This window comes from Desulfofalx alkaliphila DSM 12257, assembly GCF_000711975.1.
GTDB classification, from domain to species: domain Bacteria; phylum Bacillota; class Desulfotomaculia; order Desulfotomaculales; family Desulfohalotomaculaceae; genus Desulfofalx; species Desulfofalx alkaliphila.
The window spans coordinates 1-44,900 of sequence record NZ_JONT01000017.1 but is presented as its reverse complement, the minus strand read 5'-3'; the positions used below and the strand labels follow the sequence as shown (position 1 = coordinate 44,900).

Here is a 44,900-nt window from a genome sequence, read left to right as displayed (position 1 = left end):
TCGGAGGTCGCACCCACACAGGTGCTTGGAAAAAACGTTGCAAAAAATATACAAAAATGGTATTATATCTTCTGTTGTCTAATTCACCGCAGGTGGCTGTGTTTACTTTGCAGCATCATAGAGTTATACAGAGAATACTAGACCGCCTTATATAGGGCGGTCTAGCTTGTTTCGCATCAAGTAATTGTAGGTTAACTCCAGCTAAATAATAACTACGAAAAGATATCACCATTTCATACTTAAATAATTTATATGTCAATAAATATAAAGTTGTAAAACTTTTTGTCGAATATATCTATGAAACATAGCTTCATGTTTTTGCATAATTTTTTAAGGGGGGTTTAGGTGGTATATATTGAAATTTTTTACCATTAAGCATGCTGCGCTATAGTTAAGATAAAAAAGGAATTAATTTTAATTGGGAGGATTTATTTAATGAAGTTGAGAATTGCCACTAAAATAGCTGCGGGTTATTTAGTTTTAACCCTGATGATTTTGATATTGGGAGTACACGGCTATAACAATAGTAAGGCCACCGAGTATCAAATGCAGCAGGTTGACATTTTAAACGACCGTGTAGATGTAGAAAAGGCCATTCAATTGGAAACCTATGCAATAATGTCTAGCTTGAGGGGATTCACTGCCACCGGCGAAGAAAGCTATAAAGAGGAATGTATTGACCGGTTGAACAAAACCTTTGAGCTTGTGGAAGAACTGCAGTCAATAGCTGCTGATGGTAATAGGGAAGCTGTTGAAAACTTGAAAAATCTAATCATTAAATACCAACAGCAGGTGGTGGGGCACACCTTGCCTGCCATCGAGCAAAGGTATAACGCCTAAAACGAGGCAGATCTTGCCATTGCCCAAGCCAAATTGCAAGAAACTTTGGCAGAGCAGGCAGTGGTGGGAGCGGAGATGGAGAGAATAGTGGCGGACTTGGTGGAGGCAAACCTTAATTTTAGGGAACAATACATAACAGAAGCCCAAACCGATGCCACTGCAGTTAAAAGAAATTCTATGTTAATATCTAGTCTGGCAGTTGTTGTAGCTGTCCTTTTAAGTTATGTGCTGACCAATGCTATTAAAAAGCCCATTATGCAGTTAATTGACGGTGCCAATAGATATGCAGAAGGGGACTTCAGCAATCAACTGCAAATTGATAGCAGTGACGAAATTGGAGATTTAGCCCGCTCCTTTAACAATATGGCCGCAAAGTTAAGCAGGTTAATTGGCGATATGGCCAACAAGGCCCAATCGCTGGCGGCCCACAGTGAAGAATTGGCTGCCTCCAGTGAAGAAGTTAATGCCACGGTGGAGGAAATAGCCGGCGCAACCAATGAAGTGGCCGCTGCTGCCGCTACCGGTTCCGAGGCTGCCCAAGAGGTGGTAAAGGAATCTCAAAAGGCCGGCCAAGTTGCCCAAATGGGTAATGAAACCATTGAACAAACGGTGTTAAAAATAAATGCCATTGCCAGTACCACCAACGAGGTGGCTAAGTCTATTCAGGACTTAAATGAACTATCAAACCAGATTGGTACAATCACCAATGTCATTACCGGCATTGCCGAACAAACTAATCTGCTGGCCTTAAATGCGGCCATTGAGGCAGCCCGGGCCGGTGAACATGGCAAAGGGTTTGCGGTGGTGGCCGAAGAGGTGAGAACGCTGGCAGAACAACCGGCCAATGCCACTAAAGAAATTAATGAGCTAATTAAACAAGTACAAATGGGAGTGGAATTGGCCAGCAACAACATGCAGCTGGGTGCCAAGGAGGTAGAGGACGGTGTACGGCTGGCAGCAGAGTCCGGTAAAGCCATGGCCGACATCATTGCTTCCGTTAATGTAGCCATTGGTATGGTTGAAGGAATACAAAAAGGCTCCAGACAGTCAAGCGAGGAAATGGAGCAGCTGGCTGCCAGCAATGAGCAGATCACTTCTACCACCCAACAGATATCTGCAGCAACCCAGGAACCGGCCGAAATTGCCAACCAAATGCAGTTACAAGTGGCCCAATTTAAGGTGGCCAAGACAGGGGATGCAGAAGGGTAAATAACAGCAAAATAGAAATTTTCAATGCGGCAGGGTGAGACTTCCCCTGCCGCATTTTTCGTCTTCTGTATGGTTCGTTTATTATGCTTTCAGTGCTTGATCCAGGTCTTGGAGCAAATCTTCAATATTTTCTAATCCGACGGACAGGCGAATTAGGTCTGGTTTTACACCGGCCCTTTCTTGTGCTTCTTCAGACAATTGACTGTGTGTGGTAGAGGCGGGGTGTATTACCAAAGATTTGGCGTCGCCCACGTTGGCCAAATGGGAGAATAACTGGAGCTTGTCTATAAAACGCCTGCCGGCTTCCAGGCCACCCTTAATGCCAAAGGCCATAATTGCCCCGGCACCTTTAAGATACTTTTTGCCCAGCCCATGGGAGGGGTGACTGCTGAGGCCCGGGTACCATACCCAGTTCACCTGGGGGTGATTTTGCAGGTATTCGGCAACCTTTTGGGCGTTGCTTACATGGCGGTCCATTCTTAAAGAAAGGGTTTCTATACCTTGAAGCAGCAAAAAGGCATTAAAGGGGCTTAAACTGGCGCCTAAATCCCTTAACAATTGGGTTTTTGCTTTAACCACATATGCCGCCGCCCCCACATCCTTACTGTAGATTATGCCGTGATAACTGGGATCCGGTGTTGTCAGGCCGGGGAATTTATCGTTTTGTTCCCAATTAAATTTTCCGCTGTCAATAATTACACCGCCCATACTGGTGCCATGGCCACCGATGAATTTGGTTGCAGAGTGTACAACTATATCTGCACCAAAATCGAAGGGGCGGCATAGGTATGGGGTGGCAAAGGTATTATCCACAATAAGCGGTATGCCTGCCTGGTGGGCAATGGCACTTACCTTTTCAATATCCAGCACGTCGCACCTGGGGTTGCCGATTATTTCTGCAAAAATGGCCTTGGTTCGATCATTAATGGCCCTTTTAAAGTTTTCAGGGTTGCCGGGCTCTACCAAATGAACTTTTATTCCCAGGCGGGCCAGGGTGTGGGTAAATAAGTTTACTGTACCGCCGTAGAGGTTGCAGGAAGATACAATTTCATCTCCGCTGGAAGCAATGTTTAGTATTGCTGCGGCGATGGCCGCATGTCCGGTGGCGAAAGCCAAGGCGCCTACACCACCTTCCAGTGCCGCCAGACGGTTTTCTAAAATTTCCACAGTGGGGTTACCGATGCGGGCATATATGTGCCCGGGCTCCTCAAGGTTGAACAGTTTTGCTGCATGCTGGGAGTCTTTAAATACGTGGGAAGTTGTTTGATAGATTGGCACCGCCCGGGAAAGAGTTTCACTGTCCGGTTGATGGCCGGCATGTAATGCCAGGGTGTCAAAGCCCCATTTCTGATCTTTCATAGTTACGGCCTCCTTGTTATATCTAAATAAAAAACCCCTTCACAGATGAAGGGGCAAACAACCTTTATACTATAACCTCTCATCTGCCAGGCATAGGGCCTGAAGGAATTAGCACCATGCCCAGTTTTATTAACTGGACTGGTTGCCGGGCTTCATTGGGCCTTTCCCTCCACCGCTCTTGATAAGAATAGTACCCATATAAAACTATGTTAACAATGATATACAAATTATTACCTAAAGTCAACAGCTTCGAAAATTACTGACCCGTGCTCTGCCGCCACGGGTTAAATGCCGAAATTCCAGCAAATTACTTGCAGAATTTCCCTTTACCTAAAGGAATTTATCTTACCTTGTCGAATGTTTAATAGGTACAGACAAGGTGGTGCGGCATGTGATTGTTTTTTACAATGTTTCGAAGGTATATGACAACGGAGTTAAGGCGCTATCGGATGTAACGCTGCGCATACGAAAGGGCGAATTTGTTTTTTTGGTGGGGCCCAGCGGGGCCGGCAAGTCCTCTTTGATGAAAATGATTTATCGGGAAGAGGTGCCCACCAGGGGCCAGGTGATGTTCAATGGCAAAAATGTACAGCGCATGAGAAAAAGAGATGTGCCCCATTTGCGGAGAAAAATTGGCATGGTGTTTCAAGACTTTAGACTGCTGCCCCAAAAAACGGTGGAAGAAAATGTAAGCTTTGCCTTGGAGGTTACCGGGGCTTCCAGAAAGGATATTAAAAGAATTGTACCCGCTGCCCTTAATAAGGTTGGCATGCTGGAAAAGGCCAAGCAGTATCCGGCCCATCTCTCCGGTGGGGAACAGCAGCGGGTGGCTATAGCCCGGGCCTTGGTAAACAACCCGGTTTTAATTTTAGCCGACGAGCCCACGGGAAACCTTGATCCGGCCACGTCCAAGGAAATTATGGAACTGTTTGAAGCCATTAACCGCATTGGTACCACCATAGTGATGGCCACCCATGCCTGGGATATTGTTGATAACATGAGGCGCAGGGTGATCGGTCTTTCCAATGGTCGAATTGTGCGAGACGAAGAGGGCGGGGTGTACACCTTTGCGAACTAACACCCTGTTTTATATCTTCCGTGAAGCATTGGTGTCTATGGTGCGTAACAGTTGGATGACCCTGGCGTCAATGGCTATTGTGGCTGTTTCGTTGATAATTTTGGGCAGCTCGGTGCTCTTGGTAATTAACGCTGATCATCTAACCCAACGGTTGGAATCTGAGTTAGAAATCAGTGTGTTTCTGCAGGAAGATTTAGATACCACCGAAGCGGGTGAGGTGGGCAGGCAAATTAAAAATACTGCCGGTGTAGCTGAAGTGGTGTTTGTATCTAAAGAACAAGCTTTAGAAGAAATGAAGGAGAGTTTTGGTAATCACTCGGAGTTATTGGAGAATTTAGAAAAAAACCCTTTACCCGATGCCTACCGCATCAGGGTTAATGATGCAAATCAGGTGCCGGTACTGGCCGGGCACTTTGAAAAACTGCCGGGTGTTGAGCTGGTACGTTATGGACAAGGGCTGGTGGAAAGGTTGTTGGCGGTAACCCACTGGGTGCGGGTGATTACCCTGGGCCTGATGGGAATGTTGGGCATAGCGGCCATATTCCTTATCGCCACCACCATTCGGATGTCCTTGTTTGCCCGCAGAAGAGAAATTGGCATCATGAAACTGCTTGGTGCCACCAACTGGTATATCCGTGCTCCTTTTATGATTGAGGGAATGTTCATTGGTCTTATAGGGGCCTTGGTGGCAGTGGCAGCGGTATACTCGGCTTACTCGTTTTTGGTTAATCGTCTCACCGATTCGATACCCTTTGTTAGCCTGGTAACCGGGGGCGACGTTTTAAATACTATATTTGGCCTCTTTATAGGCTCGGGGGTTTTGATAGGTGCCCTTGGCAGTGTAATTTCTATCCGCAAGTTTTTGGCGGAAAAAAAGTAGTGCAAAATATGATGTGATGAAAGGGTGAGGACCTTTGGGTTCTAGGACATGGAAAAGGATAATGGTACTGGGGATGTCTTTGGTGCTGCTGGTGGCTTTGGCGGCAGCTGCTTCGGGGTCAAACCTGGAAAGTCAGTTAAGGGAAATCCAACAAAGGCAGCAGCAGGCTAAACAGCAGGTGAGCAGCCAGAGGGGTGAGGTGCAGGATATCACCCGTCAGGTGGCTGCCCTTAATGCTTCTATTGCCCAGAAGGAAAATGAGATTAACGACCTTAATAATCGCATCAACGGCATTAACAAAGAACTGGATCGGGTGGAAGCCGAACTAAAGCAAGCTGAAGAGGATCTAGAAGAAAAAACCGAGCTGCTGATGAAACGGCTGAAGGGTCTTTACCAGGCCGGGGAAATCAGCTATTTAGAGGTACTGTTAGAATCGGGCAGTTTCTCTGACTTTATTAACCGCCTGGAGTTAGTTAAAAAGGTAGTGGAACAAGACAGGGAAATCATGGACGCCCTGGTGGTGGAGAAAAACCGCATTGAGGTAAGAAAAAGTGATTTGGAAGTAAAATTAAAGGAGCTGGCAGCCGTGCGCCAGCAACAGGAGCGGGCCCGGGCTGAACTGGCCTCAAGACAAGGGGAAAGGGCCGAATTGTTAAAGGCAGCCCAACAGGACTTGCGCAGGTATGAGCAGCAGCTAAATGAACTGGAACAGAGGGAGAATGAAATACTGCGCCGCATTGCCCAGCAAAGCGGTGGCAGTGCCTTTGTGGGCGGTAACTTTGCTTGGCCCACTCCCGGTTATACTACAATCACTTCACCCTTTGGTATGCGCAAGCACCCCATATTGGGTACCCAGCGCATGCACAGCGGCATTGACATTGGTGCCCCTATGAGTGCCAATGTGGTGGCGGCCCAGTCGGGTACCGTTGTGTCGGTGGATAACATGAGCGGCTACGGTTTAGTGGTGATGCTGGACCACGGCGGCGGTGTGCACACCTTATATGCCCACCTTTCCAAGCAGTTAGTTAGCTATGGTCAGTGGGTGGACAAGGGGCAGGTAATTGCCAAGGTTGGTTCCACCGGTATGTCTACCGGCCCGCACCTGCACTTTGAGGTGAGGGAAAACGGCAGTGTGGTTAATCCTCTAAATTATTTGAGATAATATTAAGGGCGCTTGGTGGCGCCCTTTTGGATTAAGAGGGGTTTGTTTAAGCGCTAAATTTAATCGAAGCAGGGTAAGGCAGTCTTGTTGTAATTTTTGCCAATGTGGTGTAGTATAATAAAGGTAAATTAGGTGCAGGTAGGTGACTTCTTTAGTGAGAGACGCATTGGGGCCCAGGCGTGGTTCTAAGGTACTGGTTATAATCGGACTGGTGGTCTTTTTATTTGTGGCAGTGACCGGTTATACCCTTTTTACCAATCATAACAATTTAGGTAACCTGGTGAAGGTGGTTTCGCTTATTCGCTCCCAGTACTTGGAGCCTGTGCCCACGGGACAATTGGTGGAAGGTGCCATTCACGGCGTGGTGGATTCCTTGGGTGACCCCTATTCGGTCTACCTGGATCCCGAAACATTTAGACAGCTCAACGAACAAATTCACGGTTCTTTTGGCGGTTTAGGCATATTGGTGGGTATTGAAGGCGATTACTTAACGGTGGTGCGGCCCTACGAGGGCACCCCTGCTGCCCGGGCCGGGGTGATGGCAGGGGATAAGATCACTGAAATTAATAATGAAGATGTGCGGGGTATTAGCCTTGATGTGGCTGTCAGCATGATGCGCGGCCCGGTGGGTACCAAGGTGGATCTTACCATAGCCAGGGAAGGGGTTGCAGAACCCTTGGAGTTTAGTATTGTCAGGGAAGAAATTATGGTGCCCACTGTGGAGGGACATGTGCTGCCTGATACTGAAATTGGCTATTTGGCCATATCGCAGTTTACTGAAAACACCCCCGATGAGGTGTCTGACAAATTAAGTGAATTACTAAGACAACAAATTAAGGGTTTGATTCTGGACTTAAGAAATAATCCCGGAGGTGAACTGCGGGCAGCCACAAAGGTGGCCGACCGGTTTATACCCGGCGGGCCCATTGTGCATATAGACTACAGGAACGGCAAGGATCACACCTTTGAGGCTTCAGAGGATGCTTTGGATTTACCGCTGGTGGTGCTGCAAAACCAACACAGCGCCAGTGCGGCGGAAATTTTGGCCGGTGCAATTAAAGATCACCAACTGGGCACCATTGTGGGTACCACCAGCTTTGGCAAGGGTGTGGTGCAGACGGTGTACCCCTTGGGAGACGGGGCAGGTCTAAAGCTGACCACCGCCCGCTATTTGACGCCCAACAAAGTGGATATTAACATGGAGGGCATTGAGCCCGATGTGGTGTTGGAACAGCCTACCAACGCCAGGGAAGATATGCAACTGCAGAAGGCGATAGAGATTATGCAAAACCTGTAGACGGTATTGCCTTGGCTTAGGCCATGGCAAAGGGCCGTTATGGTTGTATGAGAACAAGGGCCACGGAATTGCCGTGGTCCTTTTGAATAATGAGGTGAGGCGGTGTTCCCCTTTTTAGAAGTTATACCTCTGCTGATTACCCAATTAATTGAAGCGATTTTACATCCCATTTTCTGGCTGGTTATTATTTTGGTGGCCTTTCAATATCGCCGGACACTGCGGGAAAAACACCGTCTGTTTGGGTTTAAGCATGGTCGCTGGTGGCCCGACACCTTGCAGGCCGCCGGCTACGGTGTGCTGGGTGGGCTTATTGGCAGCATTTTAATGCTCTTTGTGGGCCTGACCCTCACCGGATCAGGGCTTATTTATCTCTGGGCGGTGGCCCTCTTGTTAATGATGATTAATTTGCGTTTTTTGTGTTTTGCCTATGCCGGGGGCATTTTGTCGCTGGCACACCTGCTTTTTGGCTGGCCGGAAATAAGTGTGCCGCAAGTTTTGGCCCTGGTGGCCATACTGCACATGGTGGAAAGTATACTGATTTATTTCAGCGGCCATTTGGGTGCGGTGCCCAGCTACTTTAAAATGGCGGGGAATCGGGTGGTTGGCGGTTTTGTACTGCAGCGTTTTTGGCCTATTCCGGTGGTGGCCCTGCTTGTTATTGGGGTGGCGGAGCTGCCCCCCGAAGGTGTGCCCATGCCGGAATGGTGGCCCTTAATTAAGCCCCGGGTAGAGGGTGACCCGGAGATGCTCTTATACGGCTTGATACCTGTGGTGGCCGGGCTGGGTTATGGGGATATGGCCACTGCCCGCAAGCCGCAAGAAAAGGCACGGCTTTCTGCCAAATATTTAGCAATTTACAGCCTGATACTGCTGGTGCTGGCGGTGCTTTCTGACCAGTACCTGCTGATGGGTTTAATGGCGGCCTTGTTTTCCTTCCTGGGCCATGAGGCAGTAATTTACATCGGCAAGAAAGTGGAGATGACCCAACAGCCCATTTATGTGCCGCCGGGCCAGGGGGTAATGGTATTGGATGTTTTGCCCAAAACCCCTGCCTGGAATGCCGGCCTGAGGTCGGGGGATGTTATTTTAGCGGTGAACGATATTCCTCTATACAGCAAGAGCACACTGCAGTATATGCTGCACCACAACGAGGGGCTATTGGAGTTTTCTTATATAAGCAGTGAACAGCAGGCCTATCGCCGGGAATTGGTGAAGGTTCCCCCTGCACAGCCCTTTGGGCTGCTGCCGGTGCCCGAGGGCGGTGAAGGGGTGCATGGGGAAATTAAAAACTCGGGTTTGCTGTCTAAATGGTTTGAAAAGTGGAAGAAGCGTTTTGGCGCTCCGCACTAAAAATCCCGGTGCTGTATACTACACCGGGGTTTCTAGTGTGGGCTAGCTAATACTTTTGCTGGCCAGTTTTGTCATTAGACGGGCAATTACCTGCTGCTCATCCTTATCTGCCACTTCCCACAGTTCCTTTAGGGTTTTTTGCTCTGGGTTGGCAGGGGGAACGTTTTCTGCAAGTACAGACCCAGCCTGTGCAGCCAGATTGTTGATGCGCTCTCTAGACATGCCCAGTTCTTCTGCAAACTCAACTGCTTGTCCCAGGTAGCGCTTCCAATTATCCCAGTTGGTGTTAATTTGCTTTAGGTCAAAATCAAATACCATTGGCAGTGCCCTCCTTTACATGATACCCGCTAGGATATAGTAGCCTAAATAACCGACAACAATGATGCTGATTAGGTGCAATACCCACCACCCCGGTTGAAAGGTGGCCCAGGTGCCCAGATCCGGCGAATTCCTTTCTTTTATGTCTGCCACGTTATCCCTCCTGTATTGCATAGATGATTTTATCAGTAGTTTGTTATAAAATAATGATAAATATACCAATGTAAGAGACAGAGGTGGAAATATTTGAGTTTAGAGCTGATTGAAAAAGAGATACAGGGCTGCACTAATTGTGGTCTGGCCGCGGGCAGAACAAATATTGTTTTTGGGGTGGGCAACCCCAAGGCTAAACTGATGCTCATTGGTGAAGGGCCGGGCAAGGATGAGGATTTGCAGGGCATACCCTTTGTGGGTGCTGCGGGTCAATTGCTGGATAAAATTTTAGAGGCGGCAGAAATTAAGCGGCAGGATGTTTATATAGCAAATATTGTTAAGTGCCGCCCGCCCAATAACCGGGTGCCCAGTCGGAAGGAAGCTAAAGCATGCCTGCCCTGGTTGTGGCAGCAGTTGGAAACAATCAGGCCCCAAATAGTGGTGCTGCTGGGCAGCACTGCACTGCAAAATCTAATAAAACCCGATGCAAAAATTACCCAAATGCGGGGTCAATGGCTGGAGAGCAAAAGCGGCATTAAAATAATGCCTACCTATCACCCGGCGGCCCTACTGAGGGATCCCCGGAGAAAAAAGCCGGTATGGGAAGATTTTCAGCAGGTAAGGGATGAGTATAAGAAGCTTATGAATGAAAGTTAATTTTCATCCGGTGTCCAGGCCACCAATCCCTCCTGCCTGGCCTGCATCATTAAAGCTATGTACCTTCTCTCCCTGGCTTGCAGTTGGTGTATCACGTAATCTAACATGTCCTTGTCGCAGAGGTCTAACTGCTGCATCGCATGCTGCCAGTCAAGGTGGGCCTGTTCTATCATGGCAAAGAGTTCAGGCCCCTCCTCCTGCCTGCCCATCAGGCGGTTTAGGAATTCCATTACTTCCCTTAGCTGCCGCAACAAACTACCAATCATTGGCTACATCCCCTTTCACTTAATGCATATGTTAGAGGACAAGTTTTATGAAGAAAATTTACTAGAAAACCGAAAAAACAGCATAATAACCAGTAACAACTGTTGGTGAGGTGAGCTGATGTTTAGCCGTAACAAGTGTTATTGGTTATTAACCATATTGCTCTTATTGGTGATGGCAGTTAGTGTCGGCTGCCCCGGGGGTGGCGGCGGGGAGAAAAAACCGGCGCCCCAGCAGGGCCCCAAGATAGGTGTCAGTGTTGCTGATATGGAGCGGGACGGCAACCGCACCATCCATAAGGTTTTTAACGAAAGCAAAAAACAAGATCGGGCCCAGCTTACCTGGTTGGATGCCGGGGGCGATTCCACCCAGCAGCAAAAGGATATTCAAACTTTGATTGAAGAAAAAGTTGCGGTGGTTGTGCTGCAGATGACCGACCCGGAAATTGGGCCGGACTTGGTGCGGCAGTTGACACAAAATAACATCAAGGTTATAGCCCTGGAAACCCTGCCCGTCAACACGCCGGTGGATGGCTATATCACCTCTGACCACAGCAGGGCAGGCAGTCTGCAGGTGCAGTATATTGAAAACATCATTAAGGAAGGCCGGCAGCAGGTGCAGGAGGGTGAGGTGCTGTTAAATCCGCAGCCGCCCCAGGAGGGGCAGCAGGGGGAAGGTGAGCAGCAGCAAATGGTAATTCCGCCTGAGCAGCAGGCGGCGGTGGGCCTGCAGGACGGGGGCCCCTTTAGGGTGGTGGTGCTGCAGGGGGACGGCGATGACCAGATGGCCCGGGCCATCACCGGGGCGGTGCACAGCGGGCTGCAGGGTTTGGAAAATGTGGAAGTGGTGCTGTCTCAGGTCCATGATAAATGGGAGGCCGACTTAGCAAAGGCAACCATGCAGCAATTGTTAGAGGTGGGTACCAAAATAGATGCGGTGCTGGCCAACGACAGCCAGCTGGCCATGGCTGCGGCGGAGGTATTAAAGCAGTTTAACATGGAGGGCCGGGTGATTACGGTGGGGGTGGGGGCAGATCCCCGGGCCATTAAGGCATTAATGGCCGGCGAGCACGATGCGGAGGTGGACAACCGTCCGGATATGTTGGCCCAATTGGCCTATGAGGCGGCAGTTAACCTGGCCCAGGGTAAAAGTTTTCAGTACGACACCAGGATAAATAACGGTAATTACACTGTACCTGCCAAGGTGGTACCGCCCCGGCTGATCGATCAGGACAATCTTTATCTACTGCAGGATAGGATGGAGGATATGAAGGACATGAAAGATCAGCAGGGCCGGCAGGAGCAGGGTGAAAAGCAAAATAAGGACGGCGAAAAGCAAAAGCAAAACCAAGACCAAGGCCAGGCCCAAAACCAAGAGGGGGGCCAGCAGCAAAGCACCCTGCGCATCACCACCAATGACGGCAAGGTGGTGGAAGTTCAAATAGATGGGGAAATTCAAAGCATTGAGGCCCAGCCCCAGAACGGTGGGGGACAGCAAGCGGGGCAAGAACAAGGTGGGCAAGGGCAGGGCGGCAGCGACAGCGGCAGTGGCAGTGGCAGCTAGAAATTACCAGTGACAAAGCATAACAAAGCAAATGCCTTGATTTCCGCAGATTTGCGTGATTTCAAGGCATTTGACCTCTATGATATAATTTTCATGTATTTATGGGAATAAGGTGTTACTTTTATAGTAAGAAGGTGATTATTAAGATGGCCTTTCAGTTAAAATCTAACTTTTCACCCAAGGGCGACCAGCCCAAGGCCATTGCTCAACTGATTGATGGATTGGAGCAGGGTTTAAAGCATCAAACACTTTTGGGGGTTACCGGCTCAGGCAAAACCTACACCATGGCCAACGTCATTGCCAAGGTGAACCGGCCTACACTGGTGCTGGCCCCCAATAAAACCTTGGCCGCCCAATTGTGCAGCGAGTTTATGGAGTTTTTTCCGAACAATGCGGTGGAATACTTTGTTAGCTACTATGACTACTATCAGCCGGAAGCCTATATTCCGCAAACGGATACTTATATTGAAAAGGACAGCAGCATTAACGACGAAATAGATAAACTGCGCCACTCTGCCACCTGCGCCCTTTTTGAGCGGCGGGACGTTATTGTGGTGGCCAGTGTGTCCTGTATTTATGGTTTGGGCAACCCGGAAGAATACAGCAAGCTGGTGCTGTCCCTGCGCAGCGGGGGAATCTATGACCGGGATGCCATTTTACGCAAACTGGTGGACATCCAATACGACCGCAACGATCTTAACTTTACCCGGGGTACCTTCCGGGTGAGGGGGGACGTCATTGAGATTTTCCCCGCTTCGGCCACCGAAAGGGCGCTGCGCATAGAGATGTTTGGGGATGAGATAGAAAAAATGGTTGAATTTGATGTGCTCACCGGGGAGATATTGGGCCGGCGCAGCCACATTTCGGTTTTCCCGGCCAGTCACTTTGCCACCTCCCAAGAGAGGATGGAGCGGGCCATTGTGACCATTGAAGAGGAGCTGGAAGAGCGGCTCAAGGAGTTGAGGGATGCGGGGAAATTGCTGGAAGCCCAGCGATTGGAGCAGCGCACCAATTATGACATTGAAATGATGCGCGAGGTGGGCTATTGCAACGGAATTGAAAACTACAGCCGTCATCTCACCGGCAGGGCACCGGGGGAACCCCCTTACACCTTGCTGGATTTCTTTCCCGACGATTTTTTAATGGTAATTGACGAATCCCACGTGGCCATACCCCAGGTGGGGGCCATGTATGAGGGTGACCGCTCCCGGAAGATGAGCCTGATAGAACACGGCTTTAGACTGCCCTCGGCCTTGGACAACCGTCCCTTAAAATTTTCCGAATTTGAGGAGCGGGTGGGCCAGCGCATTTACGTAAGCGCCACACCGGGCCCCTACGAAAGGGAACACAGCGATGCGGTGGTGGAGCAAATTATTCGACCCACCGGCCTGGTGGATCCGGAAATATTTGTGCGTCCCACCCGGGGTCAAATTGACGACTTGTACGGGGAAATCCGTCTGCGGATAGAGCGGGATGAGCGGGTGCTGGTGACTACGCTCACTAAAAAAATGGCCGAGGACTTGACGGACTATTTTAGGGAAATGGGTATCAAGGTGCGCTACCTGCACTCGGACATCAATACCATCGAGCGGATGGAAATACTGCGGGACTTGCGTTTGGGTGAGTTTGACGTGCTGGTGGGCATCAACCTGCTGCGGGAAGGTTTAGACCTGCCGGAGGTAAGTTTGGTGGCCATTTTAGATGCCGACAAGGAAGGCTACCTGCGCAGCGAACGCTCTTTGATCCAGACCATCGGCCGGGCCGCAAGAAATGCCCAGGGCAAGGTAATAATGTATGCCGATAAAATTACCAAGTCCATGGAAAAGGCCCTGGGCGAAACAGAGCGGCGCCGCCAAAAGCAAATTGCCTATAACAAAGAGCACAATATTGTGCCCCAAACCATTCGCAAGGCTGTGCGGGAAATCATCGAAGCCACCAAGGCGGCAGAGGAGCCGGCAAAATACACCGCCGGCAGCAAGGTGGATAAGATGAGCAAGAAAGACCTGAAAAAGCTCATTGCCGACCTGGAAAAAGAAATGAAAGAGGCAGCCAGGGAGCTGGAGTTTGAAAAGGCAGCCCAATTGAGGGATGCCATCATTGAGCTGAGGTTAAGGCTGCGGGGCGTGCCCAAGGAATTATAGGTTTATGCGGGGTTTAAAGCTGTAAAATTTGCAGGGTTTTAGAACAAACGTTCTTGTTATTGCTGTGCCAGCCGGTTATAATTGTATTAGACCTAATTGATGGAGGAATTTTTAATGCTTGATAAAATTGTGGTTAAGGGCGCCCGGGTTCATAACCTGAAGAACATTGATGTGGAAATACCGCGGGATAAACTGGTGGTTATCACCGGTCTTTCCGGCTCCGGTAAAAGTTCCCTGGCCTTTGACACCATTTATGCCGAAGGGCAGCGCCGCTATGTGGAATCTCTTTCGGCCTATGCCCGGCAGTTTTTAGGACAAATGAGAAAGCCCGATGTGGACTACATTGAAGGCTTATCCCCGGCCATATCCATTGACCAAAAAACCACCAGTCAAAACCCGCGCAGTACGGTGGGCACAGTGACAGAAATTTACGACTACCTGAGGCTCTTGTATGCCAGGGTGGGCAGGCCCCACTGTCCCAACTGCGGCAAGCCCATCACCCAGCAAACGGTACAGCAGATGGTTGACCGGTTAATGGAACTGCCGGAGAGAACCAAAATACAGCTGCTGGCCCCGGTGGTGCGGGGTAAAAAGGGTGAGCACCTCAAAGTTTTGGAGGATATTAAAAAGAGCGGTTATGTGCGGGTGCGGATTGACGGCCAACTGCGGGAGTTAACCGAAGAAATAAAGTTGGAAAAAAACAAAAAACACACCATTGAAGTGGTGGTGGACAGGCTGATAATTCGAGAGGGCGTTGAAAAACGCCTGGCCGATTCACTGGAGACGGCCCTAAAGACCGGCGGAGGCCTGGTGCTGGCTGACGTGGTGGACGGCGAACCCCGGATTTTCAGTGAAAATTTTGCCTGTGTGGACTGCGGCATCGGCATCAGCGAAATCACCCCCCGGCTCTTTTCCTTCAACAGCCCCTTTGGTGCCTGTTCCCTTTGCACCGGCCTCGGTACCTATGAAGAAGTGGATGCCGAATTGATAATACCCGATAAGAGCAAATCCATCAAAGAAGGAGCCATTGAAGGGTGGATAAAGAGTGCCAGCGGCCTCAGATATCTGGAGACGGTGGCTGACCACTATGGCTTTAGCTTGGATGTGCCGGTGGAAGAAATGAAAAAGGAAGATTTAGACATCATTCTCTATGGCAGCGGTAAGGAAGAAATAGAGTTTAGCTACCGGGACAGGTTTGGCAAAGTCCGCAAATACCGGACAGCCTTCGAGGGTGTGGTGAACAACATCGGCAGGCTGTACCAGGAAACGGCGTCGGAGTGGCGCCGGCGGGAGATGGAAAAGTATGTTACCGTTAAAAGCTGCCCGGCCTGCGGTGGGGCCCGCTTAAAGCCCGAAGCCCTGGCGGTGCTTATTGGCGGTAAAAATATTATTGAAGTTACCGGTATGACGGTGCTTAAGATCCGGGAGTTTTTTCAAGAGGTTGATTTCACCGAGCGGGAAAAAGTGATTGCCAGGCAAATACTAAAGGAAATTAACGAGCGCTTGGGTTTCTTGGTAAACGTGGGCCTGGACTATCTGACCCTGGATCGGATGGCCAGCACCCTGTCCGGCGGCGAAGCCCAGCGCATCAGGCTGGCCACCCAAATTGGCTCCGGCCTAATGGGTGTCCTGTATATTTTAGATGAGCCCAGCATCGGCCTGCATCAGCGGGACAACATGAGACTGCTGCGCACCTTGGAACGCCTGCGGGATATGGGCAACACCTTAATAGTGGTGGAACACGATGAGGACACCATTTTGGCTGCCGATCATGTTATTGACATTGGCCCCGGTGCCGGTGAAAGGGGCGGCTTGGTGGTGGCAGAGGGCAGGCCGGAGGACATCATTAACAATGAGCAGTCGGTGACCGGGCAATACCTCAGCGGGCGCAGGGCAGTTCCGGTGCCGGAGATACGCCGCCAATCCAAGGGTGAAGAAATAAGGATTATCGGGGCAAAAGAACACAACTTAAAGAATATTGATGTTGCCATCCCCTTGGGGGTATTTACCTGCATTACCGGCGTCAGCGGTTCCGGCAAAAGCACCCTGATAAATGAGGTGCTGTATAAACGGCTGGCCCAAAAGCTGCACCGGGCTAAAAGTCGCCCCGGCAAGCATGATGATATACTGGGCATTGAATACCTGGAAAAGGTGATTGATATTAACCAGGCCCCCATTGGCAGAACGCCCCGGTCTAACCCGGCCACCTACACCGGCCTGTTCACCTATATTAGGGAATTGTATGCCCAGCTGCCCGAGGCCAATTTGAGGGGTTACAAACCCGGGCGCTTTAGTTTTAACGTAAAGGGTGGGCGCTGCGAGGCCTGTCAGGGTGACGGTATTATTAAGATCGAGATGCACTTTTTGCCGGACGTATATGTGCCCTGTGAAGTGTGTAAGGGCCACCGCTATAACCGGGAAACCCTGGAGGTTAAATATAAGGGGAAGAATATTTCGGATGTGTTGAATATGACGGTGGATACGGCGGTGGAGTTTTTTAAGAACATCCCCCGCATTCACCGGAAGTTACAGACCCTGCAAGACGTGGGGCTGGGATACATTCGCTTGGGTCAGCCGGCCACTGAACTTTCCGGCGGAGAAGCCCAAAGGGTAAAACTGGCCACCGAGTTGTCCCGCCGGGGCAATGGCAGGACCATGTACATTTTGGACGAACCCACCACCGGCTTGCATGCCGCCGACATTCACCGCCTGCTGCAGGTGCTGCACCGCCTGGTGGACAACGGCAGCACAGTGGTGGTAATTGAGCACAACCTGGATGTTATTAAAACAGCGGATTATATCATTGATTTGGGTCCCGAAGGGGGAGACAAGGGCGGCCAAGTTATAGCCGCCGGCAGCCCGGAAGAGGTGGCCCGGATAGAACATTCCTACACCGGTCAGTTTTTAAAACCGGTCTTGGAAAAAAGCAGGGCGGACAGGATTGTCCGCCGCTAGAGACAGTTACCCTTTGTGGGTACTGAGCTTTGGCAGTTTACTGAAAGGTCGCCGGTTTTCGGCGGCTTTCTTTTTTTGTCAAAGGTCAGTGCAAAAAAGAGTGTTAAGGCTGCCATGGCCGATAGGGCCAAAAGGTTGGGCAGTACATGGGCCAGGCCCAGCTCTTTAAGGGTTACCATTCTAAAGCCTTCGGCCATCCAGGTGAAGGGCAGCAGTTTGGCCAGGCCGTTAATTGCCGCCGGGATATGGGTTTTAGGCCAGGTGAAGCCTGAAATCATAAAGATGGGGAAGGCCATTGGCAGCAGGTATCTGGTAACCTGCAGTGAATTGGGGGCGTGCAAGGAAATAAAAAATCCGGCGGACACAATAAAGAGGTTAAACAAGAGGCCCAATAGAAATACAAGGGCCAGGGAGCCGGCAACCTTAGCCTGCATGATGTTGGCGGCTATCCACAGGAGCAGGCAGTAATTGACGGTGTTGGCAACAAAGTAGGGTAAACACTTGCCCGCAAAGATTTTCCACCGGGCTATGGGTGAACTTAAAAACTGTATCCAGCTGTTTTTTTCCTTTTCCCGGGTTACCGTTAGGCTGCTGGTGAGCAAACCCACCTGGTGAATAATCATAATTAAGATACCCATAAACAAGAAATTAACATAGCTGTAGGTGGGGTTATACCACACCTCGTAATTTAGCGAAATGCTGTCTAAGGTATTTGCAATTTCATGTTCGGCCATACCCATCCCGGCCAGGTAGGCGGCGCTGTGCCCGGCGTTAAAATCGGTTATCACATCCAAGGCGTTTTTTCTTACGTTGTAGCCCCAAATTAAGTTTGAACCGTCGTATACAATTAAAACTTCATTGCTGCGGCGGTGGGCAAGATCGCTGCTGAAACCCTCGGGTATCACTATTCCCGACCGCACAGTGCCCTGTCTCATGGCTTCTTCCAATTGGGGATAGGTCTGTATTTGGTCAAGGACTTTAAAATAGGGGCTGTTTTTGTAGGCGGTGACTATTTCCCGGCTGACGGTGGAATTGTCTAAGTCCACCACGCCGGTGGGAATATCCTTTAGCACCCCTGAGATAAAGGCCGCGCCAAACAAGGCGGCATAAAACAAGGGTACCGCAGCAACCAGCAGCAGTAAAATATGGTCCTTTAGTATATGGCGCACCTCATAGTAGGCAATGTTTAAAACTTGCTTCATCCCAATAACCTCCTCACCGGTCCGCCGGTTACAATTGCCGCCGCACCGTAACAAATGACAGCAATCAGTGCCAGTGCGCCAAAGAAGGGCAGCATAAACTCCCAACCGGGGTCTTTAAAGGTTAAATAGTTTAAACCTTGGAAAAACCAGGTTTGGGGCACTATTTTAACGGCCGTTTGCAAAAAGGGGTGCATTGCTTCCAGAGGCCAGGTGTAGCCGCTGACCACAAAGGAAGGCAGGGCTGTGGCCATCCCCAGCCGGGAAGCGTCCACTGCATTGCGGGCAAGGCCGGACATTAAGGTGCCCACGCTGTGCACCGCCACAATGAAGAAAAATGTAAGCAGCAAGAGCGGTAAAATACCGCCGGCAAGGGGCAGTTTTAACACCCCAAAGGATATGAAATAAATAGGTGCCACCATGAGCATAAAAACGGTAATATGTGTAATGGACTTGGCGGTAAAAAGCCTGGTTTTGGATATGCCGGACATTTTAATTTGATACCAGCTTTTGCGGCCGGTTTCACCGATAATGTTCATACAGGATGCCAGCATACAACACTGCTGCCAGATGTTCAGTGCCAGGGCCAGCAGTAGGAAGTGGGCGTAGTTTAAGGTGGGGTTAAACCAGGCCTCTTCACGGAAGTCGGCGCCCAAGAAAACATTGCTGGCTTCGTCAATGTGCACACCCTGGGCCACCAGCGATTTTACCCCCAACTCTGCCCCCATGGTGCGGGTGGTTCGCAAAAGGTCACTGACGGCGTTGGTGGCGTAAACCAGATTGCTGCCGTCCACCACTGCATATACCTGGCCTTGCCGCCTTAAGGCCGTATGGGCGGCCAAGTTTTCCGGTATCACTACCCCCACAACGGCATCGCCCCGCTCAATTAACTGCTGTAACTGGGGGTAGCTTTCGGGGTAGGCCACCACTTGCAAGTTATCCACCTCTTCCAGCATGGATACAATTTGCCGGCTGGCGGCGGACTGATCCAAATCCACAATGGCGGTGGGAATGTTTTTCATGACCTGCAGGTGGTAGGTGGCGTAAAAGAGGGCCAGGGTCAGCAGGGGGATGATTAAGAGGATGTAGCGCAGCCCCTTATCCCGCCACATATAAAAAATTTCCCGGTGCATGATGGCCAGCGTTTGTTTAAGCATTGTCTTCACCACGGATTGAATAAATTGACTGCACCTGCTCCCGCCACTTTTGTTCGGCCTCGGCCGGGCTATAAAGGGTGATTATTCCTTGCTCCAGCCAGCCCACCCGGCTCATTTGACTGAAGTATTCTGGGCTGCTGAAACCCCACAGGCAGGTGCCGCCGGCCCTTAAAAAGGAGCTTAACTCTTTGATAATTATCCTGCGGGAGTACACATCGATGTCGTTAATTAACTCGTCAACAATTAATAATTTTGGCGAGTTGAGCAGGGCGCAGGCCAGGGCCAGCCGTTGGTAAACCCCTGCCTCCAGGCTGTTCACCGGCAGGTTTAGGTACTGCTCTAACTCTAATTGCTTAACCAAGTGTAAAATATTGTCCCTGGGGGCATCCTTTAAAACCGAGATATAATCCAGGTTTTCGCCGGCCCGCAGGTCTTGAAATAAACTGCGCTCCTGGGTGACCAGGCCCAGCTCTTTTTTATAGGCGTCGCCCTTGTTCACCTGCTGCCCCAACACCTCCACCTGGCCGGATTTAAACCGGTCCAATCCGGCCACTATGTGCAGCAGGGTGGATTTACCGGTGGCCCTGGTGCCAAAAACACCGAAACATTCACCGGGAAGGACAGAGAAAGAGGCCCCCCTTAACACTGTTTTTTTACCTATCCTTTGTACCAGCTCACTGACCTTAACTATAGGCTGCATTATTTTTCCCCCTCCACCAGTTTAACTGTGGCGGTCATGCCCACCTTGAGCAGCAAATCTTCATTGGGGATGTCAATTCTTACCTCAAAGCTGCGCAAATCCCGCTGGTGCTGTTCACTTACTGCCCGGCGCACTGCAAAATCGCCGGCATCATTTATCCACACCACCTTGCCCTTAAAAACTTTATCCGGGAAGGCGGGTACCCTTATCTCCGCCTCTTGGTTGAGCTGTACCCGGCCAATTTTTTCCTCGCTGATAAATACCTTTACGTAAGGCCTTTCTAAATCTGTGATTTGAAAGACCGGGGTGCCGGCGTTGACCATTTCCCCTGCTTCCAGGTATTTTTGGGTGATATAGCCCGGTGCGGGGGCCTTAAGCACTGCATCTTCCAGGGTGGCTTCAATTTCTTCCAAGGCACCCAGGGCCTGGGTTTGCTGTCCCAGAGCCGCCTGGTATTGGGCTTGGGCCACCTGTACTTGGGTTCGGGATGCCAGTGCCTGGTCTAAGCCGGCCTGGGCTTCTAACAGTTGGTTTTTGGCTAATTCAAGATTGTTCTTTGCCTGGTCATAGTCCTTGTCTGAAACCGCCTCTGCCTGGTGCAGCCGGGAGATGCGGTCATACATTTGTTGGGCGTCGGTTAATCCCACCTCTGCCTGGGCCACCTTGGCCTGCAGTTGGGAAATGGTGGCTTCCACCTGCTGCTCTGTTAAGGCCACTGCGCTGCCGGCCTGTTCTGCCTGGGAGAGGGCCGCTTCATAGGCTCCCTGGGCCTGGGTATACTTGGCCATTAGTTGGTTGTTTTCCAAGGTGGCCAAGTGCTGGCCCTCTTCCACCTTGCTGCCTTCTTCCACCGGCATGGCATCTATTTTGCCGGGGATTTTAAAGGCTGCGGTGACTGTTTTGGCTTCAATGGTGCCGGTGGCTGTCAGACTGTCTCTTTCTTCGGCAATAACGGCATTGTTTTTGGCAAAAAACAAGCCAAAGGCCACCGTCACTACCAGCAGCAAGGCCAGAATTACCATCAGTGTTTTCTTTTTGTTTTTTTCTATTTGGGCAAGAATTTCAGCCGTGGACATTTTACAATTCCCTCCTTGGTAATAGGTGTAGGTGGTAAAAAACTGGCACCGGTCTTACTTAACTAATATGCCGTTTAAGGTGAGTTCTAGAATATGCTGCAGCCGTTCTTCCAGCATTTCCGGGTCATTCATATCCCCATGCCAGACGGTGCTGTAAACGTGCTGCCGGGAAAAATACACTATACACATGGCGTTAATGCTGATGATTAGGTGCTTTAAGTCAAGGTCTTGGCGAAAGACACCGTCTTTTACCCCTTCTTCTATGATGGACTCCAGCATGGGTAAGGTGGTTTGGGTCACTTCCGGCAGCAGTTGGATTGAAAACTGCTTTCCCTGTAATGACTCCCAGAGCAGCAGTTTTACAAACTCCCTCTCGTTGGCTAAAAAATAAAAATACCGGCGGATAAATTCCTGTGCCTTGTCAAGGGGACTTAAGTCTTGGAGGTTGGCTTCCCGTCCCACCGCCAGTAATTGCCGGAAATTGTCTCGCAATACCTCGATGTACAATTGTTCCTTGTTGCCAAAGTAGTGGTAGATCATGCGCTTATTAATCTTGGCCCACTTGGCAATCTCGTCTACCCGGGCGCCGTCAAAGCCCTTGGCGGCAAAGACGGACCTGGCTGCATTTAAGATACCCTCCTTAGTTCGTTCTGCATTGCGTTCCCTTGCCATGATAATCCTCCTCAATCTTGCGGGTAAGTAACCGGATGGTTACTTACCAAATTTTAATACCTCCTTTTTATTTTGTCAATTGCTTTTCTGAACAGGGCGGTGCCGGAGGCAACTTAGCTTTTGTCTTTTACAGGCCGCTTGGGTTAAAATGATGGTAGGTGGTGAGTGAATTGTCCCTTGATGAAAAAGTTAAGTATATTCCGTCCAAGCCCGGTGTTTACATCTTTCGCGACGGTGAGGGAAGGGTTATCTATGTGGGTAAGGCCCTTTCGTTAAAAAACCGGGTGCGTTCTTATTTTCAGCAGGGGGCCAAACAGATGCCCAAAACCCGCTCGATGGTGGAACGCATTGCCGACCTGGAATATATAGTTACCGATTCAGAAGTGGAAGCCTTGATACTGGAGTGCAACTTAATTAAAGAACACCGCCCCCGGTATAATGTGCTGTTAAAGGATGATAAGAGCTACCCTTATATAAAGGTGACCCTGGGTGAAGACTATCCCCGGGTGCTGGTTACCCGGCGCTTGGTGAAGGATGGGTCCAGATATTTTGGCCCCTATACCCAGGTGGGGGCCATGAACGAAACCCTGCGGCTGTTAAAGAAGTTGTTTCCCTTTCGCACCTGCACCAACCGGCAGTTTTCTTCCCGCTCCAGGCCCTGTTTAAACTTTCATATTAAGCGGTGCCAGGGTCCCTGCACCCAGGCTATTGATAAAGAACAGTACCGCAGTACAATTAAAGAAATTATTTTATTTTTGGAGGGCCGCCAGGATGCCCTGTTAAAGCGCTTAGAGGAGCGCATGCACCGGGCGGCGGAAAAGTTAGAATTTGAAAAGGCTGCCGAATTGAGGGATCAACTGCAGGCAGTGCAAAAGGTGGTGGAGCGGCAGAAAATTGTCTCCGCCGGCTTGGAGGATCAAGACGTAATAGCAATGGCCCGGGGCCAGGATGAGGTTTGCGTGATGGTCTTCTTTGTGCGGGGCGGAAAGCTGATCGGCCGGGAACACTACCTGCTTAAAAATACCGACGATTTAAGCCGGGGGGAAGTGATGGCGGGTTTTTTAAAACAATACTACACCCAGGTGGAATTTATCCCCCGGCAGGTGCTGATCTCAGAAGATATTGGCCAAGAGGCAGGGCTGATGGGCCGTTGGCTGAGCGGCAAGCGGGGTTCCAAGGTGGAGGTAAGAACCCCCAAGCGGGGCGAAAAGCTAAAGCTGGTGGAAATGGTGGCTAAAAACGCCTTGCTGGTGCTGCAGCAAATTGAATTGGAGCACCAGGCCCAAAGGGGCCGCCTTGACCTGGCGGTGGCCCAGCTGGTGGAGGCCCTGGGGCTGGATAAACCGCCCTATCGCATGGAATGCTTTGACATTTCCAACATTCAGGGGGCTGAACAGGTGGCCTCCATGGTGGTCTTTGAGGAAGGAAAGCCCAACACCAAGGAGTACCGCCGTTTTAAAATACGCACTGTGCAGGGGCCCGATGATTTTGCCGCCATGAAGGAGGTAATTTACCGCCGCTTTTTCCGGGGCCTGGAAGAGCAGGCCTTGCTTAGGACGGGGCAAATGAGCAGTAAAGAGGCAAAATTTCATCGTTTGCCCGATTTGGTGATTATCGATGGGGGTAAGGGCCAGCTTTCCGCTGCCCGCTCGGCCATGAGGCAGTTGGCAGTGGATGATATACCCACCTATGGCTTGGCCGAAAAAGAGGAGCTTCTTTTTTCGGAGCATAAGGATGAGCCCATAGTGCTGCCCAGGGACTCACAGGCCCTGTATTTAATTCAGCGTTTGCGGGATGAGGCCCACCGGTTTGCCCTTACCTATCACCGCACCCTGCGCACCAAGCGCAACTTAAAGTCCCTCTTAGATGAAATAGAGGGCATAGGGCCCACCCGCAGGCGGGCACTGATTAAGGAGTTTAAAACAATCAAAGAAATACAGGCGGCTTCGCTGGAGCGGCTGCGGCAGGTGCCGGGGATGAATAATAAGGCTGCGGAAGCGGTCTACAATTTTTTCCGTACCGGCCAAAGCTAGCGGTGAAACCAAGTAAAGATACCCCCGATGATTAATGGAGGTTTTAAATATGAGCAAATACAAGTTGATAGCGGTGGATATGGACGACACCTTGTTGACCAGTGATTTGAGGCTGTCTCAGTTTTCGCTGGAGACGGTGCGCCGGGTGCGGGAAAAGGGTATTCACATTACCCTGGCTACCGGGAGAATGTTCTCATCGGTGAAACCCTATGCCAAGCAGTTGGGCATAAATTTACCCTTAATTACCTATCAGGGGGCACTGGTTAAAAATGCCCTGTCAGGGGAGGTGCTGCTGCACCGCCCTGTCCCGCTGGAACTGGCCCAAGGGGTGATTGCCGCCCTAAACAAGTACGGCTATCACATTAATTTGTATGTGGATGATCAGTTATATGTGGAAGAAATTACCCCTGAAGCCCGCCGCTATGCTGAAATATGCGGCATAGAGGCCAAAGCGGTGGGGGATTTACGGCAGTTTTTACAAAAGGCCCCCACAAAGATATTGGCGGTGGCACCGGAGGAAAAGATAGACCTTTTAATGAATGAAATCGCCCCCCAGTATGGCAACCTATTACATATCACCAAATCAAAGCCATTTTACCTGGAGTTTTCTCATCCCCAGGCAACTAAAGGGGAGGCCCTGGCCATGTTGGCCGATCTTTACGGGGTAAAAAGGGAAGAGGTGATGGCTGTCGGTGATGGCTACAACGATGTGGAAATGTTAAAGTACGCCGGCACGGCGGTGGTGGTGGGCAACGCCCGGGATGAGATTAAGGCGCTGGCTGACTACGTGGCCAGATCCAATGATGAGGACGGGGTTGCCCACGCCTTGCAGGAGCTGGTTCTTGCAGAGTAAGGTTGAATTTTGAAGAAATTCATAATTATAATAACGGAGGTTAGCCAATGAATTTCGACCATGTGGTGGGGGTAGATCTGGGGGGAACTAAAATACTGACTGCCCTGGCTGATATGAACGGGGCGGTGCAGGCTGAAGTAAAGGTGCCCAGCGGGGCCGATGAAGGGCCGGAGGGGGTAATTGAGCGCATATTGGGCACTGTTTCTGCAGTGCAGCGGCAGAGCGGCGCCTATGCAGGCGGTTTGCGGTCGGTGTCGGTGGGGGTGCCCGGGCAGGTGGATATTAAAGGCGGGGTGGTGCATTTTGCTCCCAATCTCAGGTGGCAAAATATTCCCTTAAAAGATATACTGGAAAACAAGCTGCAGGTGCCGGTTTACCTTGAAAATGACGCCAATGCCGCGGCCTTGGGTGAGCATATATTTGGGGCCGGCTGCGGGGCGCGGGATCTTGTTTATGTTACTGTGGGCACCGGCGTTGGCGGCGGCATTATACTGGACGGCCGGATATGGCACGGGGTGTCGGGCAGTGCCGGGGAAATCGGTCATATTACGGTGATGCCCGACGGGCCCCTTTGTTCCTGTGGGGCTCGCGGTTGTTTGGAGGCGCTGGCATCGGGCACAGCCATTGCCCGGGCGGCCAGGGAGTCGGTGGAAGCGGGCAGCGGCAATAATATTTTACAGGCAGCCCAAGGGCGTATAGAAAATGTTGATGCCCGGGCGGTGGCTAAAGCCGCCCAAGGGGGAGACCGGGAGGCTAAAACGATACTGGCGGGGGCGGCCCGGGCCCTGGGCATTGGTATTTCCAGCCTGGTAGCCATTATTAACCCTCAAATGGTGGTGCTGGGCGGCGGAGTGATGGATCTAAAGGATTTGCTGTGGCCGGTGATGAAAAGGGAAATAGAGGAAAGAACCCTAAAGGCGTCACGGGAGCCCTTAAAGGTGGTTGCGGCAGCCCTGGGCCCCAGATCCGGGGTGGTTGGCGCCCTGGCCCTTGGCCTTAGGCAATTTTAAGTGCGTGGGGTAAAAGTTTTGTAGAATTCCACTTGTAGGTTTGATTCAAGGCTTGTGGGGGTTTGATTTATCAAACCCAAAAGGGATTTTAAAAAGGATTTTGCCCTGGTGGGTAATCCATATCAAGTATTAAGGAGTGGTTTTATGACTACTCGGTTGTTAATTGTATCCGGCTTGTCCGGGGCGGGAAAGACCACGGCGGTGCGCAGCCTGGAGGACCTGGGCTACTTTGTGGTGGATAACCTGCCGCCGGCCTTAATGCCAAAGTTTGTGGAGTTATGGGATCAATCGGTGGTGAAAAAATTTGCCCTGGTGGTGGACATCCGGGGCGGAGAATTTTTTAGCGCTGTTTTCGATGCCCTTAAGGATTTGGATAATAAAAATATCAGTTATGAAATATTATTTTTAGAAGCCTCCGATGAAACGCTGGTGCGGCGCTACAAAGCTTCCCGCAGGCGCCACCCCCTGTCCGGCGGCGAGGTGTTGGAGGATATTAAGGCAGAGCGTGCCCTTTTAAAGGATCTGCGGGGCAAGGCAAACAAAATTATTGACACCTCCCAGTTAACGGAGCAGCAGCTAAAGAATGAGATTTACAGTATCTATGGTGAGTGGCGGGATGAAAATGATTTGTTTATTACTGTAATGTCCTTTGGCTTTAAACACGGCATTCCCCTGGATTCAGATTTAGTAATGGATGTACGTTTTTTACCTAACCCTTATTATGTGCCCGAACTGCGCAACCTTACCGGAAATGATCCGGCGGTACAGCAGCACGTGTGTAGCTCAGAGGTGACAACGGAATTTAAGGATAAACTTTCTGATATGGTGGCATTTTTGGTACCCCACTATATCAAAGAGGGAAAGGCCACCTTAATGATAGCCATAGGGTGCACCGGGGGCATGCACCGTTCGGTGACCCTGGCCAATTGGTTGGGTGATTTGCTGCGCAAAAAAGGCTACAAGGTGGCTGTGAGGCACCGGGACATTAAAAATGCTTAGGGGGTTTGATGTGAGCAGGTATAAATGGGTTAAGTGGCTTTATCCGGGTATGGGTGTTAAACGCTGGTTAAGTCTGGTGCCGGTGGGGGCGGTGTTCCTTGTCCTGGGCATGATGTTTCTTATTCCGCCCCTGTTTTTACTGATTAGTGAAACAGCATCCATGGCGGTGGGACAAATGCCCAACGGAATTTCTAACTGGTTAGCGGGAATTTTTTTCACTGTCCTGGGTCTGGCGGTGCTTGGATACGGGCTGTGGAAGGGCCTGAGCTCGATCTTGGGAGAGTTATCCCAGGATGACGGCAGCAGTGTGGTGGAATTAATTTATGCCAAGCGCTATTTGCAGCGGGGACCTAAAATTGTGGTTATTGGCGGAGGCACCGGATTATCCACCTTGCTAAAGGGGCTGAAGGAATATACCAGCAACATCACCGCCATTGTTACCGTAACCGATGACGGCGGCAGTTCCGGAAGGCTTAGGGGCGACCTGGGTGTACTCCCTCCCGGTGATATTAGAAACTGCCTGGTGGCACTGGCAGATAAGGAAAGTTTAATGGAGAGGGTGCTGCAGTACCGCTTTTCCGAGGGTGAATTGTCGGGGCACAACCTGGGCAACTTGTTAATTGTGGGGCTTTCACAAATATGTGACGGCTTTTACAGCGGCGTGCAGGAGCTGTCCAAGGTGCTGGCCGTACGGGGCCAGGTTCTGCCTTCCACCCTGGAGGATGTGTCCCTGGGTGCGGTGCTCAGTGATGGTTCCACTGTGCGGGGCGAGTGCTGTGTGTCGTCCAGCGAACGAAAGATCAGGCGCGTCTTTTTAGAGCCTGCCGAATGCCGGCCCCTGCCCGAGGCCCTGTGGGCCATTAGGGAAGCCGATGCGGTCATTTTGGGACCTGGAAGCCTTTATACCAGCGTTATTCCTAATCTCTTGGTAAAGGGTGTGGCTGAGGCAATTAACAACTCTTCGGCCCTGAAGGTGTATGTATGCAATGTAATGACCCAGCCCGGGGAGACAAGGAATTATTCTGCCTCCGACCATTTAAAGGCCATCATAGACCACTGTGGCCGGCTGGTGGATTATGTGATGGTGAACACCGGGGGAATACCCGAGCGGTTGATAGGGCGCTACCGCCGAGAAGGCGCCGCTCCGGTGGGGGCGGATATTCGCAAACTGGAGCGCATGGGGGTAAAACCGGTGAAGGAAAACCTGGTGTTGGAATCTGACGTGGTGCGGCACCACCCCCAAAAACTGGCCCGGGCCCTGTTAAAACTAATCTTTGCTTCTAAAACCCCTGCCGAAAGGGAGCGGTTTATGCAGCAGTATATGCAAAGCAATGGAACCAAGGATAATAATTAAAAAAGGGCGCCCTAGGGCACCCTTTTTATATGGTATAATTGTAATGTATTGAAAGTGAGGGACGGGACCATGTCTTTTTCAGTGGTAACAAAGAATGAACTGGCCAGGGTGATGGGTACCCGCCGGTGCTGCCAGTTGGCTGAATTGGCGGCACTGGTTAAAATGGATGGCACCATTCAAATTACAGGCCAAAAAATGGCCTTATCCATAGTGACTGAAAATGCGGCGGTGGCCCGTAAGGTATTTAAGCTGATTAAAAAGTTGTTTGGGCTGCAGACTGAAGTGATGGTGCGGCGCAAAATGCGGCTAAAGAAAAACAATGTTTATTTGGTGCGCATACCGCCCCAATGGGGGGTAGAAAACATTTTAATAAAGCTGGGGATGTGGGACGGTAAAAGTGCAATGTATACCACCAGGGTGAGGTCCGGTTTGGTGGCAAAGGAATGCTGCCGCAGGGCTTACCTGCGGGGGGTTTTTTTAGGTGGGGGGTCCATAAGCAACCCCGAGGACACCTACCATCTGGAAATTATTTCAAATGACGAAGGCCATGCCCAGGATATCCGCAATATTATGAAAAAACTGAATTTAAAGGCCAAGGTCAGCCTGCGCAAAAACTGGTATGTGGTGTATTTAAAAGAAAGCGATCAAATTGTAGAGTGTTTAAATAACATGGGGGCCCATACCGCCCTGTTAAATTTTGAAAATGTACGTATATACAAGGGCATGCGCAACCAGGTTAATAGATTGGTGAACTGCGAAACTGCAAATTTAAATAAAACAGTTAATGCTGCGGTGCGTCAACTGGAAAATATTCAGCTGATTATCAGGACAATGGGTTTACATAAATTGCCCCAAGGCTTAAGGGAAACGGCTGAACTGAGGTTGAATAATCCTGATATAAGCTTAAAGGAATTGGGGGAAATGATGGAACCCCCGGTGGGCAAGTCCGGGGTAAATCACCGCATGCGCAAGCTGGAGCAGATTGCCAACCAAATTCGTAAAAGGGGTAGGCCGGATTAAGATGGATTTAGGGTCACTTGATCGCACCTTGCGGGAAAAAAGTAAAGAAGCGGTGGCTTGGTCCTTTGACCGCTGGAGAAAAAGGGATGAATCGGCGGCCTCCTCCGGTACAAGCATTACTTTTTTAGGTACCGGCGGCAATCCCGAGGCCAGCTTTACCCAGCAGCCCCGCACCGGGGGATTTTTGTTGGAGGCCGGCGGTATCCGCCTATATGTGGACCCCGGGCCCGGTGCGGTGGTTTATGCCCGCCAGATGGCCATAGACTTGGGCGCACTGGATGCGGTCTATGTATCCCACGGGCACCTGGATCACTATGCCGGGGCGGAAAGTGCAGTGGAGGCCATGTGTTGGGCAATGTATGCCCGCCGGGGTTATCTGCTTGCCCCAAACAATGTATTGCAGGGCGAACAACTGGTCAGCCGCTACCATCAAGGGGCCAATGCCCACGGCGGTTATAAGGGTGGGCCGGAGGTCATTTCCCTGGAGGCAGACAAACCGGTGCTGCTCAAAAATGCCCTTTTAAGGCCGGTGCGGGCTCACCATACCAGGGACAACTACGGTTTTGTGCTGGACACCGGTAATTTGTCCATTGGCTATACCAGTGACACCAATTACATACGAACCTATTCCACCCCGGAGGGCATAAAGGAAGTGTTAAGGGGTTCCGGCCCGCTGATGGATTTTATTGAGGTGGCGGATTACCGCAAGGATATTAAAGAGGTGTTTTCTAAGGTTGATGTGCTGGTGGCCAACGTCACCTCCCACAATCTTTGGGCTAACAGGCACCTTACCACCTTGGGGCTGCCCCACCTGTTAAAGGGTTCCCGGGTAAAGCTGTGCTTTATAACCCACTTTAACCACTGCTGTGTGCAGCCCGAGGACTTGCGCCCCCTGATGGCTCAGTTTGTACAAGAAAAGAGCGGTGTAAAAACCATTGCTGCCTACGATGGGGCGGTGCACGACCTTGAACTGCTGCTGGCCGGTCTGGGGGTGAAGTGAGTGCGCAGGTTAAAAAACTACCCTGCACCGGAAGGAAAAAATTCCCTGCACCATTGGCACCGAATGGGTGGCGGACTTATCCGCACCATGTTTAACTTTACAATAATTACCCTATGCCGATACATGCCTTCACTGAAAGTAAAGAATTTTTGCTACCGCCGCCTGCTGGGCATGAAGGTGGGCAAGAATGTTGGGGTGGGACTGATGGCCATGTTTGACATTTTTAACCCCCACTTGATTAGCATCGGTGACAACAGTGTAATTGGCTACAATGCAACTATTTTAACCCATGAGTTTTTGGTGGAGGAATACCGTCTTGGGGAAGTGCAGGTTGGGAAAAATGTGCTTATCGGTGCCAATGCCACTGTTTTGGCCGGTATAAGCATTGGGGACGGCAGTGTGGTGGCGGCAGGGTCTGTGGTGACCAGGGATGTGCCCCCGGGGGTGATGGTGGGCGGCGTTCCTGCCCGTTATATTAAGGATATTGAATATTAGGGAGTATGGTATGGTTAATTTAATTAAGGGGCTGTGGCGTGACCCGTGGCAGCCGGGCTTTATGCTTGCACTGGCGGTAATAAATTTAGCGGGCTCTGTTTACGGCTACTTTTGGTACAAAAATCAATTGGCGGCAACACCGGTATACTTTTGGCCGGTGGTGCCCGACAGTCCGCTGTCAACCACTCTTTTTGCCCTGGCCATGGTGGCCGCCCTCTTGGGTTGGCGGTTTGCCGTGTTGCGCCTGGTGGCCTTTACCACCTGTATTAAGTACGGATTTTGGGCGGTGGTCTTAAACAGCCATAATTGGATTTTTTACGGCGGCTTCGATGCCCTTGGACTAATGCTTTGGTTATCACATCTGGGCATGACGGTTCAGGGCCTATGGTTTTTAAGGAAGACGCCGGTGCCGGTGCACGCCATGCTGATAGCTGTGCTGTGGATGGTGATAAATGATGCCATGGATTACATATTAAATTTGCATCCCTATTTGTTTGTTCAGGACCAGTGGACCTTTGCGGTGGTGGCGGCGGTACTTTTAACGGTTGTTCTTTCTGCTTATCTTGTTAACAGGGCCAAAAGACATCGGATTTGGGGAATATTGTAGTATTTAAAGTATTGATGTGGGAAGGATGGAGACACTAAGGGAGTGAGCGGTGTTGCGCTTAGATCTTGGGTTGAATCTGGAACAAAGTCAAAAACTAATTATCACCCCTGAGCTGCGCCAGGCTATTGCAGTGCTGCAAATGGCATCCTTTGAGTTAACCCAGTTTGTGGAGCAGCAGTTGCAAGAAAACCCCCTACTGGAGAAGGCAGAGGATAGGTTGGAACAAGCTGCCGAAGATCCGGGAGAAGACAGGTATGACATCGACTGGCAGGAATATTTTAATGACAGCAGCGACCTGGGCTACAGCGGTGATAGGGGGCATAGTGGCAATGAGTACGGTTTTGAATCCTTTGTGACTAAAGCCCCCAGTTTATCGGAACACCTAAACTTTCAACTGACCATATCGCGCTGCCCCAAAGAAATTGTGCCCCTGGTGGAATATTTGATTGGCAATGTAAACAGTCAGGGATACTTAAAGACAAGCCTTGAAGATGCCGCTAGGGTGCTGAATGTGCCGCCGGCCCAGGTGGAAAAGGCCCTAAAGGTGCTGCATTCAATGGAACCTGCCGGGGTTGGTGCCCGCACACTGGAAGAGTGTTTGTTGTTGCAGGTTAGGTATTTGGGGTTGGATAATCCCCTTATAGAAAAGCTGATTAAAGACCACCTCAATGATTTGGCCCAGGGCAAGTTAAATAAGATCGCCAACAGGCTGGGGGTTACGGTAAAAGAAATACAGCGCCTGGCCGATCAACTGCGCACCCTTGATCCGAAACCGGGAAGGTGTTTTTCAAGCGATGACGATATCAGATATATTGTGCCCGATGTGGTGGTTGAGAGGGTGGACAAGGAGTATATCATATTGGTAAATGATGTTACCACGCCCCGGTTAAGGATAAGCAATTCCTATAGGGCGGTGATGAGGCAGGTCGGCAATAGTTTAAAGGGTGATGAGAAAAAATACATAGAAGCAAAGATGAACGCAGCAGTGTGGTTGATTCGGAGTATAGAGCAGAGAAGAATGACCATTTATAAGGTTGCCAATGCCCTGGTGGAACTGCAGCGGGAATTTTTAGATCACGGTGTTAAACACCTAAAGCCGCTAAACTTAAAAGATGTGGCGGATCGGGTGGGGCTGCACGAGTCCACTGTCAGCAGGGCCACCTCTAACAAGTATATGCAAACACCCCAAGGGGTTTTTTCCATGAAGTATTTCTTTTCCACCGCCATTAGTTACCGGGGGGGCAGCCAAATATCCAGTGAAAGCACCAAAAAGCTGCTCCGGGAAATTATTGCCGGTGAGGACCCCAAAAAACCTTACAGCGATCAAAGAATTTCTGACCTGCTGGCCAAGCAGGGAATAAAAATTTCCCGGCGAACGGTCACTAAGTACCGCGATGAATTGGCAATACCTGCCGCCGGCCAGAGGAAAAGATATTAATGCGATAAAAATTCATCACAAAAAAGGAATTGTGTGGTGTAATATAGTATAAAGTAATTAAATAGTATGACATAAAAGATATTTTTTCTGACATTGAAAGGAGATGGGTGTTGCCAATGACAGTAAGAGTGGGGATCAACGGCTTTGGACGTATTGGACGTAATGTTCTGCGGGCTGCAATAGAAAGCGGAGATTTTGAAGTGGTGCTTATTAACCACAAATCTCGTCGTGTTAAGGATCCGGAGAAGAAGGCAGGGCTGAATTTTGCCGCTGTAAATGACTTAACCTATTCTAAGACGCTGGCCCATTTGTTAAAGTATGACTCCGTTCATGGCGTTCTTGATGTGGATGTTGATGCTACCGAAGATGCTCTCATTGTTGGTGGTAAGGAAGTAAAAGTATTTGCTGAGCCCGATCCGGAAAAGTTGCCCTGGGGCGATATGGGTGTAGATATCGTTATTGAGTCCACCGGACGCTTTACCAAGCGCGATGACGCCGCTAAACACCTGAGGGCGGGAGCTAAAAAGGTGGTTATCAGTGCCCCTGCCAAAGGTCCTGACGCAACCATTGTGATGGGTGTTAACCATGAAAGCTATGATGCGGCAAACCACCATATTGTATCTAACGCCTCTTGTACCACCAACTGTTTGGCTCCGGTGGCCAAGGTGATTAATGATAAATTTGGAGTGGTAAAGGGTTTAATGACAACGGTGCACTCCTATACCAATGACCAGCAAATTTTAGACTTGCCCCACAGGGACTTGCGCCGGGCAAGGGCCGCCGCCATGTCTATCATTCCCACCTCCACCGGTGCGGCTAAAGCTGTGGCCCTGGTGTTGCCGGAGTTAGAAGGAAAGTTAAACGGTTTTGCCATGCGGGTGCCCACACCCAACGTGTCTGTGGTAGACCTTACTGTGGAATTGAAAAAGTCAACCACCGTTGAAGAATTAAATGAGGCCCTAAAGGCTGCGGCAGAAAACGAAATGAAGGGCATACTGCATTTTAGTGATTTGCCCCTGGTATCCAGCGACTATAACGGTGACCCCCATTCTTCTATTGTGGACGGCTTGTCTACCATGGTTATGGACGGCAATATGGCTAAGGTTGTTGCCTGGTATGATAACGAGTGGGGCTATTCTTGCCGGGTGCTGGATTTGGTGCGCTACATTGCGGAAAAAGGGCTGTAGAATTAATCTTGAATTAATAAACCTAATAATCGCCGGTTCCCGGTGAACCGTAACTGTAGGTGATAAAGGTGCTAAAGAAAACCATTGAAGATATTGATGTTAGCGGTAAGCGGGTGCTGGTGCGGGTGGATTTCAACGTACCTTTAAAAGAGGGCCTTATTACTGACGACACTCGCATCCGGGCGGCCTTACCCACCATTAAGTATTTGATAGAGCAAAAGGCCAAGGTTATTTTGATGTCGCACCTTGGCCGGCCCAAGGGCCAGGTAAAGGATGAATTTCGCCTTAACCCGGTGGCTGTAAGGCTCTCTGAGCTCTTGGGTAAAAAAGTAATTAAGGTTGACGACTGCATTGGTGAACAGCCGCAAAAGGCCGTCAGTGAAATGCAGCAGGGTGATGTGCTGCTGCTGGAAAACCTGCGCTTTTATGAGCAAGAAACAAAAAACGATGCTCAATTTGCTAAAGATTTGGCACAGCTGGCCGATGTGTTTGTAAGCGATGCCTTTGGGACTGCCCACCGGGCCCATGCATCCACCGCCGGGGTGGCCCAACACCTGCCTGCGGTGGCCGGTTATTTAATGCAAAGGGAACTGGAAATGTTGGGGCAGGCCCTGTCTTCCCCCCGGCGTCCCTTCGTGGCCATTATTGGCGGTGCAAAGGTGTCTGATAAAATAGGTGTTATTGAAAACTTACTGGGTAAGGTAAACACCTTGATTATAGGCGGCGGCATGGCCAATACCTTTTTAAAGGCTAAAGGTCTTAAGGTGGGTAAATCACTGTTGGAAGAGGATAAAATAGAGCTGGCCAAGGAACTGCTGCAAAAGGCATCGGCAAGCAAGGTGGATTTATTGCTGCCCCTTGATGTGGTGGTGGCACCGTCGCCGGAATCCGGCGACCGGAGCACCCTTGTGGCTGTGGATGCTGTACCCGATGACCAAATGATATTGGATATCGGTCCCCGCAGTGCAGAGCATTTTGCCCAGGTGGTGTCGGAGGCCGGTACCGTGGTATGGAACGGCCCCATGGGGGTCTTTGAGCAGGATGCCTTTGCCAAGGGTACCGAGGCAGTGGCCAGGGTACTGGCCAAATCCAATGCCATCAGTGTGGTGGGTGGCGGAGATTCGGCCGCTGCCATTAAGAAAACCGGCGTAGCCGAGCAAATCAGTCATATTTCCACCGGGGGCGGAGCCTCCTTGGAGTTTTTAGAGGGTAAAGAATTGCCGGGAGTGGTGGCCCTACTGGATAAGTAACCACTCATTGTGATGTTGAGTTTTTGCAGGGGCGGGCAAAGAAACCCGCCCCTGGTTTGCACTGTCAGGCTTCGGTTTTAAAAACCGAAGCCTGTTCCTAAGAGGGGAGGTATTTTTATTGCGCAAGCCAATTATTGCCGGAAACTGGAAGATGCATAAAACGGTGCAGGAGGCCAAGGATTTTACCAAGGCCTTGGCAGATATGGTTGCTAATTCCCAGGTTGAGGTGGTGCTGTGTCCGCCCTTTACAGCCCTGGCAGCGGTGGTGGAAGCCGCAGAGGGGACTAATATTGCAGTGGGGGCCCAGAATGTGTATTGGGAAGAAAAGGGGGCCTTTACCGGTGAAATTTCGCCGGGAATGTTAAAGGAAGTGGGCTGCAAATACGTAATTGTGGGCCACTCTGAACGCCGCCAGTACTTTGGTGAAACCGATGAGACGGTAAATAAAAGGGTTAAGGCTGTATTGAACGAGGGCATGGTGCCGATAATATGTGTGGGTGAAACTTTAGATGAGAGGGAGCAGGGCATCACTGAGAAGGTGGTTCGCACCCAGGTGGAAGGAGCGCTCAAGGGGCTTGATGCTGCAACTGTGGCCGGCTTGGTGATAGCCTATGAGCCGGTGTGGGCCATCGGTACCGGTAAGACTGCTTCGGAGGAAGACGCCCAGGGGGTAATTGCTTATATCCGCAGTGTAATAAAGGAGCTGGCCCAAGACAGTGCTGACCGGGTGAGAATACAGTATGGCGGCAGTGTAAAGCCGGCCAATATTGTGGGTTTGATGCAGCAGCCGGATATTGACGGTGCACTGGTGGGCGGAGCCAGCCTGGAACCGGAAAGCTTTGGGGGCATTGTTAAAGGAGCGGCCGGGGCCTAATGGGGGGTAGATATTTTTGACAGCGCAGGTTAAACCCACGGCGTTAATTATTCTGGACGGTTGGGGTATAAACTCCCAAGAAAGCGGAAATGCCATTTGCCAAGCCCAAACACCTAATATTGATAAGTTATTAAAGAAATACCCCCATACCTTACTCAGTGCCTCCGGTGAAGATGTGGGACTGCCTGCCGGCCAGATGGGCAACTCTGAGGTGGGCCACCTGAACATTGGAGCCGGCAGGGTGGTCTACCAAGATTTAACCCGCATTACTAAAGCCATTCGGGACGAAAGTTTTTTTACAAACGAAGAGCTTTTAGCGGCTGTGAATTATGCTAAGGAGAATAACGGCGGCCTGCATCTGATGGGATTGCTGTCTGACGGGGGTGTGCACAGCCATATAGAGCATTTGTTTGGCCTGTTGAAATTGGCTAAAGAGGAAAAGATAAAACAGGTATATATACATGCCTTTTTAGACGGCCGTGATGTACCCCCGGCCAATGCCTTGGAATATATTGAAGCCTTGGAGCAAAGGTGTGCTGCCCTGGATATAGGTAAAATTGTCACCGTAATGGGCCGCTACTACGCCATGGATCGGGATAAACGCTGGGAAAGAACCGAAAAGGCTTACCGGGCCATGGTGACGGGGGAGGGGTATAAGGCAGAAAGGGCCGAAGAGGCCTTACAGGAAGCTTACCGGCGTGGGGAAACTGACGAGTTTGTGCAGCCCACAGTGATTGTAAATGACGACGGAAAGCCCCTGGCCACTGTGGTGGACGGTGACGCCGTCATATTTTTCAACTTTAGGCCTGATCGGGCCCGCCAAATTACCAGGGCCTTTGTGGACAAAGATTTTACAGCCTTTAAGCGCCCCGCTGCCCATCCCAGGGTGCACTTTACTTGTATGACCCTTTATGATAAAACAATTGAAGCACCGGTGGCATTTAAGCCCCAAATGCTTAAAAACACCTTGGGGGAGGTACTGAGTAATAACGGTATTAGGCAGCTGCGCCTTGCCGAAACGGAGAAATATGCCCACGTTACCTTTTTCTTCAACGGTGGGGTAGAAAAGCCCAACCCCGGTGAGGAGCGAGTGCTCATTCCGTCGCCCAAGGTGGCCACTTACGACTTAAAACCCGAGATGAGCGCCTTTGAAGTTACAGATGCATTAATTGAACAACTTGAGAAGGATAAGTTTGAAGTTATTATCATGAATTATGCCAATGCTGACATGGTGGGCCATACCGGGGTGATGGATGCGGCAGTTTGTGCCGTTAATGCGGTGGACAGCTGTTTGGGTAGGGCGGTGGATGCCATTTTAGAGCGCGGTGGGGTGGCAATAATCACTGCCGATCACGGCAATGCAGAGCATATGATGGACGAGGAAGGCAAACCCTTTACCGCACATACCACTGATCCGGTGCCCCTGATCTTGGTGGGCCACGGCAAGCTGCGCCACGCCAAACTAAGAAAGGGTCGACTGGAAGACATCGCCCCCACTCTGTTGGAATTATTACATATTGATAAGCCCCTTGAAATGACCGGCACTTCGTTGATAGAAAAGTAGTATGAAGATTTTTCTAAAATAAGATAACACTGCACTTGCTAAGGAGGCGTTGTAAAAATGTCAACAACCATTATAGATATCTATGCCCGGCAGATACTGGATTCCCGGGGCAATCCCACAGTGGAAGTGGACGTGATTTTAGAGGACGGCACCCTGGGACGGGCTGCCGTTCCTTCCGGGGCATCCACCGGTGCCTATGAAGCAGTGGAACTGCGGGATGGCGATGCCGACCTTTACCTGGGCAAAGGGGTAACCAAGGCCGTAGAAAATGTCAACAGCATCATTGCCCCGGAAATAGTGGAAATGGATGCCCTGGACCAGATTGGCATTGACCAGGTGATGATTGAATTAGACGGCACACCAAATAAGGGGAAATTGGGTGCCAACGCCATTTTGGGAGTTTCCTTGGCGGTGGCCAAGGCAGCGGCAGAATCTTTGGGCTTACCCCTCTACCAGTATTTGGGCGGAACAAACGCCAAGGAATTGCCGGTGCCCATGATGAACATTTTAAACGGCGGCGAGCATGCCGACAATAACGTGGATATTCAAGAGTTTATGGTAATGCCGGTGGGTGCTAAAAACTTTAACGAGGCACTGCGCATGGGCACAGAGGTTTTTCATAACTTGAAAAAGGTGTTGAAGGAAAAGGGCTTAAACACTGCTGTGGGGGATGAAGGCGGCTTTGCACCCAACCTGGGTTCTAACCAGGAGGCCCTGGAGGTTATTGTGGAGGCCATATCCGCTGCCGGCTACAAACCGGGGCTGGATGTTGCGCTGGCCTTGGATGTGGCGGCAACTGAATTGTATAAAGACGGCAAATATGTGCTGGCCGGTGAAGGAGTTACCAGAACGGCCGCCGAAATGATAGATTATTATGCCCAACTGGTGGAGAGATTCCCCATTATATCCATAGAAGACGGTTTGGCAGAGGATGATTGGGGCGGCTGGAAACAACTTACCGAGCGTTTGGGCAGTAAGGTTCAACTGGTGGGGGATGACCTCTTTGTTACCAACACCGAGCGTCTGGAACAAGGCATCACATCCGGAGTGGCAAACTCCATCTTGATTAAAGTAAATCAAATTGGTACTTTGACGGAAACCTTGGACTGCATTGAAATGGCCAAGCGGGCAGGCTATACGGCGGTTGTGTCCCACCGTTCCGGTGAGACAGAGGATACCACCATTGCTGATTTGGTGGTGGCAACCAACGCCGGTCAAATTAAAACCGGTGCCCCATCAAGAACGGATCGGGTGGCCAAGTACAACCAGCTGCTGCGTATAGAAGAAGAACTGGACCGCTTTGCCCGGTTTAAAGGGAAAAAGGTATTTTATAATCTAGGTTAGCCGGCCTTTGTGGCGGTTTGTATATCGGACCTGCCTACCGGGCGGGTACAGTGGGCCTGTGACTTTTTTGTCGGTTTGATTGTGTGGTATTTTACCTTATGATATAATTGTCTTTGGTAAACTATACTTTACTAAGGTGGTGAAACCATTGCTAAAGGGAATAATAATCGGTCTCCAAATACTACTGGCCCTTGGAGTTATTGCTACTGTTTTACTGCAGTCCGGTAAAAGTGCGGGCTTGTCAGGGGCTATTGCCGGGGGTGCTGAGCAGATGTTTGGAAGAACCAAAGGCTTGGATGAGAAGCTGGGCAAGCTCACAGTGGCTTTTAGCATTATCTTTGCAGTTCTCTCATTGACGCTGGCAGCAATTTGGTAGCCAACCACCTAGGTGCTCATTGGCAGCAAAGTTAATTCAGTTTTTTAGGGGCGCGATTATTCGCGCCCTTTGTGAACTGGCCCAAGTTTTAGGAGAAAGAAGATAGATTAAAATAATAATAACTTTCACAAGCAGACAGGCAAACTTCTAATATTTAGTGAAAACAAGCTCATAAACGAATTTTTTCGACACCTTTCAACTCAGTGTAAAAGCTGAGTAGAATTTGTTTTGTCTTCTTGTGAAATAAAGTGCTTCTATGCTATAATATAGTGCAAGGATAATACCCCTGCTGTCAAGCTTGGCCCCTAGAGAGATACTTTAAGGCCTGATACTTGGAAATTATTATTTTGTGTGTTATTTTTAGGAGGGGTGTTTCCAATATAAATGGGGAGGTGATTTGTGCTCATAGGCCTATACGCCTGAATGACAGGCAGTGATAGGTGTGGGTTAAGGTACCTCGTTTTATTCTGTGTTCTGGAGTCATTTTTAAACTTTTCGGAGGTGACTTGTTTTGGGTGAATTTGGTTGGGTAGTCTATGCTGGTATTGGCAGTGCTGCAATCGGTATTCTATTTGCACTTTATTTGATCAGTTGGATTATGAAAATGCCTGCCGGTAACGAGAGAATGCAGCAAATTTCCGCTGCCGTTCAAGAAGGTGCTATGGCATATCTAAACCGTCAGTACACAACCATTGCTATGGTTGGTGCGGTTATTTTAGTAGCTATAGGTTTGGCGCTTAGTTGGGTAACAGCCATTGGTTTTGCCATTGGTGCTGTTTTCTCCGGACTATGCGGTTACATTGGTATGGGTGTTTCTACCAGATCTAACGCCCGTGTGGCAGAAGGTGCCAGACAAGGTATGCCTAAGGGTCTGAGCATTGCATTTAAAGCCGGTGCTGTAACCGGTATGATGTGTGTGAGCTTGGCTCTGTTAGGTGTTTCAGGTATGTACCTGGCTTTTGGTGACGTACACGCCCTTATAGGTCTTGCTTTTGGTAGTAGTTTGATTGCTCTCTTTGCCCGTGTTGGTGGCGGTATCTTTACCAAGTCCGCTGACGTTGGTGCTGACCTGGTGGGTAAAGTTGAAGCAGGTATTCCTGAAGACGACCCCCGTAACCCTGCAACCATTGCGGACAACGTTGGTGACAACGTTGGTGACTGTGCCGGTATGGCGGCTGACTTGTTTGAAACATATGCTGTTACCGCTATCGGTGCAATGTTACTTGGTTACTTAGTATTCGGTACCCAGGAATACATTTTATATCCTGTATTGTTGGGTGCTATTGCTATTATCGCATCTATCATCGGGGTGTTCTTTGTACGCTTAGGCAGCAGCAACGATATTATGGCTGCTCTGTACAAAGGTGTATGGGTTGCTGCAGTTCTGGCTTTGGCCGGTTTCTACCCTGCAACAACAACATTGCTGGGTGACAACACCATGTTCTTTGCAGCCCTGGTTGGTGTAGTGGCAACTGTATTCATTATGTACATTACCGACTACTATACTTCAACCAGATTCCGTCCTGTTAGATCCATTGCATACGCTTCCCAATCCGGTCACGGTACCAACGTTATTACCGGTTTGGCAGTAGGTATGGAATCATCCATTCCTCCCACCTTGACCATCGTTGCCGGTATTCTTGCTGCTTACAGCATCGGTGGCGGCGGCTTAGAAGGTCTGTATGCAATTGGTATTGCTTCCATGGCTATGCTTTCCATGACCGGTATGATTGTTGCACTTGACTCTTACGGTCCTGTTACTGACAACGCCGGTGGTATTGCTGAAATGTCAGAACTGCCTTCCAGCGTTCGTGATGTAACTGACGAGCTAGATGCTGTTGGTAACACAACCAAAGCAGTTACCAAGGGTTATGCTATCGGTTCTGCTGCCCTTGCTGCCATGGTTCTGTTTGCTGACTACACTGCGTCTTTGTCTAACTACGTTACCGAACCGGTTGTATTTAGACTTGATGATCCCCTGGTACTGGCCGGCCTCTTTGTGGGCGGTTGCGTTGTGTTCATGTTCTCCGCCCTTGCTAACGGTGCTGTGGGCCGTGCAGCCTATGCGGTGGTTGAAGAAGTGCGTCGTCAGTTTAGAGAAATCCCCGGCATTATGGAAGGTAAATCCAAGCCTGAATACGGTAAGTGTGTTGACATTGTAACCAGGCGTGCACTGAAAGAAATGGTTGCACCCGGTTTACTTCCTGTAATCACAGTTCTACTGGTTGGCTTCCTGCTTGGACCTCTGGCTCTGGGTGGTATGCTGATCGGTGTTATCGTAGTTGGTATCTTCATGGCTTGCTTCCAGAACAACGGTGGTGGCGCATGGGATAACGCTAAGAAGTACATTGAGGAAGGTAACTATGGTGGTAAAGGTAGCGAAGCTCACGCAGCTGCAGTTACCGGTGACACCGTTGGTGACCCCTTGAAGGACACCGCTGGCCCTGCCATTAACCCTGTTATTAAGGTTTGTAACGTTGTAGCTCTGCTCATCGTTGGCATGATTGCCAGTGGCGGCCTCTTTTAATTAAATGTTATTAAACCCCTGCCGAATTGGCAGGGGTTTAATTTTTCTAACAAAGCCCCTTGCCGGTTGGCGAGGGGCTTTGTTGCAGTTGCCGTAATCTGGCGGTTTTGGTAGAATGATTTTGTAGCCCAAACAAATAATTATTACAAGATAGAGCAAGTTCAGCAAAGGCAACTGCAAAATTTGTCAAAAAGGAGAGGGATTTACCGGTGAATCGCAACCAAGCAATGGATTTATTAAAAAAGCACCTCAAAAACAAAAATCTGATGAAACACTGTTTGGCGGTGGAAGCGGTGATGGCTGGGCTGGCAAGGCACTTTGGAGAAGATGAAGAAAAATGGGCCCTGGCCGGACTTCTGCACGATATAGACTATGATTTTACTAAGGATGATCCGCAAAGACACAGCCTGGAAGGGGCAAAAATACTTGAAGAGGCAGGTTTGCCGGAAGAGGTGGTTTATGCTGTTAAGGTGCATAACGAAGCCCACGGCCTGCCCAGAAACAGTTTGATGGATAAAGCCTTGTACTCGGTGGATCCCCTTACAGGGTTGATAACGGCGGCAGCTTTAATCAGACCGGAAAAAAGCTTGTTTGCTGTCAATGTGGAATCTTTGATGAAGAGATATGGTGAGAAAGCCTTTGCCCGGGGTGCCAATAGAAATGCAATTGCGGCATGCACCGAATTGGGTATTAGTATGGAAGAATTTATGGCTATCGGTTTGGAGGCAATGCAGGGAATTGCAAATGAATTAGGATTAGCTTAAGCTCCTTTACGTCAATAAATTTATGTGTTATACTAGTAAATGCACTTTTTATGTCACTTTGTTTTGGAGGTTAAAGTGCTTTGAAATAAGAGGTGTGTTTTATGGCAGCTAAATCCGGTGACCGGGTAGTAACAGAAAACCGCAAGGCAAGACATGATTATCACATTTTGGAGACCTATGAAGCGGGTATAGTGTTGGAAGGCACAGAAGTTAAATCTTTGCGTGCGGGGAAAGCTAACTTGCAGGACAGCTATGCCCGAGTTGAAAAGGGTGAAATGATATTATATAATATGCATGTAAGTCCCTATGAACAAGGTAACCGGTTTAACCATGAACCAAAGCGCACCCGCAAACTGTTGCTGCATAAACAAGAGATAAAACGTTTACACGCACAAACCAGGGAAAAGGGTTTTACCTTGGTACCGTTAAAGGTTTACTTTAAAAATGGTAGGGCTAAAGTGCTACTTGGTTTAGCCCGGGGTAAAAAGTTATATGATAAAAGACAAGATATTGCAGCTAGGGATGCCAAGCGCGATATGGATCGGGCACTTAGGGCCCGAGGCTAACTGATAATAAAATATGGGGGCGAAATGGTTTCGACGGAGGAAACGGTGGCAAGAGGAGCGAGCCGGGATCCCACTTACCCGTAAAACGGTGGAACACTTATAAATGCCGAAGATAATTACGCTTTAGCAGCTTAGTTGCTGTCTAACCTCTTACCCGCGCTGGGCCCGTGGCCTGGGCTAAGAGGTCACTTAAACGGGCTGGCTTAATCCCAATTCTCGGAGGGGTTGAGTAAGATCTATCGAGATAGTCTTGCCGTAGGCTGGTTATGGCCGCCGGCAGGGCGAAAACAAATCATAACCTACGCTCGTAGAGCCTGTTGTGGTCGTTCTTTCGGACGGTGGGTTCAACTCCCCCCGCCTCCACCACTTAAAACCACAGTTTAGAAACACTGCAACAACTTATAGTTAGTGAATGGACTGTCTGCAATAGCTGTTGACCCAATAACAAGGTGGGTCTTCCTCCCGGCAGTCACTTATATTGCCGGATTTCTACAATAATAAATTTTGAAAAATAAGTAAAGTATATGTAAGACAACGGACCGCAGAGGTGGCAGTGATTCTACCCCGGCGGTTTTTTATTTTCAAGGCCGGCTTTACTGTGCAAAAATCCAGAGGGAGTGTAGCGATATGAAATATAAAAACCCTATATATAAAAAAAAGAGGGGCACTTTCCCACTTGAAGTTTCGTGCGGGCACTGCAGAACCCCCCTGCTTATTTATGCCAAGGGGAGCAATGGGAAGTTAATAAAGTTGCAGTATCCCCGTATCATAGCCTCCCAAATGGATCTGGAAAATTATGAAGGCCATTTAATGTGCACCAACTGCGGCCGGAAACTGGCCACCAGGGGGGTTTACGGCGAAAATGTAACCCATTGGATTGTCAGGGGCAAGGTCTACACCAGAAAACTACAAGGCTACTAGAAATACGCTGCGGTGGTGAACCGCTGCACTAAATGGGGAAAGCCGCAGCCGGTGGTAATAAAAGAAATAAAGGCTCTGTCCAACTGAAGGTGATATGTCAAAGTAAAAAGCAGGCCAATAAATACCGACCTGCTTAAATTATGGTGTTCGACTTCTAATGCCAAGATATTGTTTAAGTGCATGCTGCAGCACTTGGGAAAAGTTAACTCCGTGCTCTTCGGCAGCATCATTAAGCCACTTGGGTATGGTGAGAGATTTCTTGACAGCCTTATTATCCATTTCATCTCTAATTAAATCAGTCCAAACTTCTACCAGTGCAAGAAAGGCACCGGGTGCAAGTTTTATATCGCTGGGATGGAAGGCTTGGGAATGGATTTGTTATCTTCTTCCATGCCATAAAGGAATCCTGCTAATACATCTTTGGCCATTAAATGGATTCGTTTAAGTCGTTGCCTTCTGTAATGCAGCCCGTGAGTTCCGGAAATGTGACTGTATAACCGGCGCTACCGTCAGTGCCAGGGTCGAAAACAGCGGGGTAAATATATTTTGCCTTATAAAAAACCTCCTGTCATTATACAATAACACGTACTAATTACACGTATCAATAGCTAGCCTGCTCCACATAATGTAAAATTGTTGTAGGAAAAAAAGAAACAAGAGACCACTCTTTTTGGTAAAATAAAGTCGA

General features: G+C 49.8%; 41 protein-coding genes, 1 other RNA gene and 1 riboswitch. Of the genes, 32 read left to right on the top strand and 10 right to left on the bottom strand.

Annotated features, from left to right (window positions below):
- The first annotated feature begins 435 nt into the window (after nucleotides 1–435).
- Both BR02_RS0110040 and BR02_RS0110035 read left to right on the top strand, forming a co-directional pair.
- The gene (locus BR02_RS0110040; RefSeq protein ID WP_031516733.1) at nucleotides 436–840 is read left to right on the top strand and encodes a CHASE3 domain-containing protein; all 405 of its coding nucleotides are present in this window, start codon (nucleotides 436–438) and stop codon (nucleotides 838–840) included.
- Between the two features lie 33 nt (nucleotides 841–873).
- Nucleotides 874–2,049, top strand: coding sequence for a methyl-accepting chemotaxis protein (locus BR02_RS0110035; RefSeq protein WP_169738596.1), 1,176 nt, complete (start codon nucleotides 874–876; stop codon nucleotides 2,047–2,049).
- 81 nt (nucleotides 2,050–2,130) lie between these two features.
- Here BR02_RS0110035 and BR02_RS0110030 read toward each other — a convergent pair whose 3' ends face one another.
- Nucleotides 2,131–3,408: an O-acetylhomoserine aminocarboxypropyltransferase/cysteine synthase family protein gene (locus tag BR02_RS0110030; protein WP_031516729.1), complete on the bottom strand. Its 1,278-nt coding sequence runs from the start codon at nucleotides 3,406–3,408 to the stop codon at nucleotides 2,131–2,133.
- 76 nt (nucleotides 3,409–3,484) lie between these two features.
- Nucleotides 3,485–3,596: riboswitch (SAM riboswitch) on the bottom strand.
- A gap of 203 nt (nucleotides 3,597–3,799) precedes the next feature.
- On the opposite strand from BR02_RS0110030, the gene ftsE reads away from it, so the two are divergent.
- The 5 genes from ftsE to BR02_RS0110005 all read left to right on the top strand — a co-directional run bounded on the left by ftsE (nucleotide 3,800) and on the right by BR02_RS0110005 (nucleotide 9,175).
- Complete coding sequence (gene ftsE, locus BR02_RS0110025; RefSeq protein WP_031516728.1) at nucleotides 3,800–4,486, top strand: cell division ATP-binding protein FtsE; 687 nt, start codon at nucleotides 3,800–3,802, stop codon at nucleotides 4,484–4,486.
- Nucleotides 4,476–5,366: a permease-like cell division protein FtsX gene (gene ftsX, locus BR02_RS0110020; protein ID WP_031516726.1), complete on the top strand. Its 891-nt coding sequence runs from the start codon at nucleotides 4,476–4,478 to the stop codon at nucleotides 5,364–5,366. Before ftsE ends, ftsX begins: the two co-directional genes overlap by 11 nt.
- A gap of 34 nt (nucleotides 5,367–5,400) precedes the next feature.
- Nucleotides 5,401–6,528 (top strand): murein hydrolase activator EnvC family protein, encoded by a 1,128-nt coding sequence (locus BR02_RS0110015; RefSeq protein WP_238442456.1) that lies wholly within the window; start codon nucleotides 5,401–5,403, stop codon nucleotides 6,526–6,528.
- Between the two features lie 142 nt (nucleotides 6,529–6,670).
- Nucleotides 6,671–7,825 (top strand): S41 family peptidase, encoded by a 1,155-nt coding sequence (locus BR02_RS0110010; RefSeq protein ID WP_238442455.1) that lies wholly within the window; start codon nucleotides 6,671–6,673, stop codon nucleotides 7,823–7,825.
- 102 nt (nucleotides 7,826–7,927) lie between these two features.
- Nucleotides 7,928–9,175 carry a PDZ domain-containing protein gene (locus tag BR02_RS0110005; protein WP_031516719.1) on the top strand — a complete coding sequence of 416 codons (1,248 nt, stop codon included), beginning with the start codon at nucleotides 7,928–7,930 and terminating at the stop codon, nucleotides 9,173–9,175.
- A gap of 42 nt (nucleotides 9,176–9,217) precedes the next feature.
- Here the strand turns inward: BR02_RS0110005 and BR02_RS0110000 are convergent, their stop codons facing one another.
- Both BR02_RS0110000 and BR02_RS15655 read right to left on the bottom strand, forming a co-directional pair.
- Complete coding sequence (locus BR02_RS0110000) at nucleotides 9,218–9,493, bottom strand: DUF3243 domain-containing protein (protein ID WP_031516717.1); 276 nt, start codon at nucleotides 9,491–9,493, stop codon at nucleotides 9,218–9,220.
- Between the two features lie 15 nt (nucleotides 9,494–9,508).
- Nucleotides 9,509–9,646: a hypothetical protein gene (locus tag BR02_RS15655; protein WP_169738595.1), complete on the bottom strand. Its 138-nt coding sequence runs from the start codon at nucleotides 9,644–9,646 to the stop codon at nucleotides 9,509–9,511.
- A gap of 93 nt (nucleotides 9,647–9,739) precedes the next feature.
- Between BR02_RS15655 and BR02_RS0109990 the strand changes: the two genes are divergently transcribed.
- Nucleotides 9,740–10,303 carry a uracil-DNA glycosylase gene (locus tag BR02_RS0109990; RefSeq protein WP_031516715.1) on the top strand — a complete coding sequence of 188 codons (564 nt, stop codon included), beginning with the start codon at nucleotides 9,740–9,742 and terminating at the stop codon, nucleotides 10,301–10,303.
- Here BR02_RS0109990 and BR02_RS0109985 read toward each other — a convergent pair.
- Nucleotides 10,300–10,569, bottom strand: a complete 270-nt coding sequence (locus BR02_RS0109985) for a DUF2508 family protein (protein ID WP_031516713.1) — start codon at nucleotides 10,567–10,569, stop codon at nucleotides 10,300–10,302. The genes BR02_RS0109990 and BR02_RS0109985 overlap by 4 nt on opposite strands.
- 118 nt (nucleotides 10,570–10,687) lie before the next feature.
- Between BR02_RS0109985 and BR02_RS0109980 the strand changes: the two genes are divergently transcribed.
- The 3 genes from BR02_RS0109980 to uvrA all read left to right on the top strand — a co-directional run bounded on the left by BR02_RS0109980 (nucleotide 10,688) and on the right by uvrA (nucleotide 17,226).
- Nucleotides 10,688–12,130, top strand: coding sequence for a sugar ABC transporter substrate-binding protein (locus BR02_RS0109980; protein ID WP_034639187.1), 1,443 nt, complete (start codon nucleotides 10,688–10,690; stop codon nucleotides 12,128–12,130).
- Nucleotides 12,131–12,276: 146 nt separating this feature from the next.
- Complete coding sequence (gene uvrB / locus BR02_RS0109975) at nucleotides 12,277–14,271, top strand: excinuclease ABC subunit UvrB (RefSeq protein ID WP_031516710.1); 1,995 nt, start codon at nucleotides 12,277–12,279, stop codon at nucleotides 14,269–14,271.
- 114 nt (nucleotides 14,272–14,385) lie between these two features.
- Nucleotides 14,386–17,226: an excinuclease ABC subunit UvrA gene (gene uvrA, locus BR02_RS0109970; RefSeq protein WP_034639184.1), complete on the top strand. Its 2,841-nt coding sequence runs from the start codon at nucleotides 14,386–14,388 to the stop codon at nucleotides 17,224–17,226.
- Here the strand turns inward: uvrA and BR02_RS0109965 are convergent.
- Genes BR02_RS0109965 through BR02_RS0109945 form a run of 5 tightly spaced genes read right to left on the bottom strand, consistent with a single transcriptional unit; the run spans nucleotide 17,223 to nucleotide 22,030 of the window.
- On the bottom strand, nucleotides 17,223–18,428 hold the full coding sequence (locus tag BR02_RS0109965) for an ABC transporter permease (protein WP_031516706.1): 1,206 nt from the start codon (nucleotides 18,426–18,428) through the stop codon (nucleotides 17,223–17,225). The two genes, uvrA and BR02_RS0109965, sit on opposite strands and share 4 nt — an antisense overlap.
- Nucleotides 18,425–19,582 carry an ABC transporter permease gene (locus BR02_RS0109960; RefSeq protein ID WP_031516704.1) on the bottom strand — a complete coding sequence of 386 codons (1,158 nt, stop codon included), beginning with the start codon at nucleotides 19,580–19,582 and terminating at the stop codon, nucleotides 18,425–18,427. Before BR02_RS0109960 ends, BR02_RS0109965 begins: the two co-directional genes overlap by 4 nt.
- The gene (locus BR02_RS0109955; protein WP_031516702.1) at nucleotides 19,575–20,282 is read right to left on the bottom strand and encodes an ATP-binding cassette domain-containing protein; all 708 of its coding nucleotides are present in this window, start codon (nucleotides 20,280–20,282) and stop codon (nucleotides 19,575–19,577) included. Before BR02_RS0109955 ends, BR02_RS0109960 begins: the two co-directional genes overlap by 8 nt.
- Nucleotides 20,282–21,358, bottom strand: a complete 1,077-nt coding sequence (locus tag BR02_RS0109950) for an HlyD family secretion protein (RefSeq protein ID WP_031516700.1) — start codon at nucleotides 21,356–21,358, stop codon at nucleotides 20,282–20,284. Before BR02_RS0109950 ends, BR02_RS0109955 begins: the two co-directional genes overlap by 1 nt.
- A gap of 54 nt (nucleotides 21,359–21,412) precedes the next feature.
- Nucleotides 21,413–22,030 (bottom strand): TetR/AcrR family transcriptional regulator, encoded by a 618-nt coding sequence (locus BR02_RS0109945; RefSeq protein ID WP_031516698.1) that lies wholly within the window; start codon nucleotides 22,028–22,030, stop codon nucleotides 21,413–21,415.
- A gap of 170 nt (nucleotides 22,031–22,200) precedes the next feature.
- Here BR02_RS0109945 and uvrC point away from each other — a divergent pair, with 170 nt between their 5' ends.
- From uvrC to BR02_RS15455, 21 genes are all read left to right on the top strand, one after another.
- A complete protein-coding gene (gene uvrC / locus BR02_RS0109940; protein ID WP_031516696.1) occupies nucleotides 22,201–24,063 on the top strand; it encodes an excinuclease ABC subunit UvrC in 1,863 nt (620 codons plus the stop codon).
- A gap of 49 nt (nucleotides 24,064–24,112) precedes the next feature.
- Nucleotides 24,113–24,916: a Cof-type HAD-IIB family hydrolase gene (locus tag BR02_RS0109935; RefSeq protein WP_031516695.1), complete on the top strand. Its 804-nt coding sequence runs from the start codon at nucleotides 24,113–24,115 to the stop codon at nucleotides 24,914–24,916.
- 47 nt (nucleotides 24,917–24,963) lie between these two features.
- Nucleotides 24,964–25,926, top strand: coding sequence for an ROK family protein (locus tag BR02_RS0109930; RefSeq protein ID WP_031516693.1), 963 nt, complete (start codon nucleotides 24,964–24,966; stop codon nucleotides 25,924–25,926).
- A gap of 144 nt (nucleotides 25,927–26,070) precedes the next feature.
- Nucleotides 26,071–26,925 carry an RNase adapter RapZ gene (rapZ, locus tag BR02_RS0109925; protein ID WP_031516691.1) on the top strand — a complete coding sequence of 285 codons (855 nt, stop codon included), beginning with the start codon at nucleotides 26,071–26,073 and terminating at the stop codon, nucleotides 26,923–26,925.
- A 10-nt stretch (nucleotides 26,926–26,935) separates the two neighbouring features.
- Complete coding sequence (locus BR02_RS0109920) at nucleotides 26,936–28,279, top strand: gluconeogenesis factor YvcK family protein (RefSeq protein ID WP_238442454.1); 1,344 nt, start codon at nucleotides 26,936–26,938, stop codon at nucleotides 28,277–28,279.
- Nucleotides 28,280–28,348: 69 nt separating this feature from the next.
- Nucleotides 28,349–29,299, top strand: coding sequence for a DNA-binding protein WhiA (whiA, locus tag BR02_RS0109915; protein ID WP_031516687.1), 951 nt, complete (start codon nucleotides 28,349–28,351; stop codon nucleotides 29,297–29,299).
- A gap of 1 nt (nucleotide 29,300) precedes the next feature.
- Nucleotides 29,301–30,299: an MBL fold metallo-hydrolase gene (locus BR02_RS0109910; protein WP_031516685.1), complete on the top strand. Its 999-nt coding sequence runs from the start codon at nucleotides 29,301–29,303 to the stop codon at nucleotides 30,297–30,299.
- Entirely contained in the window at nucleotides 30,300–30,794 is a 495-nt protein-coding gene (locus BR02_RS0109905; RefSeq protein ID WP_031516683.1) for an acyltransferase, read from the top strand.
- Nucleotides 30,784–31,401: a DUF1405 domain-containing protein gene (locus tag BR02_RS0109900; RefSeq protein WP_238442453.1), complete on the top strand. Its 618-nt coding sequence runs from the start codon at nucleotides 30,784–30,786 to the stop codon at nucleotides 31,399–31,401. Before BR02_RS0109905 ends, BR02_RS0109900 begins: the two co-directional genes overlap by 11 nt.
- A 52-nt stretch (nucleotides 31,402–31,453) precedes the next feature.
- Nucleotides 31,454–32,839: an RNA polymerase factor sigma-54 gene (gene rpoN / locus BR02_RS0109895; RefSeq protein ID WP_031516679.1), complete on the top strand. Its 1,386-nt coding sequence runs from the start codon at nucleotides 31,454–31,456 to the stop codon at nucleotides 32,837–32,839.
- A gap of 116 nt (nucleotides 32,840–32,955) precedes the next feature.
- Nucleotides 32,956–34,026, top strand: a complete 1,071-nt coding sequence (gap, locus tag BR02_RS0109890; protein WP_031516677.1) for a type I glyceraldehyde-3-phosphate dehydrogenase — start codon at nucleotides 32,956–32,958, stop codon at nucleotides 34,024–34,026.
- Nucleotides 34,027–34,094: 68 nt separating this feature from the next.
- Complete coding sequence (locus BR02_RS0109885) at nucleotides 34,095–35,276, top strand: phosphoglycerate kinase (RefSeq protein ID WP_031516674.1); 1,182 nt, start codon at nucleotides 34,095–34,097, stop codon at nucleotides 35,274–35,276.
- 118 nt (nucleotides 35,277–35,394) lie between these two features.
- Nucleotides 35,395–36,150 carry a triose-phosphate isomerase gene (gene tpiA, locus BR02_RS0109880; RefSeq protein ID WP_031516672.1) on the top strand — a complete coding sequence of 252 codons (756 nt, stop codon included), beginning with the start codon at nucleotides 35,395–35,397 and terminating at the stop codon, nucleotides 36,148–36,150.
- 16 nt (nucleotides 36,151–36,166) lie between these two features.
- The gene (gene gpmI, locus BR02_RS0109875; protein WP_031516670.1) at nucleotides 36,167–37,714 is read left to right on the top strand and encodes a 2,3-bisphosphoglycerate-independent phosphoglycerate mutase; all 1,548 of its coding nucleotides are present in this window, start codon (nucleotides 36,167–36,169) and stop codon (nucleotides 37,712–37,714) included.
- Between the two features lie 57 nt (nucleotides 37,715–37,771).
- Nucleotides 37,772–39,058: a phosphopyruvate hydratase gene (gene eno, locus BR02_RS0109870; RefSeq protein ID WP_031516667.1), complete on the top strand. Its 1,287-nt coding sequence runs from the start codon at nucleotides 37,772–37,774 to the stop codon at nucleotides 39,056–39,058.
- A gap of 148 nt (nucleotides 39,059–39,206) precedes the next feature.
- A complete protein-coding gene (gene secG / locus BR02_RS0109865) occupies nucleotides 39,207–39,434 on the top strand; it encodes a preprotein translocase subunit SecG (RefSeq protein WP_031516665.1) in 228 nt (75 codons plus the stop codon).
- A gap of 511 nt (nucleotides 39,435–39,945) precedes the next feature.
- Nucleotides 39,946–41,961 carry a sodium-translocating pyrophosphatase gene (locus BR02_RS0109860; RefSeq protein WP_031516663.1) on the top strand — a complete coding sequence of 672 codons (2,016 nt, stop codon included), beginning with the start codon at nucleotides 39,946–39,948 and terminating at the stop codon, nucleotides 41,959–41,961.
- A gap of 209 nt (nucleotides 41,962–42,170) precedes the next feature.
- On the top strand, nucleotides 42,171–42,725 hold the full coding sequence (locus tag BR02_RS0109850; RefSeq protein ID WP_031516661.1) for an HDIG domain-containing metalloprotein: 555 nt from the start codon (nucleotides 42,171–42,173) through the stop codon (nucleotides 42,723–42,725).
- Nucleotides 42,726–42,826: 101 nt separating this feature from the next.
- Nucleotides 42,827–43,291, top strand: coding sequence for an SsrA-binding protein SmpB (smpB, locus tag BR02_RS0109845; protein WP_031516659.1), 465 nt, complete (start codon nucleotides 42,827–42,829; stop codon nucleotides 43,289–43,291).
- A gap of 15 nt (nucleotides 43,292–43,306) precedes the next feature.
- Nucleotides 43,307–43,657: a transfer-messenger RNA gene (ssrA, locus tag BR02_RS15125) on the top strand.
- A 384-nt stretch (nucleotides 43,658–44,041) separates the two neighbouring features.
- A complete protein-coding gene (locus tag BR02_RS15455) occupies nucleotides 44,042–44,212 on the top strand; it encodes a hypothetical protein (RefSeq protein WP_157834950.1) in 171 nt (56 codons plus the stop codon).
- A gap of 138 nt (nucleotides 44,213–44,350) precedes the next feature.
- On the opposite strand, the gene BR02_RS16055 is transcribed toward BR02_RS15455, so the two are convergent.
- Complete coding sequence (locus BR02_RS16055) at nucleotides 44,351–44,491, bottom strand: hypothetical protein (RefSeq protein WP_337999138.1); 141 nt, start codon at nucleotides 44,489–44,491, stop codon at nucleotides 44,351–44,353.
- Nucleotides 44,492–44,900: the final 409 nt, after the last annotated feature.

Coding starts and splice junctions, on each gene's coding strand:
- eno (WP_031516667.1), top strand. CDS start 37,772: ATGTCAACAACCATTATAGATATCTATGCCCGGCAGATACTGGATTCC.
- rapZ (WP_031516691.1), top strand. CDS start 26,071: ATGACTACTCGGTTGTTAATTGTATCCGGCTTGTCCGGGGCGGGAAAG.
- BR02_RS0109945 (WP_031516698.1), bottom strand. CDS start 22,030: ATGGCAAGGGAACGCAATGCAGAACGAACTAAGGAGGGTATCTTAAAT.
- BR02_RS0109980 (WP_034639187.1), top strand. CDS start 10,688: ATGTTTAGCCGTAACAAGTGTTATTGGTTATTAACCATATTGCTCTTA.
- BR02_RS0109935 (WP_031516695.1), top strand. CDS start 24,113: ATGAGCAAATACAAGTTGATAGCGGTGGATATGGACGACACCTTGTTG.
- uvrB (WP_031516710.1), top strand. CDS start 12,277: ATGGCCTTTCAGTTAAAATCTAACTTTTCACCCAAGGGCGACCAGCCC.
- BR02_RS0109985 (WP_031516713.1), bottom strand. CDS start 10,569: ATGATTGGTAGTTTGTTGCGGCAGCTAAGGGAAGTAATGGAATTCCTA.
- BR02_RS0110040 (WP_031516733.1), top strand. CDS start 436: ATGAAGTTGAGAATTGCCACTAAAATAGCTGCGGGTTATTTAGTTTTA.
- gap (WP_031516677.1), top strand. CDS start 32,956: ATGACAGTAAGAGTGGGGATCAACGGCTTTGGACGTATTGGACGTAAT.
- uvrA (WP_034639184.1), top strand. CDS start 14,386: ATGCTTGATAAAATTGTGGTTAAGGGCGCCCGGGTTCATAACCTGAAG.
- BR02_RS0109930 (WP_031516693.1), top strand. CDS start 24,964: ATGAATTTCGACCATGTGGTGGGGGTAGATCTGGGGGGAACTAAAATA.
- BR02_RS0109950 (WP_031516700.1), bottom strand. CDS start 21,358: ATGTCCACGGCTGAAATTCTTGCCCAAATAGAAAAAAACAAAAAGAAA.
- BR02_RS0110000 (WP_031516717.1), bottom strand. CDS start 9,493: ATGGTATTTGATTTTGACCTAAAGCAAATTAACACCAACTGGGATAAT.
- BR02_RS16055 (WP_337999138.1), bottom strand. CDS start 44,491: ATGGATAATAAGGCTGTCAAGAAATCTCTCACCATACCCAAGTGGCTT.
- BR02_RS0109955 (WP_031516702.1), bottom strand. CDS start 20,282: ATGCAGCCTATAGTTAAGGTCAGTGAGCTGGTACAAAGGATAGGTAAA.
- smpB (WP_031516659.1), top strand. CDS start 42,827: ATGGCAGCTAAATCCGGTGACCGGGTAGTAACAGAAAACCGCAAGGCA.
- whiA (WP_031516687.1), top strand. CDS start 28,349: ATGTCTTTTTCAGTGGTAACAAAGAATGAACTGGCCAGGGTGATGGGT.
- BR02_RS0109965 (WP_031516706.1), bottom strand. CDS start 18,428: ATGAAGCAAGTTTTAAACATTGCCTACTATGAGGTGCGCCATATACTA.
- BR02_RS0109910 (WP_031516685.1), top strand. CDS start 29,301: ATGGATTTAGGGTCACTTGATCGCACCTTGCGGGAAAAAAGTAAAGAA.
- BR02_RS0109960 (WP_031516704.1), bottom strand. CDS start 19,582: ATGCTTAAACAAACGCTGGCCATCATGCACCGGGAAATTTTTTATATG.
- BR02_RS0110030 (WP_031516729.1), bottom strand. CDS start 3,408: ATGAAAGATCAGAAATGGGGCTTTGACACCCTGGCATTACATGCCGGC.